The 57,081-nt window shown below is 34.6% G+C and carries 64 protein-coding genes, 3 pseudogenes and 1 riboswitch (1 of these 68 cut by a window edge); of the genes and pseudogenes, 51 read left to right on the top strand and 16 right to left on the bottom strand.

Annotation, left to right across the window (positions count from 1 at the left end):
- The 5 genes from RBB48_RS17610 to RBB48_RS17590 all read left to right on the top strand — a co-directional run.
- On the top strand, positions 1-259 hold the end of the coding sequence (locus RBB48_RS17610; protein ID WP_306007906.1) for an aminoglycoside phosphotransferase family protein. It extends 620 nt beyond the left edge of the window; 259 of the gene's 879 nt are visible here — the last part of the coding sequence; its start codon lies off the left edge, out of view; the stop codon is at positions 257-259.
- 113 nt (positions 260-372) lie between these two features.
- Positions 373-1,701, top strand: a complete 1,329-nt coding sequence (locus RBB48_RS17605; protein ID WP_306007905.1) for a YjiH family protein — start codon at positions 373-375, stop codon at positions 1,699-1,701.
- A 465-nt stretch (positions 1,702-2,166) separates the two neighbouring features.
- A complete protein-coding gene (locus RBB48_RS17600; protein ID WP_306007904.1) occupies positions 2,167-2,754 on the top strand; it encodes a GNAT family N-acetyltransferase in 588 nt (195 codons plus the stop codon).
- A gap of 327 nt (positions 2,755-3,081) precedes the next feature.
- Positions 3,082-3,714 carry a YdcF family protein gene (locus RBB48_RS17595; RefSeq protein WP_306007903.1) on the top strand — a complete coding sequence of 211 codons (633 nt, stop codon included), beginning with the start codon at positions 3,082-3,084 and terminating at the stop codon, positions 3,712-3,714.
- A 153-nt stretch (positions 3,715-3,867) separates the two neighbouring features.
- Positions 3,868-5,016, top strand: coding sequence for an acyl-CoA dehydrogenase family protein (locus RBB48_RS17590; RefSeq protein ID WP_088063886.1), 1,149 nt, complete (start codon positions 3,868-3,870; stop codon positions 5,014-5,016).
- Positions 5,017-5,153: 137 nt separating this feature from the next.
- Here the strand turns inward: RBB48_RS17590 and RBB48_RS17585 are convergent, their stop codons facing one another.
- Both RBB48_RS17585 and RBB48_RS17580 read right to left on the bottom strand, forming a co-directional pair.
- Entirely contained in the window at positions 5,154-5,513 is a 360-nt protein-coding gene (locus tag RBB48_RS17585) for a nuclear transport factor 2 family protein (RefSeq protein WP_000716630.1), read from the bottom strand.
- Between the two features lie 139 nt (positions 5,514-5,652).
- Positions 5,653-6,123, bottom strand: coding sequence for a DinB family protein (locus tag RBB48_RS17580; RefSeq protein ID WP_088063885.1), 471 nt, complete (start codon positions 6,121-6,123; stop codon positions 5,653-5,655).
- A gap of 69 nt (positions 6,124-6,192) precedes the next feature.
- Between RBB48_RS17580 and RBB48_RS17575 the strand changes: the two genes are divergently transcribed.
- The 5 genes from RBB48_RS17575 to RBB48_RS17555 all read left to right on the top strand — a co-directional run bounded on the left by RBB48_RS17575 (position 6,193) and on the right by RBB48_RS17555 (position 10,651).
- Positions 6,193-6,921, top strand: a complete 729-nt coding sequence (locus RBB48_RS17575) for an ArsR/SmtB family transcription factor (protein ID WP_088063884.1) — start codon at positions 6,193-6,195, stop codon at positions 6,919-6,921.
- Positions 6,922-7,140: 219 nt separating this feature from the next.
- Positions 7,141-8,286: a stage II sporulation protein P gene (locus tag RBB48_RS17570; RefSeq protein ID WP_088063883.1), complete on the top strand. Its 1,146-nt coding sequence runs from the start codon at positions 7,141-7,143 to the stop codon at positions 8,284-8,286.
- A 225-nt stretch (positions 8,287-8,511) separates the two neighbouring features.
- On the top strand, positions 8,512-9,189 hold the full coding sequence (locus RBB48_RS17565) for a copper homeostasis protein CutC (protein WP_060487274.1): 678 nt from the start codon (positions 8,512-8,514) through the stop codon (positions 9,187-9,189).
- Positions 9,190-9,212: 23 nt separating this feature from the next.
- Positions 9,213-9,764 (top strand): signal peptidase I, encoded by a 552-nt coding sequence (lepB, locus tag RBB48_RS17560; protein WP_088063882.1) that lies wholly within the window; start codon positions 9,213-9,215, stop codon positions 9,762-9,764.
- Positions 9,765-9,925: 161 nt separating this feature from the next.
- On the top strand, positions 9,926-10,651 hold the full coding sequence (locus RBB48_RS17555; protein WP_088063881.1) for an alpha/beta fold hydrolase: 726 nt from the start codon (positions 9,926-9,928) through the stop codon (positions 10,649-10,651).
- A 219-nt stretch (positions 10,652-10,870) separates the two neighbouring features.
- Here RBB48_RS17555 and RBB48_RS17550 read toward each other — a convergent pair whose 3' ends face one another.
- Complete coding sequence (locus tag RBB48_RS17550) at positions 10,871-11,284, bottom strand: hypothetical protein (RefSeq protein ID WP_306007902.1); 414 nt, start codon at positions 11,282-11,284, stop codon at positions 10,871-10,873.
- A 252-nt stretch (positions 11,285-11,536) separates the two neighbouring features.
- On the opposite strand from RBB48_RS17550, the gene RBB48_RS17545 reads away from it, so the two are divergent.
- The 8 genes from RBB48_RS17545 to RBB48_RS17510 all read left to right on the top strand — a co-directional run bounded on the left by RBB48_RS17545 (position 11,537) and on the right by RBB48_RS17510 (position 17,926).
- A complete protein-coding gene (locus tag RBB48_RS17545; RefSeq protein ID WP_306007901.1) occupies positions 11,537-12,289 on the top strand; it encodes an IclR family transcriptional regulator in 753 nt (250 codons plus the stop codon).
- Positions 12,290-12,303: 14 nt separating this feature from the next.
- The gene (pxpB, locus tag RBB48_RS17540; RefSeq protein WP_306007900.1) at positions 12,304-13,017 is read left to right on the top strand and encodes a 5-oxoprolinase subunit PxpB; all 714 of its coding nucleotides are present in this window, start codon (positions 12,304-12,306) and stop codon (positions 13,015-13,017) included.
- Entirely contained in the window at positions 13,008-13,997 is a 990-nt protein-coding gene (locus tag RBB48_RS17535; protein ID WP_106382940.1) for a 5-oxoprolinase subunit C family protein, read from the top strand. The genes pxpB and RBB48_RS17535 overlap by 10 nt, the downstream gene beginning before the upstream one ends.
- 18 nt (positions 13,998-14,015) lie before the next feature.
- Entirely contained in the window at positions 14,016-14,777 is a 762-nt protein-coding gene (gene pxpA, locus RBB48_RS17530; protein ID WP_306007899.1) for a 5-oxoprolinase subunit PxpA, read from the top strand.
- A gap of 22 nt (positions 14,778-14,799) precedes the next feature.
- Positions 14,800-15,495 carry a DUF969 domain-containing protein gene (locus RBB48_RS17525; protein WP_142293500.1) on the top strand — a complete coding sequence of 232 codons (696 nt, stop codon included), beginning with the start codon at positions 14,800-14,802 and terminating at the stop codon, positions 15,493-15,495.
- Position 15,496: 1 nt separating this feature from the next.
- Positions 15,497-16,459, top strand: a complete 963-nt coding sequence (locus RBB48_RS17520; protein WP_088063875.1) for a DUF979 domain-containing protein — start codon at positions 15,497-15,499, stop codon at positions 16,457-16,459.
- A gap of 15 nt (positions 16,460-16,474) precedes the next feature.
- On the top strand, positions 16,475-17,122 hold the full coding sequence (gene pcp / locus RBB48_RS17515; protein ID WP_088609225.1) for a pyroglutamyl-peptidase I: 648 nt from the start codon (positions 16,475-16,477) through the stop codon (positions 17,120-17,122).
- 75 nt (positions 17,123-17,197) lie between these two features.
- A complete protein-coding gene (locus RBB48_RS17510; RefSeq protein WP_142293499.1) occupies positions 17,198-17,926 on the top strand; it encodes an NAD-dependent protein deacylase in 729 nt (242 codons plus the stop codon).
- A gap of 55 nt (positions 17,927-17,981) precedes the next feature.
- Here RBB48_RS17510 and RBB48_RS17505 read toward each other — a convergent pair whose 3' ends face one another.
- Positions 17,982-18,563, bottom strand: coding sequence for a hypothetical protein (locus tag RBB48_RS17505; protein WP_097907974.1), 582 nt, complete (start codon positions 18,561-18,563; stop codon positions 17,982-17,984).
- A gap of 279 nt (positions 18,564-18,842) precedes the next feature.
- Here RBB48_RS17505 and RBB48_RS17500 point away from each other — a divergent pair, with 279 nt between their 5' ends.
- Both RBB48_RS17500 and lepB (RBB48_RS17495) read left to right on the top strand, forming a co-directional pair.
- Complete coding sequence (locus RBB48_RS17500; RefSeq protein ID WP_088609222.1) at positions 18,843-20,996, top strand: peptidoglycan D,D-transpeptidase FtsI family protein; 2,154 nt, start codon at positions 18,843-18,845, stop codon at positions 20,994-20,996.
- Between the two features lie 82 nt (positions 20,997-21,078).
- Positions 21,079-21,600, top strand: coding sequence for a signal peptidase I (lepB, locus tag RBB48_RS17495; protein ID WP_306007898.1), 522 nt, complete (start codon positions 21,079-21,081; stop codon positions 21,598-21,600).
- A gap of 33 nt (positions 21,601-21,633) precedes the next feature.
- Here lepB (RBB48_RS17495) and RBB48_RS17490 read toward each other — a convergent pair whose 3' ends face one another.
- Positions 21,634-22,266: a cephalosporin hydroxylase family protein gene (locus tag RBB48_RS17490; protein WP_306007897.1), complete on the bottom strand. Its 633-nt coding sequence runs from the start codon at positions 22,264-22,266 to the stop codon at positions 21,634-21,636.
- Positions 22,267-22,448: 182 nt separating this feature from the next.
- On the opposite strand from RBB48_RS17490, the gene RBB48_RS17485 reads away from it, so the two are divergent.
- The 3 genes from RBB48_RS17485 to RBB48_RS17475 all read left to right on the top strand — a co-directional run bounded on the left by RBB48_RS17485 (position 22,449) and on the right by RBB48_RS17475 (position 24,391).
- The gene (locus RBB48_RS17485; RefSeq protein WP_306007896.1) at positions 22,449-22,985 is read left to right on the top strand and encodes an NUDIX hydrolase; all 537 of its coding nucleotides are present in this window, start codon (positions 22,449-22,451) and stop codon (positions 22,983-22,985) included.
- A 139-nt stretch (positions 22,986-23,124) separates the two neighbouring features.
- Positions 23,125-23,325 carry an antitoxin VbhA family protein gene (locus tag RBB48_RS17480; RefSeq protein WP_306007923.1) on the top strand — a complete coding sequence of 67 codons (201 nt, stop codon included), beginning with the start codon at positions 23,125-23,127 and terminating at the stop codon, positions 23,323-23,325.
- A 208-nt stretch (positions 23,326-23,533) separates the two neighbouring features.
- Positions 23,534-24,391 (top strand): PhzF family phenazine biosynthesis protein, encoded by an 858-nt coding sequence (locus RBB48_RS17475; protein ID WP_306007895.1) that lies wholly within the window; start codon positions 23,534-23,536, stop codon positions 24,389-24,391.
- A 49-nt stretch (positions 24,392-24,440) separates the two neighbouring features.
- Here the strand turns inward: RBB48_RS17475 and RBB48_RS17470 are convergent, their stop codons facing one another.
- The 4 genes from RBB48_RS17470 to RBB48_RS17455 all read right to left on the bottom strand — a co-directional run bounded on the left by RBB48_RS17470 (position 24,441) and on the right by RBB48_RS17455 (position 28,199).
- On the bottom strand, positions 24,441-25,202 hold the full coding sequence (locus RBB48_RS17470; RefSeq protein WP_088609217.1) for a class I SAM-dependent methyltransferase: 762 nt from the start codon (positions 25,200-25,202) through the stop codon (positions 24,441-24,443).
- 307 nt (positions 25,203-25,509) lie between these two features.
- Positions 25,510-26,280 (bottom strand): DNA alkylation repair protein, encoded by a 771-nt coding sequence (locus tag RBB48_RS17465; RefSeq protein ID WP_147787778.1) that lies wholly within the window; start codon positions 26,278-26,280, stop codon positions 25,510-25,512.
- Between the two features lie 33 nt (positions 26,281-26,313).
- Positions 26,314-26,619, bottom strand: coding sequence for an iron-sulfur cluster biosynthesis family protein (locus RBB48_RS17460; RefSeq protein ID WP_306007894.1), 306 nt, complete (start codon positions 26,617-26,619; stop codon positions 26,314-26,316).
- 113 nt (positions 26,620-26,732) lie between these two features.
- Positions 26,733-28,199: an amino acid permease gene (locus RBB48_RS17455; protein ID WP_088063865.1), complete on the bottom strand. Its 1,467-nt coding sequence runs from the start codon at positions 28,197-28,199 to the stop codon at positions 26,733-26,735.
- A 112-nt stretch (positions 28,200-28,311) separates the two neighbouring features.
- Positions 28,312-28,504: riboswitch (Lysine riboswitch) on the bottom strand.
- A 385-nt stretch (positions 28,505-28,889) separates the two neighbouring features.
- Between RBB48_RS17455 and RBB48_RS17450 the strand changes: the two genes are divergently transcribed.
- Positions 28,890-29,339 carry a GNAT family N-acetyltransferase gene (locus RBB48_RS17450; RefSeq protein ID WP_088063864.1) on the top strand — a complete coding sequence of 150 codons (450 nt, stop codon included), beginning with the start codon at positions 28,890-28,892 and terminating at the stop codon, positions 29,337-29,339.
- A 40-nt stretch (positions 29,340-29,379) separates the two neighbouring features.
- Here the strand turns inward: RBB48_RS17450 and RBB48_RS17445 are convergent, their stop codons facing one another.
- A complete protein-coding gene (locus tag RBB48_RS17445; protein ID WP_306007893.1) occupies positions 29,380-30,282 on the bottom strand; it encodes a sulfite exporter TauE/SafE family protein in 903 nt (300 codons plus the stop codon).
- A gap of 206 nt (positions 30,283-30,488) precedes the next feature.
- Here RBB48_RS17445 and RBB48_RS17440 point away from each other — a divergent pair, with 206 nt between their 5' ends.
- The 9 genes and pseudogenes from RBB48_RS17440 (at position 30,489) to RBB48_RS17400 (ending at position 37,856) form a co-directional block, all read left to right on the top strand.
- Positions 30,489-31,286, top strand: coding sequence for a VOC family protein (locus RBB48_RS17440; RefSeq protein ID WP_097858961.1), 798 nt, complete (start codon positions 30,489-30,491; stop codon positions 31,284-31,286).
- 14 nt (positions 31,287-31,300) lie between these two features.
- On the top strand, positions 31,301-32,239 hold the full coding sequence (locus RBB48_RS17435; protein WP_306007892.1) for an aminoglycoside phosphotransferase family protein: 939 nt from the start codon (positions 31,301-31,303) through the stop codon (positions 32,237-32,239).
- Positions 32,240-32,252: 13 nt separating this feature from the next.
- The gene (locus RBB48_RS17430; protein ID WP_088063860.1) at positions 32,253-32,996 is read left to right on the top strand and encodes a metallophosphoesterase family protein; all 744 of its coding nucleotides are present in this window, start codon (positions 32,253-32,255) and stop codon (positions 32,994-32,996) included.
- Between the two features lie 59 nt (positions 32,997-33,055).
- Positions 33,056-33,727 carry a nucleoside/nucleotide kinase family protein gene (locus RBB48_RS17425; RefSeq protein WP_306007891.1) on the top strand — a complete coding sequence of 224 codons (672 nt, stop codon included), beginning with the start codon at positions 33,056-33,058 and terminating at the stop codon, positions 33,725-33,727.
- Between the two features lie 127 nt (positions 33,728-33,854).
- Entirely contained in the window at positions 33,855-34,679 is an 825-nt protein-coding gene (locus RBB48_RS17420) for a DUF2785 domain-containing protein (RefSeq protein WP_306007890.1), read from the top strand.
- Between the two features lie 106 nt (positions 34,680-34,785).
- Positions 34,786-35,772 (top strand): alpha/beta fold hydrolase, encoded by a 987-nt coding sequence (locus RBB48_RS17415; protein WP_306007889.1) that lies wholly within the window; start codon positions 34,786-34,788, stop codon positions 35,770-35,772.
- Between the two features lie 34 nt (positions 35,773-35,806).
- Positions 35,807-36,486: pseudogene (locus RBB48_RS17410) on the top strand (response regulator transcription factor).
- Positions 36,483-37,478 carry a sensor histidine kinase gene (locus RBB48_RS17405; protein ID WP_088609206.1) on the top strand — a complete coding sequence of 332 codons (996 nt, stop codon included), beginning with the start codon at positions 36,483-36,485 and terminating at the stop codon, positions 37,476-37,478. The pseudogene RBB48_RS17410 and the gene RBB48_RS17405 overlap by 4 nt, the downstream one beginning before the upstream one ends.
- Positions 37,479-37,541: 63 nt before the next feature.
- A complete protein-coding gene (locus RBB48_RS17400; protein ID WP_149212714.1) occupies positions 37,542-37,856 on the top strand; it encodes a DUF3892 domain-containing protein in 315 nt (104 codons plus the stop codon).
- Between the two features lie 86 nt (positions 37,857-37,942).
- On the opposite strand, the gene RBB48_RS17395 is transcribed toward RBB48_RS17400, so the two are convergent.
- Together RBB48_RS17395 and pdxR are read right to left on the bottom strand one after the other, a co-directional pair.
- A complete protein-coding gene (locus tag RBB48_RS17395) occupies positions 37,943-38,383 on the bottom strand; it encodes a YaiI/YqxD family protein (protein ID WP_088609204.1) in 441 nt (146 codons plus the stop codon).
- An 81-nt stretch (positions 38,384-38,464) separates the two neighbouring features.
- Positions 38,465-39,907 (bottom strand): MocR-like pyridoxine biosynthesis transcription factor PdxR, encoded by a 1,443-nt coding sequence (gene pdxR / locus RBB48_RS17390; protein WP_306007888.1) that lies wholly within the window; start codon positions 39,905-39,907, stop codon positions 38,465-38,467.
- A gap of 124 nt (positions 39,908-40,031) precedes the next feature.
- On the opposite strand from pdxR, the gene RBB48_RS17385 reads away from it, so the two are divergent.
- Positions 40,032-40,943 carry a DMT family transporter gene (locus RBB48_RS17385; RefSeq protein ID WP_088063852.1) on the top strand — a complete coding sequence of 304 codons (912 nt, stop codon included), beginning with the start codon at positions 40,032-40,034 and terminating at the stop codon, positions 40,941-40,943.
- Positions 40,944-40,961: 18 nt separating this feature from the next.
- Here RBB48_RS17385 and RBB48_RS17380 read toward each other — a convergent pair whose 3' ends face one another.
- Positions 40,962-41,429: an NUDIX hydrolase gene (locus tag RBB48_RS17380; RefSeq protein WP_097890259.1), complete on the bottom strand. Its 468-nt coding sequence runs from the start codon at positions 41,427-41,429 to the stop codon at positions 40,962-40,964.
- 80 nt (positions 41,430-41,509) lie between these two features.
- Here RBB48_RS17380 and RBB48_RS17375 point away from each other — a divergent pair, with 80 nt between their 5' ends.
- From RBB48_RS17375 to RBB48_RS17360, 4 genes are read left to right on the top strand one after another with little or no spacing between them, the layout of a single operon-like run.
- Positions 41,510-41,911: a DUF3980 domain-containing protein gene (locus tag RBB48_RS17375; protein ID WP_306007887.1), complete on the top strand. Its 402-nt coding sequence runs from the start codon at positions 41,510-41,512 to the stop codon at positions 41,909-41,911.
- 17 nt (positions 41,912-41,928) lie between these two features.
- Positions 41,929-42,399 (top strand): GNAT family N-acetyltransferase, encoded by a 471-nt coding sequence (locus tag RBB48_RS17370; protein ID WP_306007886.1) that lies wholly within the window; start codon positions 41,929-41,931, stop codon positions 42,397-42,399.
- Between the two features lie 48 nt (positions 42,400-42,447).
- Positions 42,448-43,338: an AraC family transcriptional regulator gene (locus tag RBB48_RS17365; RefSeq protein ID WP_306007885.1), complete on the top strand. Its 891-nt coding sequence runs from the start codon at positions 42,448-42,450 to the stop codon at positions 43,336-43,338.
- A gap of 23 nt (positions 43,339-43,361) precedes the next feature.
- Positions 43,362-44,303: a serine hydrolase domain-containing protein gene (locus RBB48_RS17360; protein ID WP_088063849.1), complete on the top strand. Its 942-nt coding sequence runs from the start codon at positions 43,362-43,364 to the stop codon at positions 44,301-44,303.
- A gap of 162 nt (positions 44,304-44,465) precedes the next feature.
- Here the strand turns inward: RBB48_RS17360 and RBB48_RS17355 are convergent, their stop codons facing one another.
- Positions 44,466-45,224 (bottom strand): CPBP family intramembrane glutamic endopeptidase, encoded by a 759-nt coding sequence (locus RBB48_RS17355; protein ID WP_088063848.1) that lies wholly within the window; start codon positions 45,222-45,224, stop codon positions 44,466-44,468.
- Positions 45,225-45,393: 169 nt separating this feature from the next.
- Between RBB48_RS17355 and RBB48_RS17350 the strand changes: the two genes are divergently transcribed.
- The gene (locus RBB48_RS17350; protein WP_088063847.1) at positions 45,394-46,425 is read left to right on the top strand and encodes an SDR family oxidoreductase; all 1,032 of its coding nucleotides are present in this window, start codon (positions 45,394-45,396) and stop codon (positions 46,423-46,425) included.
- Between the two features lie 55 nt (positions 46,426-46,480).
- On the top strand, positions 46,481-46,912 hold the full coding sequence (locus tag RBB48_RS17345) for an SMI1/KNR4 family protein (protein WP_306007884.1): 432 nt from the start codon (positions 46,481-46,483) through the stop codon (positions 46,910-46,912).
- Between the two features lie 63 nt (positions 46,913-46,975).
- Here RBB48_RS17345 and RBB48_RS17340 read toward each other — a convergent pair whose 3' ends face one another.
- On the bottom strand, positions 46,976-47,173 hold the full coding sequence (locus RBB48_RS17340) for a hypothetical protein (RefSeq protein ID WP_142291768.1): 198 nt from the start codon (positions 47,171-47,173) through the stop codon (positions 46,976-46,978).
- A 195-nt stretch (positions 47,174-47,368) separates the two neighbouring features.
- Here RBB48_RS17340 and RBB48_RS17335 point away from each other — a divergent pair, with 195 nt between their 5' ends.
- The 6 genes and pseudogenes from RBB48_RS17335 to RBB48_RS17310 all read left to right on the top strand — a co-directional run bounded on the left by RBB48_RS17335 (position 47,369) and on the right by RBB48_RS17310 (position 51,031).
- Entirely contained in the window at positions 47,369-47,758 is a 390-nt protein-coding gene (locus RBB48_RS17335) for a GntR family transcriptional regulator (RefSeq protein WP_001167593.1), read from the top strand.
- Positions 47,746-48,618 (top strand): ABC transporter ATP-binding protein, encoded by an 873-nt coding sequence (locus RBB48_RS17330; protein ID WP_000432454.1) that lies wholly within the window; start codon positions 47,746-47,748, stop codon positions 48,616-48,618. Before RBB48_RS17335 ends, RBB48_RS17330 begins: the two co-directional genes overlap by 13 nt.
- Positions 48,606-49,223, top strand: a complete 618-nt coding sequence (locus tag RBB48_RS17325; RefSeq protein ID WP_000933342.1) for an ABC-2 transporter permease — start codon at positions 48,606-48,608, stop codon at positions 49,221-49,223. Before RBB48_RS17330 ends, RBB48_RS17325 begins: the two co-directional genes overlap by 13 nt.
- 29 nt (positions 49,224-49,252) lie before the next feature.
- A pseudogene (locus tag RBB48_RS17320) lies at positions 49,253-49,546 on the top strand (YfzA family protein).
- 351 nt (positions 49,547-49,897) lie between these two features.
- Positions 49,898-50,365, top strand: a complete 468-nt coding sequence (locus RBB48_RS17315; protein ID WP_088063843.1) for an NUDIX hydrolase — start codon at positions 49,898-49,900, stop codon at positions 50,363-50,365.
- 21 nt (positions 50,366-50,386) lie between these two features.
- Positions 50,387-51,031 (top strand): alpha/beta hydrolase, encoded by a 645-nt coding sequence (locus RBB48_RS17310; RefSeq protein ID WP_306007883.1) that lies wholly within the window; start codon positions 50,387-50,389, stop codon positions 51,029-51,031.
- A gap of 47 nt (positions 51,032-51,078) precedes the next feature.
- On the opposite strand, the gene RBB48_RS17305 is transcribed toward RBB48_RS17310, so the two are convergent.
- Positions 51,079-53,022 carry an elongation factor G gene (locus tag RBB48_RS17305; RefSeq protein WP_088063841.1) on the bottom strand — a complete coding sequence of 648 codons (1,944 nt, stop codon included), beginning with the start codon at positions 53,020-53,022 and terminating at the stop codon, positions 51,079-51,081.
- Between the two features lie 265 nt (positions 53,023-53,287).
- On the opposite strand from RBB48_RS17305, the gene RBB48_RS17300 reads away from it, so the two are divergent.
- The 5 genes and pseudogenes from RBB48_RS17300 to RBB48_RS17280 form a co-directional block, all read left to right on the top strand.
- Positions 53,288-53,716, top strand: a complete 429-nt coding sequence (locus RBB48_RS17300; RefSeq protein WP_000204169.1) for a MarR family winged helix-turn-helix transcriptional regulator — start codon at positions 53,288-53,290, stop codon at positions 53,714-53,716.
- A gap of 18 nt (positions 53,717-53,734) precedes the next feature.
- Positions 53,735-54,373, top strand: a complete 639-nt coding sequence (locus RBB48_RS17295; protein ID WP_088063839.1) for a nitroreductase family protein — start codon at positions 53,735-53,737, stop codon at positions 54,371-54,373.
- Between the two features lie 44 nt (positions 54,374-54,417).
- Entirely contained in the window at positions 54,418-54,711 is a 294-nt protein-coding gene (locus RBB48_RS17290; protein WP_088063838.1) for a putative quinol monooxygenase, read from the top strand.
- Positions 54,712-55,105: 394 nt separating this feature from the next.
- Positions 55,106-56,461, top strand: coding sequence for an RNA-guided endonuclease TnpB family protein (locus tag RBB48_RS17285; protein WP_088063837.1), 1,356 nt, complete (start codon positions 55,106-55,108; stop codon positions 56,459-56,461).
- 289 nt (positions 56,462-56,750) lie between these two features.
- Positions 56,751-56,927: pseudogene (locus RBB48_RS17280) on the top strand (DUF3902 family protein); the annotation flags it as partial.
- Between the last annotated feature and the right edge of the window lie 154 nt (positions 56,928-57,081).

The raw sequence follows: 57,081 nt of genomic DNA, 5'->3' as shown, positions 1-57,081 counted from the left end.
CGCCGTAATTGATTTTGGGATTTTAGGAGTAGGAGATCCTTCTTGTGATGCAGCGATGGCATGGACATTTTTTGATAAAAGTAGCAGAAACGTATTTAAAGGAGTATTGTGCATAGATGAAGAAACGTGGAATAGAGCGAGAGGATGGGCACTTTGGAAGGCGTTAATTACATATGATGCGAATAAGACTAGTAATAAAATAGTGGCAGAAGAATCGTATCGTGTTATTCAAGTTATTGTGGATGATTATGAGAGGTAGTAGAAAAAGCCTATTTTTTTAATAGGCTTTTTCATATGATTAAATATTAGAAATCGAAAGAAGGAATGTAACGTTATTGTACAGAATATTTAGATAATAGGAGGTGTCGAATTTTGAGTGAAATTGAATTAAAAAAGAATGTAATTAAGACAGGGAGTGAGAAGAGGATTATTCTTCGGTTTATACTCGCTAGTCTAGTTGGGGTGTTTATGTTTTTCGTACCAGTTACGATAAATGGTGCTTCGTCCATTATGATTGATCATATCGTATCATGGATCAGGACTTCGGTTCCGAGCGTCGTACCTTATTACGCACTACTCGTTATGATAATGGGTGCAATTTATCCGTTTTATACAAAAAAATGGAATGCATCTATCGTAGACATTTGTTTTTCTAGTTTAAAAGTAGTTGGTGTTGTCTTTGGTGTATTATATTGCTTGAAAGTAGGACCAGCTTGGTTCTTTGCACCAGATGTAGGGCCGTTTTTGTATGAAAAACTAGTAATATCGGTAAGTTTACTCGTGCCAATTGGTTCGGCTTTTTTAGCGTTATTAGTCGGGTACGGATTACTAGAATTTATCGGTACGTTTTGTCGTCCGATTATGAGACCGTTATGGAAAACACCTGGACGATCAGCAATTGATGCGGTTGCATCCTTTGTGGGGAGTTATTCGTTGGCTTTATTAATTACGAATCGCGTGTATAAAGAAGGGAAGTATACGACAAAAGAAGCAGCTATTATCGCTACAGGTTTTTCTACAGTATCCGCAACATTTATGATCATCATCGCAAAAACATTAGACATTATGCATTTATGGAATGTTTATTTTTGGACTACTCTCGTTGTAACATTCATCGTAACTGCTATCACCGTAAGAATTCCACCACTTAGTAGAAAACCAGATACATATGTAACAGAAGAAGGGTTCCCAGAGCCCGTTTATAAAGAGAAAATGCTAGAACGCGCTTGGGAAGATGCGCTAGAAGTATCGAAATCTGCACCGAGTATTATGAAAAATATCGCAGTAAATTTAAAAGACGGATTTATCATGACAATGGGCATTTTACCATCCATTATGTCAGTCGGATTAATTGGTATCGTCTTAGCGAAATTCACGCCAATATTTGATTGGATCAGCTATATTTTCTATCCGTTTACATGGCTATTACAATTACCAGAAGCAGAACTAGCTGCTAAAGCGGCATCCGTTGGTATTGCGGAAATGTTTTTACCTTCTCTTTTAGTTGTAAGTGCACCACTTGTGACAAAGTTTGTCATTGCGGTTGTTTCGGTATCATCTATATTGTTCTTCTCAGCTTCCATTCCTTGTATTTTATCGACAGACATTCCGTTAAAAGTATCGGAACTTATTATTCTCTACGTACAAAGAACGATATTAACATTACTTATTATTACGCCGATTGCTTATTTGTTACTTTAAAGTTTTAAAAAGATAAATCTCTAACAAAAGAAGTCTTCTGTAAAAGGAAGGCTTCTTTTGTTTAAAATCGGGGTATTCCCACATCAATATCATGCTAAGAAAATCAAATATCCTAAAACGTGAAAATATACTATTTTCTGTTTTTGTGATGTTTTTATTTATTTTTTGAATATGACGTCATGCTTCTTAAGAAGATTCCTAGTCCTGCAAAAAAGAAACCTAAGCATAATAAGCTGCCTGGTGTTCCCCAAGTAATTTGATCTAGCATTTTTATCCCCTCCCATTTATCATTATATAGCATTTATTGGGAATTATCAAAATTTTCCTTTTTAAAGGTCAGTGATGAGCTTTCCCGCCTTATACGAGAAGAATATATTTGAAAAGGAATTGTTTTAAATATATTCTATTATTCTTATAAAACGTTTTCTTTTCATATGATATAGTAACAACAAAGGGGGCTTTCAAATGGAAATAATTCACGAAAGAGCAAAGTTACGGATAATAGATAGTGATGATGTCGAAACTTTGTTTTCGATTGTAGAAGGAAATCGGGATATTTGGGCGTATTTAATTTCTAAAATGGATAGTGCGAAAGATATGCAGCAATATGTGCAAAAAGCGATACAGGGTTATGGAAATGGTACTCAAATACCTTTTGTTGTAGTGGATCAACAGACGAATACGATTGTAGGAAGTACACGTTTATATAATATTTCAGTAGAAGATAAAACAGTAGAGTTAGGGCAGACTTGGTATCATCCAAGTGTGCAACGTACGAGTATAAATACAGAGTGTAAGTATATGCTTCTTCACTATGCTTTTGAAAAATTGCATATGCTGAGAGTACAAATTAAGACGGATGCAAGAAATGAAAAAGCACAACGAGCAATTGAACGTTTAGGAGCAGTTAAAGAAGGTGTGCTTAGAAATGAAAGAAAATTACCAAGTGGTCATGTGAGAGATGCAGTTGTGTATAGTATTATTGCAAGCGAATGGCCAATAGTGAAAGCTCGTTTATTGGAAAAATTAGAATTGTATAAAGAAAAGTTATAATTCGTGTTTTGAAAGGTATATTGTTCGTAATACATGAAAAATATACCTTTTTTCTTACAAAATGCTACTTTATTTTAATTACTTTTGTTTCATCGTTCCCTTCTGAGAAAAAATTCGTTACAATGTAGTTGTATGGTAATAAACTTATGAATTTAAAACATGTAATGAAAACCGCAAATAAAAATGAATTGATAATCCTCAATTTTAAATGAAAACCCTTTTATATAAATAACAAGTAAAGTTCCTTCTTTTAAATAAACTCAAACAAAACGATTTGATATAAATGTTTTTTATAGAAGTATGGATGATGTACGGAGGCAATTACAAATGAAAGAAAATAAGAAAAGTAAGAAAAGACGAATCTTTCAAGTATTTTTACTAATGATTTGTTCTGCTATTTTATATGTAAGTTATGCAGCTTACGATATTTGGAGCTATCGTTTTAAAACAGATGATAGTATGAAAACGGATGCTGGTATCGTACTAGGAGCGGCTTCTTGGAATGGAAAACCATCCCCTGTATTTAAAGAAAGAATTAATCATGCGATTTCTTTATATAAGAACGGAAACATTAAAAAGATTATTTTTACGGGTGGTACAAAGTTCGAGGCAGAACTTGAGGAAGCGCGTACTGCAAGAGTATATGCAATGAAACAAGGTGTAAAAGAGGAAGATATTTTAATTGAAACAAAATCCCTTTTCACAGAAGAAAACTTAAAGAATGCGAAGGAAGTTGGAATAGAGAACGGAATACGCACATACACGATTGTAAGTGATCCACTTCATATGAAACGCGCAATGAGAATCGCAAAACATATTAATATTGAAGCGTATGCTTCACCAACGCCGACATCAGCATATAAAACGTTAGACACAGAAATACCATTCTTCTTTAAAGAATTATTCTCGTACATTGGATATGTAACCTCTTTGCCGTTAAAGGTATTGAAGGGAGACTAATATAAGAAAAGAACCTATTTTAAATGGGAACTTTTCTTATTGGTCAAAAACATTGTATTTTTATCGGAATAGTGAAACAATAGAGAGGTAGCTTCATATAATCATAATGAAAAAGTGAGCGGTTGATGAATCGAACATAAAGGAGATTATAGTATGGCACTCTCATTTGTTGAAACAGAAGAACAATCTTTCATTATTGAACAAATAAATAAATTGATTCCGAAGTTCATGGAAAGAGAGCATCAACTAAGTGAATTAGGATCATTTCCGTATGAAAATATAAGTGATTTGAAAGATATCGGATATACGAAATTAACGTTACCGAAGGAATTTGGTGGTAGTGCGATTTCTTTATATGACTTTGTTTTATTTCAAGAGAAAATCGCGGAAGGCTGCGGAGCTACTGCGTTATCGATTGGCTGGCATATTGGCATTGTGAAAGAGCTAGCGGAAAATCACTCTTGGAATGATGAGATGTTCAAATGGTTTTGCGAAGAAGTACGTAACGGTGCACTCTTTAATCGGGCAGCAACAGAACCAAAAACAGGGAGTCCGACGCGTGGTGGTAAGCCAGAAACAATAGCGGTTCAACAAGGTGAGAAGTGGATTATAAATGGAAGAAAAACTTTTACAACGATGGCGCCAATACTTGATTATTTTATTATTTCAGCGAGTATTGAAGGTCGAGAAGAAGTTGGAGAGTTTGTCATTCCGAGAAATACGCTCGGTGTATCCATTGAAGAAACGTGGGATAGCGTTGCGATGCGAGGGACTGCTAGTCATGACCTTGTCTTACAAAATGTAGAGATAGAAAATCGCTTTTTTACAGATGTAAAGGGCGGGAAAGTGAAACAAAAGGGTATTGGCTGGTTGCTACATATACCAGCATGTTATTTAGGAATTGCACAATCAGCAAGAAATTATGCAGTTCAGTTTGCGGGATCATACAAGCCAAATAGTTTAAATCATTCTATTAGTTTATTGCCGAATGTTAGAAGATTAGTTGGAGAATTAGAACTTGAGCTTATGCAAGCTCGCGTCTTTTTATATCAAATTGCGAAAAAGTACGATGAGGCAGAGGATAAACTATCATTGCAAGCCGAACTAGCAGCAGTGAAATATGCTGTAACAAATGCGGCAATATCTATTGTAGATAAAGCAATGCGCATCGTAGGAGCAAAAAGTTTATCAGAAAAAAATCCGCTTCATCGTTACTATTTAAACGTCAGAGCAGGATTGCACAATCCGCCGATGGATGATGCAACACTATCTATGCTGGCGGATGCGGCGTTTCGGTCGTAGTAATTTTAAACTTGTATTTTATTGTTTATGAGTAATATAGTTGTTTTGAAAGCACGTGTTTGAGTAGTAATCAAACACGTGCTTTTTATGTGTACGACGTACCAAATTGAGATGTAGATTTTTAGTATAAATGGTTATCATGATTTTGTAAGTGTTCCTTGATGGAAAAACATTTGCCATTTTCCATCTATCAGTTTCCAAATGGAACTTCGCAAAGTATTCTGCATTCTAGTTTCATCTCTTACAAGATATGTCGCCAACACAGTATCCTTCGATAAAGGGTATATTTCAAAATTAGAAAGAGTCATTTCTCTCACACTAAGTCCGTCTCCACCAACAGAATCCTTCTTATACCAAACGTTTCCCGAACTTCCAAACTCAAAAAAGTCGTCTGCAAGTAATTTGTCCAGTTCTGCTGGATTTGTACGAGTTTTAGGTTCTAATAGTTTTTCCTCCAGTTCACATAAATGCTTTTTTAATTCAGAGTGCTTTTTCACGTGATCATCCCCATATATTAATTATCGTACAACAACTAAATTGCTCTTTTTAACTAACGGGAAGAATTTTGACTAGTTAGATAATTGGTTGCGTATTATTATAATGCCAGTTTGAAATCTTTGTAAACATTTGTTATATTTAATCCCAAATTAAAGGTCTTTCCAAGTTTATCATTCGTAAATATTGTAAAAATTGACCAGCATGGACCGCATCATGATAGGCAATTCGTAATAGCATGTCGCCTAAATATCTTTGATAGCCAACATCGCTTCGATCAATAAGGGTTGAATCTAGCTCAGCTATGCTTATGGATTGAACATACTCTATGAAGTCAGTAAAGTACGATTGTGCCAATTCAATTTCTTTTTTTACACAAGTAATTGGCTCGTCATCATACGGGAAATGTATATCATTTATTGAGCCGTTGTTTTTTAAAATCATATGATAATAAAAAGTTGAGCTCCATACATGACGAATCATCTCACCAAAGGACATAGCTTCATGATCAGGCTTCCAATTAAGAAAATTATCGGGAAGAGAATTCCATAATGTTTCTGAGCGCCTTCTCGTTTCTTTCAAATTTAATATACTAAGATCAATTGCATTCATAATACATTCTCCTTTACTATTAAACTTAAAATAATTGTATCAGTTTAATAGTTAGGGTATCATCGAAATATGAATGTATATCCGAATATCTCATATATAGCTAAACTAATTGCTGAACCTACAAGAGCAATTATCTTAGATTGTCTAATGAATAATCAGGCACTACCTGCTAGCGAATTGGCTTATATGGCAAAGGTGTCACATCCAACGATTAGTTCCCATCTTTCTAAATTAGTAGAGGGGAATCTACTTACAGTTGAACAACATGGTAGACATCGTTACTATCGACTTGCTAATCAAGAGGTAGCAGAAGTCCTTGAAAAGTTAGGAACAATTGCACCATCAGTCCAAGTTCGGTCTTTAAAACAATCGGATCAATTAAAACAAATTCGTTATGCTCGAACTTGCTATGATCATCTTGCAGGCAGACTCGGTGTAGAGATAACTGAAAAATTACTACATAGGGAATTTATAATTTTAAAGGAAGGAGAATACATTGTAACGGAACAAGGTAAGCAATGGTTTCTGAATTTTGGAATAAATATTGAAACGGCAGATATAAAGAGAAGGGTATTTGCAAAACCTTGTCTTGATTGGAGTGAACGACGCTACCATATTTCTGGTTGGTTAGGATCTGCGATAGCAAAACTATTTTTTGAACAGGAATGGATTACAAAAACGGATAAGAATAGAGCCGTCCATCTTACAAAAAAAGGTATGAAGTTATTGAAAGACCAATTAGGCATTGACATGGAAAATAAAAAAGTCCATCAAAATGCAGTGCCTCCTATCGAGTAAACAGTATTAAATAACCTGAGTTCTATATTTATATAGACTCAGGTTATTTGATTTGTTTTAAAATCTTTGATGATATTTGCATATGGCAACTTTAACCTCATTTGCTTTATGGAAAGAGGTTAAATGAAAACATAGTAGTTTGAGGCAGTTCTATTAAATTATTAATCATATTCATTGAAAATTAAGCGTAAGAATATAGTAAATGAAGGGAGATATAAAATGAATAAAATTAAACTGAAAGTATTAAATGTAAGATATGTAGTGATATGTATTTTATTCACTATTATATGTATCCTCACTTCATTCTTCATTTCTAGTAATTCCAGCGTATTTAAATCATTTTATATGAATCAGTTGTTAGGAACGAATTCTACTAAAGGTCTTATGTATATGATAGGAAGTGAAAATCGTTATTTTGCAGAAGAATTTCATAAAGAAAAAGGACGAGCGTCTTTGGAATCTTTTTTACTGTCACTTTCTACAAACATTAATGTAAATGATCTCCGAAGTTTATTAACTAGAGAACTTCCTAATATGAATCAATTTTATTCGGAAATATTAATTGCTGGGGAAGGAACAGATTATACGAACATTCCTGAAGAATCCAGTATTCCTTTAGATAACATTAAAGATAAAGGTACTGCTATTAAACACCCAAAGAGTGGGAAAGAAAACAATTCTACTGGTGAAAATTCAAATACACAAAATAACGGTGAAAATAAAGTTTTTATTTATCATACACATAGTTGGGAAGCGTTTATTCCTCTCATTCCAGGTGCTACGATACCCGATGATGCTTCCAGTACAAATAATGAAGTGAATATTACGTTTGTTGGAAACTATTTAAAACAAAAGTTAGAAGAAAAAGGAATAGCTGTTTCACATGATACGACAAATATGAGGGATTTTCTGCGAAATAAAAATTTAAATTGGGCCCAATCTTACAAAGGATCCCGTCAAATATTACAAGATAAATTAGCACAAGATAAAAATATTATGTTTCCAATGGACCTTCATAGAGACGATGCACGAAAAAATATTACAACAAAAAATATTAACGGAAAGAATTATGCTCGGCTTTATTTTATTTTAGGACGAGAAAATCCTAACTATGAAAAAAATAAAAAAATAGTAACGGCAATAAATTCATATTTAGATGAGAAGTATTACGGTTTAAGCCGAGGGATTTTTATTAAAGATCGTAAAAGCGGTAACGGAGTATATAATCAAGACCTTTCTCCAAATGCATTACTTATTGAAATGGGAGGGGTAGATAATACACCAGAAGAATTGTATGCGTCAGTTGACGCATTAGTAGAGGCATTTAGCCACTATTATAATGAAGTAACTAAGAAAAATAACTAAATGTATAGGGGAAACCTAGTATTTTTGTAAAATAAAAAGGAGTGACACCTAGTCAGAAGTTCTAGGGGTTACTCCTTTTTTAGTAGAATATAATATTAACAACGAAGGCAATCAATAAAAAAAATCTTTCTTTTTATTCTTCTTTTTACAGTTTTATAGGAGAATGCTATGTTTCTTATTTCAGCTACTGTATAATAAGAAAAAAGCACGAAAAGAGGTCATCTCATGCTAGAGGTTATTGCAACATGTTTAGAAGATGTGAAACGAATTGAACGAGCTGGCGGGAAGCGAATTGAATTAATTACATCTTATACAGAAGGCGGTTTAACGCCGAGTTATGCATTTATTAAAAAAGCGGTAGAAGCAGTACATATACCGATTCACGTTATGATTCGTCCGCATGCGAAGTCTTTTACATATACGGAAGAAGAAATTGAAATGATGAAGGAAGATATTATCATTGCGCAGAAGTTAGGTGCAGCTGGTGTTGTATTAGGTGTATTAAACGAACGAAATGAAGTGGATGAAGAGAAATTAGCGAATTTACTATCTGTTGTAGATGGAATAAATGTAACGTATCACCGAGCGATAGATGATATAGAGAATCCAGTAGAAGCGATGAAAACTTTAAAGAAGTTTCATAAAGTGACTCACGTTTTAACTTCAGGTGGACAAGGAAATATAGTAGAGAATATTCCGGTGCTTGCAGAAATGCAAAAGGTAAGCGGTGGTCAAATTCAGCTTGTAGTTGGAGCTGGTGTGACAAAAGAAAATATAAAGCAATTGCTAGATGAAACTGGAATTTCGCAAGCTCATGTCGGTACAGCGGTTAGAGAAGGGAAATCATGTTTTTCTGAAATTGATCCTAATTTAGTACAAGAATTAGTTCAAATCATACAATAAACAGTTAAGAAAGAGGAGAAACGATGAAGGAAAATACGAAGAAAGAATTATTCTCATGGGCTAAAACGATAGGATTTACTCTTGTATTAATTGCTATTATTCGCGGTGTTTTATTTACACCTTCATTAGTACAAGGTGAATCGATGATGCCTACTTTAGAAAATAACGAACGAGTTCTTGTGAATAAGATTGGTTATAGTATAAGTGGATTAGATCGCTTTGATATTATCGTCTTCCACGGAAAAGAAGGATACGATTTAGTAAAACGAGTGATTGGTTTACCAGGCGATACAGTGGAGTATAAAAACGATGTTTTATATGTAAACGGAACAGCGATGGAAGAACCATATTTAAAAGAGTTTAAAGAAAAAGCAGCAGGCCGTGTATTAACTCCAGACTTTACGTTAGAACAAATCACTGGAAAAACGAAAGTGCCAGAAGGCCAAGTGTTTGTTTTAGGAGATAATCGTGAAGTTTCGAAAGACGGTCGAATGTTCGGATTTATTTCAGAAGATGAAATTGTCGGAAAAGGCCAAGCTGTTTTCTGGCCGTTGAAACAAGTAAGAGCGCTATAAAGAAGTATGAAATATAATACCCTATAGAATAGACACCCGAAAAAAATCTATTTTATAGGGTGTTTTTTGTATAATAAATCAATTGAAAATAAAAGACTATTAAGAAGCAAGCAAGAAAAGGTTTGTCTCCTTGATCATATATATTACGAGTAGGTGATTTTGTGGAAAAAGAAAGGAAATATGCTATTATGGCAGATGGCAGTCAAATTTATTACGAGAAAAGCGGACGAGGTTTTCCACTATTTTTGTTACATGGGAATAGTGGCAGCGGGAAATATTTCTCTAAGCAGGTGCCTGAATTGGAAAAGTATTTTCAAATATTCTTAGTCGATAGCCGTGGGCATGGGCGTTCGACTAACGTCTCCAAAAATTTAAACTTCCCACTAATGGTCGATGATTTGAAAACAATAATGCTTTTAGAAAACATTCGGAAAGCAGACTTTCTCGGGTTTAGCGATGGAGCCAACTTAGCAATGATGTTTACTACTTCGTATCCCGAATACGTTCATCGACTCGTTTTAAATGCAGGAAACACAAAAACAAGTGGAGTTCGTTTTTTATTGTTAGCAGCTATTTATGCATTGTATAGTTTTGTTTTCATTCCGTCCTTATTTAGTAAGAAAATACAGCAGAAACTATCCATTCTCAGTTTGTTACTCCATGATATTGGTGTCTCAAAATTAGATTTAAAACAAATAAGTTGCCCGACTTTAATATTGGTTGGGGAGCATGACATTATAAAACGCAAACATTCCATATACTTAGCAAAGACAATTCCAAATGCTTCATTTGTCTCAGTTTCTGGACAGGGACATACATTTGCACGAAAAAATCCCCAACAATTCAACCAAGAAATTTTAAAGTTTTTGAAAGAAAAGTCAAGTTGAGGACTGAAAAATTTACTCAGACGTTAACTGTATATAAAGTTGAAAAGATACTTAAAGATGGTCAGTACAAGCCTAGATTTATTCTAGAATATTTGTAAGTAAACTAGAGGTAACAGATCTTGTCATGAAAGAAGCGAAAAAGTATACTGACAAATTAAATGGAATTTAAAAAAGATGACTTCTGGGAATACAGAAATCATCTTTTTTTGTCCTACTTATTTAAATGTTAGGTTTTGCTATAACTTGAACTTTTGAAAGAGAACCATCATTATTTCTAAATTTTATTTTGTATTCACCTTCAGGAAGCCAATCACTCCAATTTATATTAAATTCATTGATTGCTTGTTCCCCAGTTTTTAAAGTTCCGTCAATCATCCAAGAACCTTTAGCGTTATATAAAGTGTAACTAAAAGGAGAATCATATATATTTTTTACAAAAAGGCTTAATTCATCACCGTGAGAGTAGTTAAAGCCAGAAATACTTGATCCGAAAAAGTGAATTTCTTCGTTCGCTATTTTATGATATTGGGCAACTGTAGCGGTTGCATGAGTATCTTCATTCGTCGCCAATGTTACATTATAACCTATACAAAAAGATAACATAATAGCAGGAATTACTAGCAACTTTTTCAAAAGAAACACTCCTTATATGTTGTTTTACATATATCATGATAATTGAAATATGTTGGATATGTAATAGTTTGATGTGAAAATTTACAAATGCATTTAATTATTTACGTTTTTTAAACTACTGACAAATATATCGGTTCATAGGCTTGAAAAAAATATTGATAGAATTGAAAGAATATTTTATAATTTTAAATTATATGTTTGTTTCGAAAAACGGAATTTAAGTTCCGAAATTCGGAACAAGAGGGAGATAGAATGAGTATAAATAAAACGGCAGTTAAGACAATGGATATTTTAGAGTTGTTTTATGAGCATGAAGAGCTAAGTTTAACAGATATGGTTCAGCTTACGAGTATGCCGAAAACATCTGTTTATCGTTTAATTGGCTCGTTAGAAGAAATGGAGTTTTTACAAAAAAATGAGAAGGGGAAGTATCGTATAGGAGTCGTTTTTTTACGGTTCGGTCAACTTGTTTCACAAAGATTATCCGTAAGAAATATTGCGATTCCATATATGAAAGAGCTTAGAAATAGTTTAGGACAGGCAGTTAATTTAATTATTCAAGATGGTCATGATGCGATTTATGTGGAAAAGATGGAAGGTGCTCAGCCTGTACGCGTGTATACAGCTGTTGGAAGAAGAGCGCCACTTTATGCTGGTGCATGTCCGAGAATTTTACTTTCGTATTTCTCTGAGGAAGAGCAACGGAAATACGTAGAGGAAACGGATTTAAAACAGTTTGCAGATGGAACAATCGTGGATAAGAAACAATTGCTAGAAGTGTTACAAGTGGCGAAAAAGGAAGGACATACAATTAGCTACTCTGAGTTAGAAAATCATACAGCGGCTATAGCAGCGCCCATTTTCGCAAGCGATGGAACAGTTGTAGCAGGTATTAGTATTTCGGGATTAGCAATTGAGTATAACGAAAGTAACATTGCATATTTTATTGCGAAGGTGAAAGAAACAGCACATCGAATTTCGAAAGAACTCGGCTTTTTGGCATAGAAAGAGGGAGTAGGATGAAATTTTCTGCGTTAGGGGATCAAGCAATTATTGTTACATTTGGTGAAGAAATTGGGATGGAGACATACGAAAAAGTGCAGCGATTATTTCAAGCGTTGAGACGGCACCCGTTTACAGGAATGGTTGAGTGTGTACCATCTTTCACTTCATTAGCGGTCTACTACAATGTATACGAAGTATGGAAGCGAAATGGGAGAAGTGAAGGATCATATCATTACGTTTGCCGGTATATACAGGAGCTTTGTAATTCGTATCAAGAAGAATTAAATCAGGATATGGAACATATTTCTATACCTGTTTGCTACGGGGGGGAATATGGACCTGATTTAGAAGAGGTCGCACATTATAGAGGATTACGAGCGGAGGATGTCATTCGCATACATAGTGAAACAACATATTTTGTATATATGTTAGGCTTTACACCAGGATTCCCGTATTTAGGAGGGCTATCAAAAGAGCTAGAAACACCTAGAAAAGAAACACCACGGTTACAAATTGCTCCTGGTTCGGTAGGTATTGGCGGAAATCAAACAGGTATATATCCGCTTGAAACACCGGGTGGATGGAATATTATCGGTCGAACACCAATCTCCTTATTTAATCCAGAAGAAGAAACACCAACATATATTCAAAGCGGTATGTATTTACGATTTATCCCAATAACGAAGGAAGAGTACGTATCACTTGAGGGGGCTAAAGAATGGATGTAGAAGTTTTACATGCAGGAATGTTTACAACAGTCCAAGATTTAGGGCGAGCTCATTATCAACAATACGGTGTACCAGTTGGCGGGGCCATGGATCAAAGTGCACTTCGGATGATCAATATGTTGGTCGGTAATGAAGAGAATGAAGCGGGACTCGAAATGACAATTATGGGGCCTAAATTGTTAATAAAGAAAACGACTTTACTTGCGATTGGCGGAGCAAATATGGAGCCGTTACTGAATGGGAAGCGTATTCCATTATGGCGTCCCATTTTAGCGGAAGAAGGTAGTATGCTTTGTTTTGGGAAAGTGAAAAGCGGTTGCAGAGCGTATGTGACTTTTGCAGGTGGTATACAGATTGATCGCATAATGGGAAGCAAAAGTACTTACATACGTGCTGCAATTGGTGGTATTGAAGGAAGAATGCTGAAAAAGGGAGATTATTTTCAAATTGGAACGCACACAGAAATGGCGAGTCATTGCATTCAAAACTTACAAAACGATGAGCGAAACAAAACGAAATGGGCAATTAGCAAAAGCGTACTGCCAAAGTATAAGAAGTATCCTAAGCTGCGTGTCATAACTAACTTTGAATATGATCAATTTACAGAAGAAAGTATACAGGCATTTTTTACGAAAGAGTATAAAGTATCTAATTACGCTGACCGTATGGGTTATAGAGTTGAAGGAGAAGTTTTAAATAGAGTGGAAGAAAAAGAGATTTTATCGAGTCCCGTTACATTCGGAACGATTCAAGTGCCAAACGGTGGACAGCCGATTATATTAATGGTAGATAGGCAAACGACAGGTGGCTATCCGAGAATGGGAAATATCATTTCAGTAGATTTACCTCTTCTTGCTCAGCTAAAACCGGGGGATTATGTTTCATTTGAGAAAATTACGCTTGAAGAAGCGGAACAATTGTACATAGAACAAGAAGTAAATATGAATCTATTAAAGAAATTCATCGCTTTACGAAGCTGACATTGGGAGGGAAACATCGTGACGACAATCGATTTAAACTGTGATTTAGGAGAAAGTTTTGGAGCTTATAAAATGGGGAATGATGATGAAATTCTTCCGTTCGTTTCCTCTATAAACGTTGCTTGTGGTTTTCATGCGGGTGATCCGACTGTAATGAGGAAAACGGTCGAAAAGGCACTGCAGCATAACGTAGCAATAGGGGCACATCCTGGTTTTCCTGATTTAATTGGATTTGGAAGAAGAAATATGAACGTTTCACCAAATGAAGTATACGACTATGTATTGTATCAAATTGGTGCATTAGATGCTTTTGTGAAAGCAGCAGGCGGGAAAATGCATCATGTGAAACCGCACGGTGCTCTATATAATATGGCGGCGACTAATCCGGTAATTGCAGATGCAATTGCGAAGGCAATTTGTCATAGTAATCCCAATCTATTACTTTACGGATTAGCAAATAGCGAGGCGTTTATACAGGCTGCGGAAAAATATAATGTAACTCTCGTACAAGAAGCTTTTGCTGATCGTACGTATAAACAAGATGGGACATTAACGAGCCGGACAGAAGAAAATGCGCTCATAAAAAATGAAGACGAAGCGATAAAGCAAGTGCTTCAAATGGTGAAAGAAGGGTATGTAAACGCGGTGAGCGGAGAGAAAGTAGCGGTTCACGCACAAACAATTTGTTTACATGGTGATGGAGAGAAAGCAGTCCAATTTGTGGGAAAAATATACAGAACATTCGAACTTAATGGTATTTCTATTTGTGCACCGAAATAAAAAATAGGGGGAAGTGCTAGAAATGATTAAATTAATCGGGATACTACTTGTTGCGGTGGGCTTTTTATTTAGATTAAATACACTTTTAGTAGTTATGGTAGCAGGTATTGTTACGGGTATGGTTTCAGGGTTAAGCTTTTATGATGTGATTAGCATGTTTGGTAAATTTTTCATAGAAAATAGATATATGTCTATGCCGATTATATTAACTTTACCGGTAATCGGAATTTTAGAGCGTTACGGTTTAAAAGAAAGAGCAGAAGCACTTATAACGAAATCAAAAGGCGCAACAACTGGAAGAGTATTAATGTCATATTTTACGATAAGAGAATCATCAGCAGCACTTGGACTGAACATTGGTGGTCATGCACAAACGGTAAGACCGCTCGTTGCACCGATGGCAGAAGGGGCTGCGCAAGGGAAATATGGTAAGCTCCCTGAAAAGTTAAGAGAAAAAATTAAAGCGAATGCAGCAGCTGCGGAAAATACAGCATGGTTTTTCGGAGAGGATATATTTATCGCGACTGGTGCTATTTTATTAATGAAAGGATTCTTCGATTCAGTAGGTATGCATGTCGGTGTATGGGATATGGCGCTTTGGGGCATTCCAACTGCAATATCAGCACTTATCGTAAGCTGGATCAGATTTAGAAGATTTGATAAATATATAGCGAAAACGATGGCATCAAAAGAAAAAGAAGAGAAGGAGGCAATATAAAATGAACATCATCACAATGGATACAATTTATTACGTATTAGGAATAATCGTTGCTTTTATCGCCGTTCGTATTGCATTTGATCGTCAACATCCAAATCGATTTGGTTCTAGCTCATTTTGGGCGCTATTTGCAGTTACCTTTTTATTCGGAAATGTAATCCCTTCGTTTTATGTTGGCTGTATCGTGCTCACTATGGTCGTGTTAGCTTCATTAAATAAAGTAACAAAATCAGAGGAGAAAGAAGTTCCAGTACAAGAACGTGTGAAACATGCGGAGAAATTAAAAAATAAAATTTTTATGCCTGCACTATTAATTCCTATTTTTACAATTATCGGTACGTTAACGTTAGGGAAGATTAAATGGGGGAATGTATCCCTTGTTGATCCGGATAAAGTCACATTAGTTGCATTAGCACTTGGGGCACTACTTGCATTCATTGCGGCGATGCGTATTACGAAATCGAAAATAACAACGCCTGTTCAAGAAGGAAGCAGACTATTACAAGCTGTCGGCTGGGCTGTTATTTTACCGCAAATGTTAGCAGCACTTGGCGGTATTTTCGCAAAGTCTGGCGTTGGACAAGTCGTTTCTGATTTAGTCGGACAAGTATTACCGACAGAATATCCGTTCGTTGCTGTTATGGCATATTGTTTAGGAATGATGCTCTTTACAGTCGTAATGGGAAATGCATTTGCAGCGTTTGCCGTTATTACTGGCGGAATTGGCTTACCTTTAATTGTTCAAATGCACGGAGGAAACCCGGCAATTATGGCCGCGCTCGGTATGTTTGCTGGATATTGCGGAACGCTACTTACTCCAATGGCAGCAAACTTTAATATCGTTCCAGCAATGCTTTTAGAGCTAAAAGATAAAAATGCAGTTATTAAAGCGCAAGTACCAATTGCTCTTTCAATCTTTATTATAAATATGTTTATTATGTACGGTCTTGTATATCGTTTCTAATTAGGAGGGAAAACTATGAAAACAGTATTACTAACAGGGTTCGACCCGTTCGGCGGAGAAAGCATTAATCCAGCTTGGGAAGTCGCAAAAAGTTTGCATGAAAAAACAGTGGGAGAATATAAGATTATTAGTAAACAAGTACCAACTGTATTCCAAAAATCAATCAGCGTATTAAAAGAGTATATAGAAGAACTAAACCCTGAAATGATTATATGTATTGGACAAGCTGGAGGCAGACCAGATATTACGATAGAGCGTGTCGCAATTAACGTTGATGATGCAAGAATTGCTGACAATGAAGGGAATCAGCCGGTAGATGTACCGGTTGTAGAAGAAGGACCAGCTGCCTATTGGTCTACACTTCCGATGAAAGCAATTGTAAAAAGGGTGCAAGAAGAAGGCATACCAGCTTCCGTTTCACAAACAGCAGGTACATTCGTTTGTAATCATTTATTCTACGGTCTCATGCATGAACTAGAGAAACGCGATAAGAAAATAAAAGGCGGATTTATTCATATTCCGTTCTTACCAGAACAAGCGAGTAACTATCCAGGTCAACCGAGTATGTCACTTTCTACGATTAGTAAAGGGATAGAATTGGCAGTTGAGGTAACGACGACAGTTGAGGTGGATATTGTTGAAATTGGGGGTACGACGCATTAAATAAATCGAATCGTACGACACCTCCTGTAAACAACTGGTATAATAAGTATAGGAAAATACATAGAGGTGATTTTTGTGCAACAATTTGAAGAAGTACGTTCAATTTTAGAAAAAGCGAAGAAAATTACAGTGTTAACAGGTGCAGGAGCAAGTACGGAAAGTGGTATTCCCGATTTCCGTTCAGCAAATGGATTGTATGCTGATGCGAATGTGGAGATGTATTTATCAAGAGGATATTATAATAGAAGCCCGAAAGAATTTTGGAAGCATTATAAAGAAATATTTCAAATTAATACGTTTCATCAATATAAACCAAATCGTGGCCATCGCTTTTTAGCTGAATTAGAAGAACAAGGGAAAGATATTACGATTTTAACGCAAAATATTGACGGTTTACATCAACTAGGCGGTAGTAAGCATGTCATTGATTTACATGGAACACTTCAAACAGCACATTGTCCGAAGTGTAAAGTGGGCTATGATTTGCAGTATATGATTGATCATGAAGTGCCTCGCTGCGAGAAGTGTAATTTCATTTTAAATCCAGACGTTGTTTTATACGGGGATACATTGCCGCAATATCAAAATGCGATAAAACGTTTATATGAAACAGATGTGCTTATCGTTATGGGAACGTCATTAAAAGTACAACCCGTCGCTTCATTCCCACAAATCGCAAAGAGGGAAATAGGGGCAATGACAATTTTAGTAAATGAAGAGTTAACAGGGCAAGAATATAACTTTGATTTTGTTTTTCAAAATAAGATTGGTGAGTTTGTTGAAGGGTTATCTTCAATGAAATAAGTTATCAAAAAAACTGAGGTATTCACCTCAGTTTTTTATTTGAATAATTACTGTTTTAAGCCACATGAAAACAGGTCGATAATGTAGTAACCACATCTCTATAATTTATAAAAAAGTGTTTCGTAGGTAAAACAGCAGAGTAAGAAGTAATATTATCTTTAGCGAATACACAATCGTCATAAAGTAAGCTAATGTGTAGCGGTTGTAAAGGTTCAATTTCGTTTTGTTTTAAGTATAAAACTAAGTCGTTATAAAGTTGCGTACTATACTCACTTACAGACCATTCTAATGAATGCTGACCTACTATGCTAGTCCACCATACTTTAAAACTATACAGCATTTCTTTAAAGGATTCCTCATTACAGAATTGAGTGTCAAAAAGCTTCTCGTAAAAGATATTATTTTCCTCATGAAAAATTTGTAAATCATATCGGTCGTTAGCAATTTGTTTACGAAGTATATGCCATAATTCTTTGAAATGATCTTCAAGGTCAGTAGAGAAATTTAATTGTCTTGCTGTGTAAGGAAACCGCAAATTTTCTTTGTTCTCATGTTGGTTAAGATAAATGTTTTGAATATAAATCATAAAGTTTAAACAATATGACGTATTAGTATGAATTGTGAATGAACCTTTCATTTCATTTTCTCCTTAGTAATGCCTTTTATTGTTAGTATACAGAGAAATGTAAATGAATGGTATAAAAAAACAATTGTATACACTCTTTCTGTTAGAAGAAAATTCATGTTATGCCGAATTAAGGGAATGGTAATAAATAGGATATAAAATTAAAATACTGAAAATTAAATCTTTTATTTCTTTTGTAATTAATATAAAATTCTATATATATCATATAAATAAATTTGATACATAATGGTTCTATGTAGAAATGTTAATAGAATGAAGCGAGGGAGCGAAATGAGACAGAAAAAGGAGCAGAAGAAACAATCGAAAAAGAAAAAGACTCATATTCCATTTCGATTAAATGTACTATTTTTTATCGTCTTTCTTTTATTTTCAGCTATTATAATTCAATTAGGTAAAGTACAAATTATTGATGGAGAAACGTATAGAAATGAAGTGAACAAAAAGGAAGATGTAACGGTAAGCACTCCTGTTCCTAGAGGGAAAATGTTTGATCGGCAAGGTCAAGTGATTGTAAATAATAAACCACTACGAACCGTTACATATACGAAAATGAAAGGGGTAAATTCGAAAGAAGTTTTACAAGTAGCAAGAAATTTAGCCCAACTTATTGAAATGTCGCCAGAAGATATCAATAAGTTGACAGAAACCGATAAAAAAGATTTTTGGATGCAGCTAAATGAAAAACGAGCAGCAGAAAAAGTAACGAAAGAAGATGAGAGTGCATTTAGGAAGCAAGAGATTGAGGGGAAAGAATTAGATAAAAAAGTTGAAGAGTTGCGCCGTGAAAGAATTACGCCAGAAGAATTAAGCGAACTATCAAAAGAGGATCTAGAAGTACTAGCAATTAAAAGTAGGATGAATGCGGGATATAAAATGACGCCGCAAATTGTTAAAAAAGATGTAAGTCAAAATGAATATGCAATCGTAAGTGAAAGATTGGCAAGTTTACCAGGAGTGGATACGACAGTCGATTGGGAACGTGAATACCCAAATGATAAAATACTTCGTTCCATACTTGGTAGCGTTTCTACTGAAAATGAGGGCTTGCCAAGAGAACAGTTAGATTATTATTTAGTGCGTGATTATAACCGAAATGATCGCATTGGTAAGAGCTATATCGAGAAACAGTACGAAGATGCATTACATGGAACGAAAGAACAGTCTAAAAATATTACGGATAAAGCGGGGAATATTATTCGGACGGAAAAAGTGACTGAAGGAAAAAGCGGAAATAATTTAATGTTAACTGTTGATATGGAGTTACAGAAAAAAGTAGAGGAAAGTCTTGAAAAGAATTTACGAGCATTTCATTCTGCAGAGCCAATGATGGATCGTGCATTCGTCGTAATGATGAACCCGAAAAACGGGCAAATTTTATCAATGGGTGGAAAGAAAATTGTAAATAAAGATGGTGGCATGCAAATAGAAGACTTCGCTTTAGGAACGATGACAAGTTCTTATGAGTTAGGGTCAACTGTGAAAGGGGCTACGTTATTAGCCGGATATCAAACTGAAGCAATTAAGCCGTATACGCACTTCTTTGATGCACCAATGTATTTTAAAGGAAGTTCTAAACCAAAGAAATCGTGGAAAGACTTTGGTGATATTGATGATTTAAGAGCTTTACAAGTTTCATCGAATGTTTACATGTTTAATACAGCATTAAAAATGGCAGGTATAAATTATGTACCAAACAATCCGTTAGACATTAAACTAGAGACATTTAATAAAATGCGCTACTATTTTAGACAGTTCGGATTAGGTGTACCGACTGGAATTGACTTGCCGAATGAATCGATTGGTCAAATGGGTAGAACGGATAACATACCTGGTTTTTTACTTGATTATGCGATTGGACAGTACGATACATATACACCGCTGCAACTTGCTCAGTATATTTCAACAATTGCAAACGGCGGTTACCGAATGAAACCACAAATTGTACAAGAAGTGAGAGAGCAACCACATAGACCAGAGGATGTTGGAAAAGTTGTTCGGTCTATTGAACCAGTTATTTTAAATCGAGTGGATATGGACACTTCATACATTAATCATGTAAAAGAAGGATTTAGAAGAGTTTTTCAAGAAACTGACGGAACAGGTACTGCAACGTTTAAAGGATTACCGTATAAACCAGCTGGAAAAACAGGAACAGCTGAAACTGTATACGGTGGAGAAAGTGATATTGGAAGAGATGAAAACAATAACCGAAAAAAATGTTATAATTTAACTCTTGCCGGTTATGCACCATATGATGCTGATCCGGAAGTTGCTTTTTCAGTTGTTGTACCTTGGGTGAATGATGACAAATCAGGAATTAATTCCGCGATTGGTAAAGAGATTTTGGATTCATATTTTGAATTGAAAGCGAAAAGAGCGGGTGGAAATCCAGTCCCAGTAGAACAGCCGAACAAGGCACAGTAAAAATAGTATCACTGCATGGAGATATATTGTGCAGTGATATATTTTTTGAGTGACTAAGCGTTTAAATAAGGTGGGAATGGATATGAAACAGGAGATTAAAAGAGGCTGGGGGAAATACATACTCTTCGTGTTTGTTTTGGTAGTAGCCTATCATTCTTTTACTTTATGTAAAGTGGAAGGGAAATCGATGCAACCGACTTTATATGAAGAAGACTACGTATTTGTAAATAAAGCAGCAGTACATTTTTTAAATTTAGAGCACGGAGAAATTGTCATTATAAAGGAAGAGGATGAGTCGAAATATTATGTAAAACGAGTAATAGGACTTCCTGGTGACGTAATTAACATAACGAATGGATCAGTATATGTGAATGATAAAAAGCAAGAAGAACCGTATACAAATAAAGATTTATTTAATAATACGCAAGTGTTTTATAACTTTCAAAAGACAAAAATCCCGCCAAATAAATTATTTGTAATGGGAGATAACCGTGAACTTAGTAGAGATAGTCGAAATGGCTTAGGATATATTGAAGAAGATAATATAATAGGCAAAGTGGAATTTGTATATTATCCTTTTTCAAAAATGAAGATTATAGAATAAGTGGGGTTATACACAACCCCACTTATTAAAGTTTCACTTTATCTTCTTTAAAAAACCTTTTGGATTAAATGATATGAAAAACTTATGTTTAGATTCATCAATTATGAAGTTGTTGTTTTTAGCTAAAAACTCTTCTACAGCTTCCATTGGGCCAGGACCCCAATCGGGAGAAACAGGATTTCCATTAATAGATGTATCCTCTACAATAATATAACTACCAGTAGTAACGATAGATTTATAAAGTAAAAGTTCTTTTGATACATGCTCTTTACTATGATCAGAATCTAAAATAACTAAAATCACATCATCAGGTTTGCGCATATTTAATATAGTTTGAACGGCATGTACAGAAACAGAAGAAGCTGTTACATACGTAATTCGGTCATGGGATGGACGATTTGGTTGAGGGAATATATCAATAGTAACAACGTGACCCTTTCCAATTAAATCTAATATAGAAGCTAAATACAATGCGCTACCACCATAACAAGTGCCACATTCAATAATTAAATCGGGTTTTAATTCGTAAATAATTTCTTGATACAAAAAAAGATCAGAGGGAAGTTTGAGAATGGGGACACCAAGCCAGTGTGTATCATATAACCAGACTCGACTATCGTAATATTGTTTTAAAAACTCGCTACTTATGTTATCGATTTTGAACACTCCTTTCTGAAACGAAAGTTGTACAATATAATATGTGAAATATAATTATAAGGAGAATGTTTTTTAATAAAAATGAGCAAAATACCTCATTAAAAACCAATTGTTTATATAATAAAAAACTTAATTCAGTAAGTTCTAATCAAAATGCAATTTAAATATGTAGATGAGGGGAAAAGGAACGTATGTATAAGTACACAATTTGCTTCATTAGAAAAGGAAATGAAATACTCTTATTAAATAGAAATAAAAAGCCGAATATGGGAATGTGGAATGGTGTTGGTGGAAAAATAGAAGAGAATGAGACGCCATACGAAGGGATTATTAGAGAAACGCTTGAGGAAACGGGAATAGAGCTTCCAAGTGTAACGTATAAGGGGAATGTTATTTTTAAAGATAAAGACGAGTCTTGGGATGGTGAGGGAATGTATGTATTCCTTGCTGATTTACCAGATGGAGTACATATGAATACACCATTAAGTACGGCGGAAGGATTATTAGAATGGAAAGAAATGGATTGGGTGTTGAATCATGAAAATAGAGGTGTAGTTAGCAATTTACAAAAATACTTACCGATAATATTAAAAGAAGAAAATAAGTTGGATCATATATTCACCTATGATAACCGGAATATTATTCATTACACAACTGCATGTTTAATGGAAGATGATGCGAACAAACGGTATGGAAAAGCAACTTGTTTCTCAATAGAAACAGTATGAAAACAATCCCTCTTATAAATTAGTAGATAATATTTTAATAGAGCAATCAGCATTTTTATGTTGATTGCTTTCATTATATATGCGAGGTGATGATATGTTTCAGAAATATAATTCATTAGGCATCATCGTCATATGTACGGTGTTCCTTTTTGTAGCTTGTTCTGAAAGTGATAAAGAACTGAATAAAGCTTTTGAGGCAGCTAAAGCGAATCTAGCAATAGAAGGTATGATTATTACAAAAGAAATGGAAAAAATTATTAAAGCGAAGGTAACAGGAAAGATAACGCACGAGCAACTTATTACATTAGCTGATGCGATTGCGAGACGCGAACTTACTTAATGATCTAGAATGCACCACAAACTTTTGTTAAATAAACGGGAAAAAGAGATGGTAGATCCATCTTTCAGACTGTACACAAACTATTTTTGGAGAGTTCAGATGCTAAAAAATAGTTTGTCTCTAGCTTTATGACGAATTTATCCAACAATATATATACGTAGTACGTTCTATGCTACAATTTACTATAAGTGAGGAAGGAAGGTGTCTTATGAAAATATCTGTTTATGTTGCAAGTGCATTTAGCAAGGATCATAAAGGTGGAAATAAAGCAGGAGTGGTATTTATGGAGAATACATTGACCACTACTCAAAAAATGGCAATAGCCAAACAACTGGGCTATGCGGAAACCGCATTTATATCAGAGTCCGAAATTGCTGATTATAAATTTGAGTATTTTACACCAAAAGAGGAAGTTGATTTATGTGGTCATGCCACAATTGGCTCTTTCGCGATACTGATGCATGTAAATAAACTTTTCAAGAATCGCTATACGATTGAAACGAAAAGCGGTGTTCTTACTATTACCATAAAAGATGACATCATATTCATGGAACAAAACGAACCGATATTCTATGATGTTATATCTCCAAATGAGTTTATCGACTGCTTTGACATTAAAGATATAGACAATACATACCCAATTCAAATTGTCTCCACGGGCTTAAAAGATATTTTAATTCCTATAAAAAGCGAAACACAATTACATACAATGCAACCTAATTTTGAAAAAATTAAAGAAATCAGCAAGTATTATAATGTTGTCGGGATGCATCTATATACTTTTAATGACAATCGAATTATATGCAGAAACTTTGCTCCGCTATACGACATCAATGAAGAAGCAGCGACTGGAACTTCAAACGGTGCATTAGCTTGCTACCTTTATGAACAGCGCTACTTACAAAAAAAAGTCTATGTATTTGAACAAGGTTATTCTTTACACTCGCCTTCCGAAATATTAGTTAAATTAGCAACCGATAGCGAGAATAAAATAGAAAAAGTTTATGTTGGTGGCAAAGGCTATTACTGTGAAACGAAGTGTTTAAATATAGAAAATATTGAGTGAAAATAAAAAAAGAGATGGTAGATCCATCTCTTTTTCATATGCTCCAGGATTAACCGCGAATCGCTTTAATCATAAAACGATGTTGCTTCACATCAAAATAACCTTTTTGTAAGATGATTTCATGTATACGATATAATTCCTCATTGTAACCTTCGACAGTAAAATCAGGAATTTGCCACGGAATCGCTTTTAAATAATAGACGATAGCGCCAATGTCGTAAAAGCGTTGAAAAGGGAACTCTTCTTTTTCTTCTAAAATAGTAAATCCATTTTCCTTTAACTCACAACATGCCGCTTCAAGCGACCAACTTGCAAATTCGCTATTTAGCGGTGTGTTAAACTGCTCATTCAGTTCCGCGCAATCGAGACCACCAACTTGTTGGGTAAAAAATATTCCATTAGGAGAAAGTATTCTTTTTACTTCAGAAGCAGCATATGATTCATGTTGATTTATGATTAAATTAAACTGACCATCTTGAAATGGTAAAGCAGTATCATCTGTTACCTCTATAACTGTAACCCCTAAAGGTTCTAATTTCTTCCGAGCAATCGGCACGTTTGGAGCATAGCCCTCAGTCGCAAAAATAGTTGATGGGAACGGTTGTAACATAGATAAAAACTCTCCGCCGCCAGTGCCCATATCTACCATTGATTCTGCATGCTGCATAAGTTGGAAAGCTGTACTGCCATATGACCACGATAAAGGCTCGCTCTTCATTCGACCCGTTTCTGAAATAAAAGAAAAATCCCAACCGCTAAAATTTGTATTAGCACTTTCTAATAAAGTTAAAAATAATAAATCACGTTTCATAATTGTATCCTCCTATTTTGTAAGTAAATGATATGATGAGAAAAGAAAAAAGGAGGACCTCTTATTAAAGGGGAACGGTTTTACGTTTCGTGTTCAAATAGATTCATATAAATTAGCTCCTTGTTAGAGTGGTTATTTGTATATTCGGGATAATTGAGTGGAAATCCTTTGAAGTTAGTAGGGAAGGTAGTTGTTTAAACGAAATAAGCCAAAAATGTTTCAAAATATTTTAAGACAAGGGTAATGTTTGAAAGAGAAAACCGCTTATACTTCAAAAATGAAGTATAAGCGGTTTTGTATAAAGTACTTAAAAAGAAAAATCTTTTGGCAAATTACCACTTTTTATCACCGTTCTTAACCCATGTTTTATAATCCAAGGATTAACCGGATGCTGTTTATCACGTAACTGCTGCAACCATTGAAAAACGAGTTCTTTATCTTCTTTCGTAATATCGTTAATATGATTGGCTACTGATTTTTGGACATATTTAGAAGGATCATTCATTAATGGTTCAAGAAGCTGTAAATTGTTCTTAAAGTCACCTTTCAGAGCTCCTATTTTTTTAGCCCAAGGAAGTCTGGGCCTTGTACCTTCGGAAACTAATCTTCTAATGTGGCTGTTTTCGTCATGAATCCACTGTTGTAATATGTGTAGTGTCTCTTCATGGTATGTTTCGAGAAAAGGCCGAATGGCATATTCAGCAGTATTCCTTTTTGTTATTTCATACATGGCGTTACATGAGGTTTCAAAATCGTTAAGCCCATATTTTTCAACGTATTTTGCAAAAGGCATGTACATATATCCGTTTGTAAATGTGCCTACTTCTGTTGTGTTTTCTGGCCCCAATGTTTTCAGTAAAATATGTATTGCTGCATTAAAATCTTTTTGTAATGCATCGTGTAATTCATCTGCTATTACTTCTATACGCTCTTTTAACTCTAAATTTTCAACTTTACATGTTACGGAAGATACGAAGTTTCTTTTAGAGAAATTAGGATCGTGTTTACAAATAGAATCAGCCATTATTTCTACTAATTCTTCATTAAATAAAAATTTTAACGGAACATAATTACCCATTTTTTCACCTCATTGATCAGCTGAAAATAATTTTTATTTTTTAATCGACAACCCATAAACTAAAGTCTCACTCGGAGTCGTAATACTAAAACCTGTCGTTTTATAATCAAGTGTCACCATATCACCAGTGTAGTCTTTCGTAAATGAATCCATTTGTACGATAAACTCAGCATCTTCATATACAACATCATCTGCATCATATGTATCCCAAATTAAATCAACATCAACGAAAATACTGCAAGAGTTTGTCATTGTTCCTCTAATGCGAATGATTTTTTTGTCTTCACGTTCTAATCTATGTATAGCTGCTTTTGCTTCATCAGTAATGCGAATGTTCATGGTATCCCAACCTTTATGTATATTTCCTTTATTATTGCAAAAACAGGAGGAATAGGGAAGGGAGAAGCATGGGAATAAAAAACGAGCAAACATATTTGTTTGCTCGTTTCACTTTATTTCAATTCACATTTATCAAGTGGAATCACTTTCGTTTTCTTCGTAAATTTATATCCTAACCAAAGTACTAAGAAGAGTGGTAAACCGATGTAAGAAACGAGTACACCGTTCCAATCGATTGCTTCGCCCATGAATGCACCGTAGTTTTGTCCTAAAATTACGATGACACAAAGTGCAAATGCGAAGATTGGACCGAACGGGAACCATTTTGCTCTATATGGTAAGTCTTTTAAATCTTTACCTTGAGCAATATATGCTTTACGGAAACGGTAATGACTAATTGCAATTCCGACCCATGCGATAAAGCCAGACATTCCAGATGCATTTAATAACCAAATGTATACAACACCGTCACCGAATAAGGAAGCAATGAACGCGATACTACCAACAATTGACGTTACGATTAATGCGTTAACAGGTACACCGCGGCTATCTAATTTACCAAGAAACTTCGGTGCTTTTCCTTGGCGAGCTAAGTCCCAAAGCATACGAGTTGATGCGTACATACCAGAGTTACCAGCAGACAGTACTGCCGTTAAAATAACAGCGTTCATAACAGAAGCAGCAAAAGCAACGCCAGCTTTTTCAAAAATAAGTGTAAATGGACTTACTGTAACATCACTTGCGGCAAGGCTTTCAGTTGTATAAGGAATTAATAAACCGATAACGAGAATCGCAAGGATATAGAATAAAAGAATACGCCAAAAGATAGAACGAATTGCTTTTGGAATGTTACGCTCTGGATCAGCAGTTTCACCAGCAGCAACTCCTAATAATTCAGTTCCTTGGAAGGAGAACCCAGCAGCCATAAATACACCGATAATTGCCATAATGCCGCCATTAAATGGTGCATCTGCAACAGTGAAGTTTTTAAAGCCAACAGATTCGCCGCCCATAATCCCAAAAATCATCATGAAGCCGACAATTAAAAAGATAATAATAGTAACTACTTTAATAAGTGCGAACCAATATTCAGATTCACCAAACCCTTTAACAGATAAATAGTTTAAAAGGAAAATAATAGCTAAACATAATCCACTCCAAATAAGAGAAGGGGTATCTGGGAACCAAAATTTCATAATTAATGTTACAGCAGCGAGTTCAGCAGCAATTGTAATGGCCCAGTTATACCAATAGTTCCATCCAAGTGCAAAGCCAAGGGACGGATCAACAAATTTTGTTGCATAAGTACTAAAAGATCCAGTAACAGGCATGTAAGCTGCGAGTTCAGCTAAGCTTGTCATTAAAAAGTAAACCATAATTCCAATTGCGGCGTATGCAACTAATGCACCACCAGGTCCAGCTGAATGGATGACACCACCGCTGGCAAGAAATAGTCCGGTACCGATTGTACCACCGAGAGAAATCATCGTAAGGTGACGAGATTTTAATCCGCGTTTTAATTCACCTTGTCCTTGTGTAGTTTGCGTTTTAGAGGTAGCTTGATTCGTTGCGCTATTCATGTTCAACACTCCTTTTCTTGTAAGATAGGAAGGAACGGGGGAGAAAAATACAAAAAAACGCCAAAGGAATTTGGCGGAACGTTTCACAAATAACCACCCCATCATACCCTTCCGTTAAGATAGCACCCCACGTTTACACGGTAATTTTGTAAACGTGACAGTTCTGTTCCTTTCGGAGACAGCCCCAGCTCATAATTCCAGAGAAGAAATATAAACTTCGGCAACTTTTCCTTTCAAACGGAGTCGGTGACATTCTCTGTGTCTCGTCCGTTTTACTCATAAAAGTCGCAACCTCTACCTCATCGGATTGATGAGGATTTGATATATTGCTAAGATTTTTAATATATGGCAATTGTAATGACTTTCTGAATATATTGCAAGATATTTTGTTAGGAAAAGTCAAAAAATATCGGTTATTGTATAGGAAACGCTTGCAAAACTCCACCCGAACCTACTATTATGTAACAATAAGCAAAGAAAAAATTGTTATACAAATGTTTCGCAAAAAATATTGAAAAACCCTCTAAAATTAAAAGAAAATTCAGAAAATATAATTCGACATAAGTATCAAAAGAGGATTATTCCTTAAATTCGTTTCAAAGAATAAGTATAAATCTGATAAATAGAATGAATATTCTTTTTATTCCTGGTAAAATTGAAGTATTGTTTAATTGAAAAGGGGAAATCAACATGAAATTAGAAACAGAAAGGCTTTATATAGTACCGTGTACAGAAGAGGGGATGCACGTTGCGAGCAAGCAAGGATATGATAGTGGTCCACATATTGTAGGACATGTAGAAACTGTAAAAAAAGATAAGGAAATATTACCTTGGGGCGCGTGGTATGTCATTCGAAAAGAAGATGACATCGTTCTAGGTGATATAGGGTTTAAAGGGAAACCAAATGAGGAACATATAGTAGAAATTGGTTACGGATTTATTGAGAAATATTGGAATAAAGGGTATGCGACAGAAGCTGTAAGAGAGCTAATAAATTGGGCTTTTCAAACAGAAGAGGTAGAAACGATTATTGCAGAGACACTTCTTGAAAATATTAGCTCGATTCGTGTATTAGAGAAACTACATATGAAGAGAATTGGCACTACAGAAACGATGATTAATTGGAAAATAGAACAATAAAAAATACCGCTCGAAGTATATCGGGCGGTATTTTTTATTGTTATGGTAGCATTTGTTTTTGATTATTCGGATATCCAGCTGTCGATGCGTTAGAACGCTTGGAATGATTGCGAACAGCAATGAAAATAGAAATAATAACGACAAGACCAACTGCCACGTAAGAAAGTGAAATAATAGTTGGATCAACTTTAAATGTAGTAAGCAGTGTACGAATGTTTGTAAAGATAATAAGGCCGCCAACTAATACGCCAAGTAAATGAGAAGGAACGATGCGCACTAACCATGCAGCGATCGGTGCCGCAACGATACCACCGAGCATAAGAGAAAATACCCAAACCCAGCTTACTTGTTCCCAGCCAAGAGAAATGAAAAAGCCGATTGTTGCAGCGAGTGAGACAGGAAACTCACTCGTGTCTACAGATCCGATAACTTTTCTAGCTTCATTTCCTCTTGCCAAAAGTACAGGTGTCGTAATTGGCCCCCAGCCACCACCACCAGTTGAATCAACGAATCCAGCAAATAAGCCAAGCGGAACAAGCTGTTTAGCAGACATACGCTTATTTGAAGTAACAATTTGTTTTTGAATGAGGAATCGTAATAAAATATAAACCCCTAAAGTAAATAAAAATACGGAAATGTACGGTTTAATTACATCGCCAGGTAAATTACTTAAAAAACATGCTCCAATAAATGCGCCAATTGCTCCTGGCAATGTAAGCCTGGAAACGGTATATTTATCAACGTTTCCAAATTTGAGGTGAGATGCACCAGAAGCGGCGGTTGTAACGACCTCAGCTAAATGAACAGATGCGGAAGCTACAGCCGGTGCGATACCAAACATTAATAATAGTGAGGTAGATGTTACCCCGTACGCCATTCCAAGCGCCCCATCAATCAATTGAGCGAAAAATCCAATAATAGCAAAGACAATTAATTTCTGCATAAATAATCCCCCTGTAATAATAAATGAAAAAGACACTTTTCCCGTATGAGAAAAGTGCCTTTGGTTTTTCCAATCAGCAATAATTAAATTTGTTTCATTATAATACATATTAATCGTATAAATCAACTAGGTTTTAAAGTTTTTTGAATTGAATGAAAGAAAAATAAAATATACAATAAAAGGATGGAGAGAAAGGGGAGAAAGACATGTTACGATTTGATCATCTCGTACACGCAGTACACGGTACACCGGAGGAAGCGGCGAAACAAATGCAGGAGCGTGGATTTCATACTGCACTAGGCGGAGAGCATACGACCTGGGGTACTTGGAATAGTTTATGTTATTTTGATTTATCCTATATAGAATTTTTAGCAATTCAGCATGAAGAAAAAGCGAAGAAAGCAGACAATCCATTAGTACAAGAAACAGTAGTGAAATTACAAGACGGAGAAGGAATGCTACAAATCGCAATTCGAGCAGATGCCATTGAAGACCTAGCAGTTAAGTTTAGTAAGCAAGGTTTACATACGATAGGACCATTTGAAGGGAAACGTATGAGAAAAGATGGCCGCCTTTTAGAATGGAAAATGTTATTTGTAAAGCAAGAGGAAAACGGACCGAAATTACCATTCTTTATACAATGGAATGAAACGGATGAAGAAAGAAGAAACGATTTACGTAACATAGGGACGATCACTGAACATAAAAACAAAGTACAACAAATTGAAACGATTCATTACGCAGTGAAAAATGTTCGAGAAACAGTACGGAAATGGAAAGAAGTAATGGGGCTAACTGCAAGCCAGGTCGTTAAGAATGAAGAATGGAATGCAGAGTGCCAAAGCGTATCATTTGGAGACGTTCATGTGCAGTTTTGTGAACCAAAAGGAGAAGGGTTAGTACTAGAACGTTTGAATCATCATGGCGAATATCCATTTGCAGTGGAGTGTAATGGGGAAAATAAACGAGAGCATGAAGTGTTAGGTAGTTTGTACATATATTGATAGAGGTGAACATAGTGGAAGAAATACTTAGAGAGATAGAGAGAAAACTAGAATGGCCTCGTATTACAAAGTGTACAGCTATTTCAAAAGGTTTTTCACATGAAGAGAAATATAAAATAGAATTAGAAAATAGAGTGACATATTTTGTAAAAATATGTGATGCTGTTCATTTTGAACGTAAACAAGAAGAATATACGTATATGAAACAATTAGAGTTATTACATATTCCTACGCCTAAGTTAATTCATTTTATAAAGCTGGAGGATTTAAAAAAATGTATTCAAGTATTTGAATGGATCCAAGGTGTAAATGGTGAAGAAGGTTTAGGGAAACTATCGGTGGAAGAACAGTATTATGCAGGAAGAAAAGCAGGAGAAGTATTAAAGAGAATCCACTCAATTGAAAGAGAAAGTGCAAGTAATAAATGGGAAACGGTTCGATGGAATAAATACGAAAGATACGTAGAAGCGTTAGCAAACTATGAAATAGACTTCCTTGATTTGAAGCCAGTATTAAGTTTTGTAGGGGAGCATAAACAATTATTGAAAAATCGCCCAATCACATTTTTACACGATGACTTCCATCCAGCAAATAGTATGATTCATAATAAAGAGTTTATCGTTATCGATTTTGGTGGATATGATTTTGGCGATCCAATACATGATTTTTATAACGTAGCGATCTTTACTACAAGAATAAGTAAACCATTTGCGGTTGGACAAGTTCACGGTTATTGCGGGGGAGAACCGTCACTTCACTTTTGGCAGCTGTACTCATTATATGCAGCAATGACATTCCCAGCTGATATCGTATGGACAAACCGAAGCACGCCACATTTAGTAGATGATATGAAGGAAAGATTGAACGGAATTTTAGAAGATCATAACAATTTTTCATCCTATATTCCAAAATGGTATCAATCACAACATGAGGATATAATAAACAATAAGTAATGGAGGGATTTATATGGATAAAATAGCGGTAATTTCAGATATTCACGGTAATATTCCAGCTTTAGAATCTGTGCTGCAAGATATTAAATTAAGAGGAATTGAGCGCATCATTTGTCTTGGAGATTTAGTCGGAAAAGGCCCTCATTCTAGCGAAGTGATTGAAATCATTCGTAAAGAATGTGATGGAGTTGTAATGGGAAATTGGGATGATTTCATTACAAAACCGACTGAATTTGAGGCATTAAAATGGCATCAAAAACAACTATCGGAAGAACAAAATGACTATTTAAGAAGCTTACCGTTTTCAATCGAATTTTTTATGAGCGGCAAACTGATTCGTATGTTCCACGCTTCACCGAGAAGTTTATATGAAAGAATTCAACCACATGCCTCAAGAGAAGAGCGTATTAGTATGTTCGAAAATAGTGAGCTCACAGAGAATATAGAAGGGGAAAGAAAACCCGATGTCGTTTGCTACGGTGACGTTCACCAAGCATTCGTTCAAAACTTCAGAGGGAAAACGTTATGTAATGCTGGTAGTGTAGGTAATCCTCTTGAAATTACACAAGCTTCCTATTTAATATTTGAAGGAACTTATAATGAAAAAGAAGCAGCGAGCTTTTCTATTCAACTCGTACGTGTACCATATGATATTGAACTAGCCATCAGGCTAGCAGAAGAACTCGATATGCCAGAAATTGAAGAATACAAACAAGAATTACGGACTGCTTTATATCGAGGGTTTAAGGGAAAGTAAGTCAATTATAAAATACCACTCATAATAATGTTATGTAAACTGTTTGTGGGAGGAATATCATGAACCGAAAACAACGAATCAAAGAAATTGTAGATCACATATTGAAGCTAAACTTAACCCATCCAACAAGAGTTGGTGTAAGCGGTATAACAGCGTCAGGAAAAACAACATTTGCAAACGAACTAGCGGAAGAAATAAAAAAACGAGGATTACCAGTAACACGCGCCAGCATTGATGATTTTCATCATCAGAGAGCGATTCGCTATGCACAAGGTAAAGAATCAGCAAGAGGGTATTACGAAGATGCACACGATTATACGGCTTTTAAAGAAAGGTTATTAAATCCTTTAGGACCTAACGGGAATTTACAATATGAAACGATTTCTCATAATTTAATAACGGATATCCCTGTACATAATGAGCTGTTAAGGGCCCAGCCCAATATGGTACTCATAGTAGATGGAACATTTCTATTGAAAAAAGACGTTGCGCATTTATTTGATTATAAAATTTTCGTAGATACAGATTTTGAGATTGCAAGAAAACGTGGTGCAAAGCGCGAGACTGAGGCTTTTGGAAGTTATGAAAAAGCAGAGAAGATATTTTTGAATAGGTATCATGCGGCTTGTAAGATGTATATAGAAGAGCATAATCCGAAAGAGTGTGCGGATGCTGTATTTCGGAATAGTGATTTAGCAAATCCAGAAGTTATATTTCATGAGCGAAAGTAATACACAATCAAAAGTATATGTATAGACTTTTATTTAAAGTTATAATTCTCGTATAATTAAATTAATTTTAAGAAGTAAAAAACGGGGGATAGGGCAATTAAAAAACTGTAAAAAAGGGGATAAAAAAATGACAGAAGTACTAGAACTAAAAGAAGAACTACTACAAATTAAAAATAATAATTATGCTGTACCAGAAGACGTAGATGCATATCCATATGCGCAGTGGATGTTAGATTATATCGGTTCACCTGATGCTGAATTACGTGATGATTTAATTTATAGTACGCTTCACACATGGATTACAAATGATGTATTTAGACAAAAAGAGTTACGAGGATTAATGTTACAAGCAATTAGTCCTGATTATTTATTTTATAAAATTGGTGAAAAGGGCACAGACTCTGTATTTAAACGTGCATTCTCCGTACTAATTCCACCACTTATTTTATCTGTTCATGAAAGAGAACCATTGTTATCTGAAGAACAACTGTACAGTGTGGCAGAACAAGTACTGGAATATGTATATTTAGAAGAAGATGTAAGAGGTTACGTAGAAGGAAAAGGTTGGGCACACTCTACGGCGCATGCGGCTGATGCACTAGATGCGTTAGCACGTACAATACAAAATCGTGAGTTTTCATATGCAATACTAGCTGCTGTTCGTCAGAAGGTTCGCTTACAAGATTACGTATATATACACTTTGAGGATGAGAGATTAGTAGCGCCAATTATGTCGTTACGTCACCAAAATATTTTAACTGAAGAAGAGTGGAGCAATTGGCTACATAGTATAGCAACTGTTGAAGACATTCGACATCCGCAGCATGCTATTTTAGTACAAAATATTAGAACTTTCCTAAGAAGTTTTTATTTCAGAGTTTTAGAGACAGAAGGTAGTACAGCCTTTACAGATGATATATTGGAGACTTTGAAGGGTTTACGTAGGTATTAAAAGTGATTCATCCTTAGAAACAATGAATAGATATTAATTTTGAAAAATTTATTAGAAATTTATTTTTATATTGTACCCTTTCAATATAGGTTGAAAGGGGTGTCAAATGAAAAAATTATTGAAGTCAGTGAAAATAATATTTTTAATGTGTATTAGTATGATTTTCTTTGGAACAGGCGCTGTATTTATATATCATAACTATCAATTAAAAATCGAATCGAAATTAATGAAGAATGAAGGTGAACTTGTTAATTTCGATAATAAAAAAGTGAATATTTATAATGAGGGGAGCGGGGAGGATACATTTGTATTTATGGCCGGATCTGGAATTGCCGCTCCTGTTTATGAATTGAAAGGCTTATATAGTGAATTTTCAAAAGAAAACAAGATTTCTGTAATTGAGAGAGCGGGTTATGGATACAGTGACGTTTTTCAAGATGATAGAGATATTGATACGATATTAGAACAAACGAGAGAAGCGCTTATTCGAAGTGGAAATAAACCACCTTACATTTTAGTACCACACTCTCTATCGGGAATAGAGGCTATTTATTGGGCACAAAAATATCCAAGTGAAGTAAAAGGGATTATTGCGTTAGATATTGGTTTACCTAAACAGTACGTAACTAATAAAATAGGTATGCTTGATTCATTAAAAATAAAAGGGATGAATATTTTAACGAAATTTGGTTTTCAGAGATTAGCTCCCTCTATTACTTATAATCCCGAAGTCATTCGTCAATCCTTTTTAAACGAACAGGAAAAAGATATTTATAAAGCGCTTACGTATAAGAGGGCTTTTAATGATGATATGAAGCAAGAACTTTTACAAAGCTACAATAACAGTAAAAAATCAAATTCCTTATCGATCCCAAAAGAAACACCAATGTTATTTATAGATGCGATTGCTAGGCAATATAAAGATTCGAATTATACAAAGCAAAAAAACGAAGATTATAAGGAGTTTGCTAGCAAGTTATTAATAGCTGATGTAAAAATAATTGAAGGTACACATAGCATTTATTTATACGCTCCTGATGAAATATACAAATTTACTATGGACTTTATTAAGAATAAAGTAATGAAGAACTAAGCTATTGTTATTTTAGTGATGAAAGGTCTACATAATGAAAGTATATAACATATTAATTGTTGAAGACGATTTGATTATAGGAGAATTATTACAAAAAATTTTACAGCGCGAGAAGTATAATGTGTGTTGGGAAAAAGAGGGAAGGAAAGTTCTTGATGTAATTCATGAAATAGATTTAGTCATAATGGATGTTATGATGTTATGTTACCAGGCGAAGATGGTTATCAAATTACAAAGAAAATAAAAAATCTAGGATTAAATATTCCAATTATATTTCTATCAGCTAGGAATGATATGGATAGTAAACTAAAAGGTTTGACTATTGGAGAAGAATACATGATAAAACCTTTTGATCCTAGAGAGTTGTTATTAAGGATTCAGAAAATGTTAGATAATCAATATGGTACATTCACGCAAATTAACCATTTATTTATAGATGCAGAATATAAAAGAGTTTTCATTAATGATTTGCGTAATGAAGTTGCTTTTACAGCAATCGAACGTAAAATATTCTTCTATTTATATGAAAATAGAGATAGAATTTTATCGAAAGAACACTTCTATGATTACCTATGGCAACTTGAAGATAGAAATCAAAATATCATGAACGTACATATAAAGAAAATCAGGACCAAAATTGATGATAAAACGGGTGATATTATTCAGAACATATATGGAGAAGGGTATAGACTAAATACCTATATGAAGAAATGAACTTAAAGAAAAAATATCAGTTACTATTACTCTCCACTATTATTAGCGTACCACTGTTATTATTGTCAATTAGTATCTTTGTATCAGTTATTTATAATGTTGTCTTTAAAACTAAAAATAAGAACATTCCTTTTCACGAATCCTATGCATATCCTACGATGTTAATCATATTTTTATTATCACTATTAATATTAGCTTTTGTATTTTCAAAATCGATTAACACAGTATTAAATAAAATTAATGTATTAAATCAAACGATTCGAGATTTAGCAAGTGATAAAAAAATCCCTAATATAATAAATGTTAAAAGTGATGATGAAATGGGAGAGCTGATTAAATCAGTAAATTTGCTTATAGAAAGAACAACTTATCGAGAATTAGAACTAAAACAACAGGAACAAATAAAAAAAGAACTATTAAATAAATTACGGCATGATATTAATACACCCTTAACAGCAGTCAGATTACAATTATATTATTTAGAAGGTGAGTACAAGGAACAAGCACCAGTACTTGAATCAATGTATGAGCAGATACAATATATAAGTGATTTAACTAACGAATTTAATATTCAATCTACAGAGACCTTAGAGAATACTTATATTGTGAATGATGAAGTTAATATACATAATTTAATAGAAAATATGATTAAAAAATGGAGCTATTTGTATAGCATTCATAAAATTGAATTAGCATATAATCTACAAGATAAAGAGTTGATATGGAATAGTAATGAGTTATGGATGCAAAGGTTATTTGATAATATTTTTCAAAATGTCCTTAAACATTCTAAAGCTAAAAAACTCAAAATTATTATAGATGAAGATATTGTTTCCTTTAGAGATAATGGGATTGGGTTTGATATAAACAGTAAAGGTACGGGACTTGGTTTGAAAAATATTGAAGATATATCAAAGATGTTCGATGTAAAATACACTTTACAATCAAATAGTGGGGGTACTATGTTTTCATTTGAAAATACTAAAGTTTAGAGCAAATTACATAAAACCACCATCTCCCAACCATACTAATAAAATGTGTTGGAGGTGAATGTTATGGACGAAAAAGACTTTGAAAAAGTTTATAATGAATACTTACATCAAGGAGAAGAGCAAGCTCAATTTGAAGTAGACCATGAAGTCAATTCAGGAGCAGAACAAATTGTTGCCGTTCGTAAAAATGATGATGGGGATTTAATAGCGTTTAAAACAAGTAGCGGAAGAGAGTTAGATTATATGGCTGCACTTAGTGAAGCGAAATCAGGGAAGTTAGCTCATGTGGACGTATTTCATAAGTATGGTAGAGATATTATACGTAGTGAACCTGATGGAATAAAGGAAAATAACTTAGATAATTTACCTTCATTTTAAAAGGGTAAACCTCAAGAAGAGAATGTTCATTTCGATATTCTCTTCTTTGTTTTGCGAAGTTTTCCTTGCAAATAGACGGTTCATTTTTAAAGTGCAATCATACTTTTAAAGAGCGCTCTAAATTTCTCTTTATCTTCTGCTGTAAATGGTTTTGGTCCCTTTGTACGCTTACCGCTTTTTCGAACCATTGCACTTAAATACCGTGTTTGTAACAATTGTTCAATGTTATCATTCGTATACTTATAGCCTTTATGGTGTAGCACGATACAGCCTTTTGCTAAAGCGAGCGAAGCAAGACCGTAATCTTGTGTTACTATTAAATCTTCTTTTTGAGCTAATTGCATAATTCGGTAATCTGCAGCATCTGCTCCGGAATCAACATAAATTGTTTCCACACCTTTAGGCTGCTGAGCATTAGAATAATGAGAAAAGCTAGTAACGAGGGTTACAGGGATTTCTGCATTCGTAGCTTCAAAAATAATTACATCTTTTACAGGACAAGCATCTGCATCAACGTAAATGTTCATTTTTATCACTCCTATAACTAGGTTCGTGTTGATAATAATGGTAGATTTTTCTTTTGTCAAACGATAAAGCTTTATGTAAAGTCATTTTCCACAAATTAAAATAGCTTCTCGCAAACGAGAAATACCTTCCTCAATTTGATCAATATCCACTTTTCCATAAGATAAACGAATATAACCATCTTTCGCGCCGAAAATACTACCAGGCATAAATGCAATTTCTTGTTTTAAACTTTGCATAATAAGTTGTTTTTCGTTTATCGGTTCTTTTAATTTTCCCCATATGTATATACCGCCGGTCGGGTTTGAAAAAGAGATTTTATCGTGAAGTTGCTCATTTAAGGCGCGAACGATAACGTCTCTTTTTTCTGCTAATTGTTTTCGTAACGGTACGATATGAGATTGAAATGGTACTGTTTCGAAAAATTGTTGCATAAGCCACTGTGGGAAAATACTCATACCTAATTCCATTTGGTGTCTTGCGTCGGATAACCTTTCTACTACAGACTGCGGGGCGACAAGCCAGCCGACTCGTAAACCTGGTGCAATCATTTTAGATAAGGAATGTACATAAATGACAGTTCCGTTTTCATCAATAGATTTCAAAGTAGGGCAAGGTTGTTTTTTTTCTAGCGCAAGTAAACTGGACGGATCATCTTCAACAATTGCAATTCGTAAGTCTGCGCAAAGTGATAACAGTTTTTTTCTACGGTTTGGATGCAGCATTGTTCCTGTAGGATTTTGGAAATTTGGATTTAAAAAGATCATTTTAATACGATGTTTTCTATATAACTCTTGCACATCATCTGGATTAATACCGTGTTCATCGACAGGTAACGGGAAAATACGAATACCTGCTGATTGGAATAACGGTAAGGAATAACAGTGTGAAGGACTTTCGAAAGCAACTGCATCACCGGGATTTAATAAACATTGAACGATAAGGTGAAGTGCTTGCTGTGCGCCAGATGTAATCATAATGGATTGTTCAGTCGCTTCAACTTTTAAATATTCCTTCATATATTTTACGACCGCTTGTCTTAGCAGAAGATAGCCTTGCGGATGATCGTAACTTAATGAATGCGTTAACGGTTGTTCTCGTAAAATCGTTTGTAGTTGATCGTGAGGATAGAGGTTACAACCGAGCTCTCCATTTGCAAAATCTATAATGTTTTCATTTTGTTGTACTTCCGCCCGAATATGGCGAAGTAACGGCAAGTTTGGTAAAAAAGTGCCACCTTCTACGAAATTTCTCCAATTCGGCGTTAATGTTGGAGAAACGCCCCACATATGTGTACTTACACGTGTCCCTTTACCAGTCGTACTTTCCACAATCCCCATAGCACGTAGTTCATTATAAGCAGTCGTTACCGTACTTCGGTTTACATTTAACTGCATAGCTAATTTCCGTTCAGAAGGGAGGAAGCTACCAGGTGGAAGTTCTCCGTATGTAATACGCTTTTCAATAAAGTCAACAACTTGCTGATAAATAGGGATTTTACTGTCGTTATCTAGCTTCCATTCCATACAAACGCCTCCGTATCTCTTAACTATATCAAGTATAACAAATTGGCTGGGTAAAAAAACAGCCAATTGGACGGTGTTATATCCAGCCAATTTTACTATGCTAAATATGGAAGGGGAGATTCGGATGAAACGATGGCAAATGGAATGGCTCCTAGTATCAGTAGCATTAGTATGGGGAGCAAATTATACAATTGGAAAATATGGCGTGGCATATATGTCATCCATTCAATTTAATAGTTTACGATTTTTAGTAGCATCTCCGGTATTATTACTTATTACATTTATGATGGAACGTTCATTACGTATTGAAAGAAAAGATTGGTTACGATTAGTAGCAGTCGGTATTGTTGGTACGGCGATGTATCAAACGATGTTTATGCTATCTGTGAAATATACTTCAGCAACGAACGCCTCATTATTAATTGCGATGTCACCTATATTTACAGGGATATTAGCAGTATTACACAAACAAGAACGTTTTTCGATGAAAGTACAAATTGGTTCAATAATAGCGTTTATTGGTGCAGCATTCGTTTTATTAACAGGACATACAGGAGGAGCTACTTATGAATATGCGTGGCTCGGAAATGTAATTGGATTAGTCGCAGCAATTGCGTGGGGATGGTATCCAATATTAGCGCAACCTCTTATTACAAAATACTCCGCAATGAGAGTCACATCATGGTCTACTTTAATTGGGATAGTACCACTTGTTATATACTGTTTATTCAACGTAAATTCTTTAACGTGGCCAGTAGATACGCCAAGCTGGGGATCACTAGCATATTCAATCATCTTTGCAACCATCTTCGGACTAGCAATGTGGTATGTCGGTATTAGTCAAATAGGTTCAACAAAAGTAATGGTTTATATGTATCTCGTACCATTATTCGCAGTTATCTTTGCAGCAGTAACAATTGGGGAGCAAATTAATATGATGCAACTCGTTGGCGGACTTATTATCTTTGTGGGTCTATATGTTGTAAAAAAAGGCGGAATGAAAAAGCCAGCTCTCAATTTAAAAAAAGTAAGTTAACAGTAAAAAGGATCTCTTTCATATAGAAGGAGATCCTTTTTGTTTTCGTAATAAAAGGGTTTGTTTAACGGCCCATTTTTGATGATCGTGAAGGAGAAGTTCGACAGCAAGTAAAGGAGACATCCACCTTAGAACATGATCATCCTCACAGTTTTCAGTTTGTTTCTGCACCATGTTCGCAATATAAAAGAACCCGTCATTTAAATAATATATATCTTCATTTTCTGCATAAAAATATCGAGCTGCATTACCGATATATTGATCAATTTCAATTGCCCATCCTAATTCCTCTAGTAGTTCACGGTGCAAACACTCTTCTTTTGTTTCATTACCTTCCATACCACCACCAGGTAAAAAGTAACGGTCTCCTTTTTGGATAACAGCAATCATTGAAGAAGATGAATGGAAAATAATCGCATAACAACTAGGTCTTAATACATAATGAGTGGTAGATTTTTTCAAGCCAAACGTAAGTTTTGAAATCATAAAATACGACCTTTCTCTATAAAATACATAAAAGGAATATTAAGGTAAGTATAATCTTAATAGATTGGAGTGGTAACAACATGATAAATCGAAAATGTTCAAGGTGTAAAGAGATAACAGGTACGCTGCACGGTGGTAAAAAATTTAAGGAAGAATTTTTATGTGAGGACTGTTTGCAAAAAGGAATTGCGAACGGGGAAATCGAATTATCACAAGTGGAGAAAGAACAAACTTCGTATCTTTCTATAAAAATATTAAAAATAATGAGTGTTATTTATTTAATAGTATCTATTATAACCGCTTTTTCTGCTGGAGCATTTATACAGGATCCAGGGCTTGGTGGAATATTCTTTTCAATAACAGGTGCAGTTGGTGTTATGATAATTGGATCGATATTTCAGTCTGTTCTTGTATTTTGTGGAATATGGGTATTCATCCTTTTAGTAGAAACAGTCATTAAAATTTATGAAAAAATGAAGTGAGTGAGAGGGAGAAACATATGCAAGTAAGAAACATCCAAGGGGAAGATTATGTAAAGATTCATTCTGTTTTAAATGATTGGTGGGGCGGGAGAGATATGTCTGCTATGTTGCCAAAACTGTTTTTTGTTCACTTTCAAGAAACGAGTTTTATCATTGAAGAAGATGGTGAAACGTTAGGTTTCTTATGTGGATTTTTTTCACAAACATATAAAGATGAAGCATACGTTCATTTTATCGGTGTAAATCCGAAGTATAGAAGAAGAGGAATCGCATCGACATTGTATTCTTATTTCTTTGATGCCGCTCGTGCAAATAACCGTAAAGTTGTAAAAGCAATTACGTCACCAATTAACAAAAAGTCGATACAGTTTCATCAAGAAATCGGTTTTCGGATTGAGGCTGGGGATGATGAGGTAGAGGGTGTATCGGTACATACAAATTATGATGGGAACGGCGGTAGTAGAGTATTATTTTTAAAAAATGTATAAAAGTAGGCTAGCTTAACGTTAGCCTTTTTGTTGTGAGGAGATAAAAATATGGAGAGTAAACAAAGTAGAAATGAGTACTTACGACGCATTCATAAAGTACAAGATTATATAGAATCACACATAGATGATCCACTTTCAATTGAAGAGTTAGCGGATGTAGCAGGATTTTCAAAGTTTCATTTTCATCGGATTTTTAAGGGGATAGTAGACGAGCCATTATCACGGTATGTAAACCGATTGAAGTTAGAAAGGGCAACAAATCTACTTACATATCGCACAGATATGACAATTACACATATTGCGTATCACTTCGGATTCACAGATTCCGCAGTTTTCTCCCGTACATTTAAAAATTATTACGGAGTAAGTCCGTCGCAATATCGAAACGATAATAGCAAGAATTGCAAAGACGTAAGGAGAGCTTCTCAATACAATGAGTGTAAGAAGGTTCGAGGAAATGTTGAAATTGTAACAGTGGACGATATAAACGTCGCATACATAAGACATATCGGTACATATGAAGAGTTAACGATAGCTTTTCCAAAAATGATAGAGAAATTATTTCATTACGCAGCGGAGGAAAACTATTATGTATTTGAGAATACGAAAGTATTAACCATTTACCACGACCATCATGAATTTACTGAGGACAACCATTTAAGAACTAGTTTATGTATAACAATTCCGGATGAATCCGCAGTAGAAACGAGCGACATTGGAATAATGGTAATACCTTCTGGAAAGTATGCGATAGGTCATTTTGAAATATTCCAAGATGAATATAAAGGAGCATGGGATTTCTTATACGGTGAGTGGCTTCCAAATAGCGGATATAAACCGAGAGATTCATATCCTTTTGAAATGTATAAAAATGACCCAAGGCAGCACCCAGAAAATAAACATATAGTTGATATATATGTACCTATCGAACCTTTTTAATCATTGATTAAGGGGGAAGAACAATGCAAACTGCTGAAAAGCTAGAGTGTATTATAAAAGAAGAATACAAAAATATTAATGGTATGTTAGTAGTACAGAAAGGTAATGTTATTTTTGAAAACTATTATAACGGTCACGGTCCAAATGATGCATTTCATATAGCGTCAGTTACAAAAACGATAATCTCTGCTTTAATTGGGATATGTATAGATAAGGGCTATATAAAAAACGTTGATCAAAAAATAATAGAATTTTTCCCAGACTATAATTGTAATTCATCTGAAATAACAGTGCGGCATCTACTTACTATGACAGCTCCATACCCTTATGCAGATTGGCAGGAACCGCTAGAAGAATTATGTACGCAAGAGGATTGGGTACAGTATACACTTAATAGAATGGGGAATGGCGGAGAAATCGGATCTTTTAAATACTCATCTGCAGGAGCTCATGTACTATCAGCAATTATTACGAGCGCAACAGGAAAAGGTGCCCGTGAATTTGCGAATGAATACTTATTTCAGCCACTCGGCATGAGAGAAATTCCAAACTACAATATGAAAGCATTTGGATTTGATGACTTATTCGGAAAAGATGTAAAGGGATGGGTTCATGATCCAAATGGTATTTCGACAGGCGGCTGGGGACTAACGTTAACGGTTAAAGATATGGCTAAGTTTGGACAGCTGTATTTGAATGAAGGTATTCATAATGGAAAACAAATACTATCAAAATCATGGATAAAAGAATCGACAACAATGAACCAAAATCAATACGGTTACTTATGGTGGTTACGAGAAGAGGATGGAATCTTTTCATACTGTGCAATGGGCGATGGTGGGAATGTGATTTGCTGCGTACCAGAGAAGGAGCTCGTGGTGGCGATCGCTTCTGAAGTCATACCGAATGCAGGGGATAGATGGAAGTTAATTAAAGAGTCCATATTTCCTTATTTCAAAGATTAATATGGTTATTTTTATAAAAACAAGAATGAAAGGTTTAGTTAAACTTGTTTTGTTCTTCATAATAGAAAAAAGTGTTGTATTAACTAAGTTGAGCAACTAAGATTAGAAAACTTCAACACCTATACGATTATTGAATAGGTGTTGAAGTACTTTATAATTTGTTTAGGTACTTTTAATTTTTCGATGTATTAGGTATATCATGCCAAACACAATTACCAGCAAGATAAATTTAATTAATTCCATTAGGCTAATATCCCATTTTGTTTCTACTCCATCTGTTAAATAAAATACATTGAACATGCCATGTAAAATTGCAGGTGTTATCACAGAATGGCTATACTCTCTTGTATACGTCAAAATTATAGATAATATAAATAAAAACGAGAGATAGCTTAATATTCCTACAAACCATAATTCATAGTTTTTATAAAAGATTGATACTGGCAAATGCCATAAAGACCAAAGCGATGCAGTAATGATTGCTGTTTGTTTTAATGAATATTTTTTTCGTAAATGGTAATGGAAATTTCCACGCCATATGATTTCTTCTAAAAATGCAGACAAAGCAGCAATTGTAAGACCAATGAGTAGGAGAAATCCTAATTCATTACAATAATTAAATAAGAATTTTATATTATAAATATAAAAATAGAAATGCAGACATAGCCCTAGAAGTATTGGGAATAAAATGGAGAAAATCAAAGTTCTTATTTTTGGACGTGAAATTCCAAATGTATGAACTATTTTTTGTTTCTTATATAATTTCTGATATAAAATAGCAGCTAAAAGCGGAATAACCATCGTAAACCCTAAGTAATTACGACCATTTTCTATGTTCAGTAAGATTATATATACAAGCGATGTAAGGCAATACATACATAATGTTGAATGATAAACTATGTTTCTATTTATATTTTTCACCTACTTACATGTATAAGTGATTAATCAAATATCCGATATTTTAATTATATATGAAATGGAAATTACATATGTTGAACTTGTAGAAAAAGTTAGACTAACCCCGTAACTTTTATGAGCAAAAAATCGTTTAACAAAAGAAAGGATTTTCAATCACGAATGGGGGAGAACAATGAAGATTCTAATTCTAGGTGGTACACGATTTTTAGGAAGAGCTTTTGTAGAAGAGGCTTTAAAAAGAGGGCATGAAGTTACATTGTTTAATCGCGGAACGAATAAAGAAATTTTTCCTGAAGTAGAGCAGTTAATTGGTGACAGAAATGATGATGTTTCAAGTTTAGAAAATCGAAAATGGGACGTTGTCGTAGATACGTGTGGATTTTCTCCGCATCATATTAGAAATGTTGGAGAAGCCTTACGGGATAATATAAAGCATTATATATTTATTTCAAGTCTTTCCGTATATAAAGATTGGATTCCGCCTCATATAAAAGAAGATTATATATTACAACCCGAACCAACGGGTGATCAAATAAAGACTGTGGAGAATGGTGAAGTTTCTCCTTATGAGTATTACGGTGCGCTGAAAGTATTGTGTGAAAAAGAAGCAGAGAAGTATTGGCCAGGGCGTGTTTTACACGTAAGAGCAGGACTTCTTTCAGGGATGTTTGATTATACAGATCGGCTTCCATACTGGATTGGGCGTGTAGCAAAGGGAGGAGAAGTGTTAGTTCCAGGAAGAAAAGACCGTCCAGTGCAGATAGTTGATATAAAAGACGTGGCAAACTGGGGAATAAACATGGCAGAAAACAATAAAGCAGGTACATTCAATGTAACAGGTCCAAGTTATGAATTGACGATGGAAGAGCTATTAAATACTTGTAAAAAGGTTACGAATAGTGATGCTGCATTCGTTTGGGTAGATGAATCGTTTTTGAATGAATATAAGGTGCAGCCTTGGACAGAGATGCCACTATGGCTTCCTGAAACATTTTCATTAGAAGGTGAGACGAAGCCGTGGAAAGGTGGTTTTTCTATTAGTATTGAAAGTGCTGTTAAAGAAGGACTTACTTTTAGAAGGTTAGAACATACAGTTACAGATGTGTATGAGTGGATAAAGAGTGTGGATGAATGGGAATTAAAAGCAGGTATTTCAGGAGAGAGGGAGAAAGAGTTGCTAGAAAAGTGGTATCAATCAATTTAGGGAATCCTTTTTGTATGTAATTGATTGAACATAAGCGATGGAAGGATAAAAAGCTATGTGGAAAAACACAATTCACAGTATCTCACAAAACTTAAGTTTCAATAATCCAGCTAAAAAGGATGAACTCGCTGAAGTTCACAAAAATTTGCAGGTGGAATTACCGAATGATTTATATCAATTATTACAGGAAACAAACGGTGTAGAAGGTGAATACGGGGATTTTATATGGTCTACTTCAAAAATTAAAACTGAAAATATGAATATGAGAAATATAGTTGATTTCAAGGGTTTATATATGCCTTTTGACTGTTTATCATTTATTGCTGATGGCGGAAATGGTGATTTGTTTGGTTATTCCATTTTGAATGGAATCGTGCAAAGAGATGATATATATGTATGGAATCATGAAAATGATAGTAGAACTTGGGTTGCTCCTTCGTTAGAAACGTTTATGAAGTGGTGGGAAAGTGGGAAGATAAAAATTTAAATATAGTATCATGAAAAACGCCTTGTTACGAAAGAAACAAGGCGTTTTTGACAATCAACTAATCTACCAGTCTATCGGTTCTTCCCCGTACATGTCCCATAACTTAGGAAACATCTTTTTTAATCCTTCTTTGTCATCTTCATCCCAGTCTAACTTGATATCAACTTCCTCAGATTGTTCTTCTGTTTCAAACTCTTTTGCTTTCACACTACCAGCTGTGCCAATTTCTCCGTAAAACACAACGTAGTCTTTATACCGCATTAGATAGCAGTAAGACCTCCACCTCAAAATCGAGCAAATACGAGGAAGCCCCGTATAAATAAGTTGTATGAATTACATGTATTATTAGATTGTGTTTGTGACTATATTTTGGAAATTTTCTGTTGATTTACAATGTACGATAGTATATATTGTATATAAAGTATATATACAATATTTTTAAAAAGAGGTATTTGCATGCAAATCGTTATTACGAACACTTCAAAGGAACCTATTTATGAACAAATTGGTGTCCAAATAAAAAAACTTATTTTACTAGGTGATTTAAAGCAAGGAGATGCTCTTCCTTCAATGCGTCAGTTAGCAAAAGATTTAAGAGTAAGTATTATTACAACGAAAAGAGCATATGAAGAACTGGAAAAAGATGGTTTTATTTATTCGATTGTCGGAAGGGGGTCCTTTGTAGCAGAACAAAACATTGAAACTATGAAAGAAAAAAAATTAAAGACAGTTGAAGAAAAGTTGTGTGAAGCGATTCAAAATGCTAAACAAATGGATGTTTCTTTAAATGATCTAAAAGAAATGCTTACAATTTTATACGAGGAGGAAAACTCTTGGAAAACGTAATAGAACTTCAAAATGTCAGTAAATCTTTTAAAGGATTTCAAATTAAAAATTTTTCGATGGAAGTAAAAAAAGGATTTGTTACGGGTTTTATTGGGGGAAATGGATCAGGTAAATCTACAACGATTAAAATGATTATGAATCTAATGAACCCGGATAGTGGAAATGTCTCCTTATTTGGCATGAACTATTCGACTGATGCGAAGCGAATTAAAGAAAGAATTGGTTTCGTTTATGACGATAATGTGTTTTATGATGAACTCACATTAAAGGAAATTACTAAAATTATTGCGCCTGCTTATAAAAAATGGGATTTTAACCAATTTACATATTATAAAGATCTGTTCGAATTACCATTAAATAAAAAAATGAAAACATTCTCCAAAGGAATGAAAATGAAAGCCTCTCTTGCAATTGCCCTTTCACATCATGCTGAACTAATTATTATGGATGAGCCTACTTCCGGACTCGACCCGGTATTTAGAAGAGAATTATTGGATGTTTTACAAAATATTATGCAGGATGGTGAGAAAACTATCTTTTTCTCATCTCATATTACAACGGATTTAGACCGCATTGCTGATTATATTACATTTATTCAAAATGGGAAGCATATTTTTACAAAAGATATTTATGCCATTGCAGAAGATTATATTTTGGTCAAAGGACCACTAGATATGTTAGATTTTGATACTGAGCGTGAATTTATATCTGTATGTAAAGCAAATACAGGTTTCGAGGGATTGATTGAAAATGTAAATTCAATCGAAACTTTATTTAATAAAGAAGTGGTGATTGAAAAACCAAGTTTAGAGGATATTATGTATTTCATGAAAAAGGGGGAGTCAAGATGCTTAATTTAATTAAAAAGGATTTGATTTTACAAAAAACTTTTTTACCTGCTTATCTCTTATTTCTAGTTACCTATTTGTGGGCCGGCATGGATGTAGCATATGTCATAATCATTTGTAGTGCCGTTTTTGTAATTAACACTTATCAATCTGATGATAAAGATAATGCTAATATTTTAGTAAACTCATTACCGTATACTAGGAAGGAAATTATAAGTTCAAAATACGTTGGAACCTTATTTTTTACAATAGTAATCATCCCCTTTTGTTTGGTTGGAAAATATTTCATTTTAGACAGCATGGAATTTCAACTTTCCTTAGAAAGTTACATCCTAGGCTTCTTGGCAGTCATGCTGATTACTGCATTTTACATCCCATTTTTTGTTGCATTTAAAGTGAAAACACTTGTACCAGTTTTTATATTTTTATCTATTGGAGTTATATATTTAATGCGAAATACTCCATATTTATTAAATAAATATGCTAATGGCGTACTGACCTTTTTAAAAGAGATTTCAGATTTGAAATTATTTCTTATATTTGCTGTCATAGCAGTGGGGTGCTATGGGGTTTCATGGATATTATCTATTCGTATCTATCAGAACAAGGCTCTTTAATAGCAAGTTCTAAAAGGAGGGTCATTTAAATGACATCAAAAAAAGGGCGTCCTATTCGAATACGAAATTGGCTGAAAACTCTTGGAGCATTTTTCGTTATGCAACTAATTTTTATCATCCTTGATATGAATTTGTGAATACCGAACTTCAAGGAAGGAGGAGTTGGGGAGCGTCTCGTTAATTCAGAGTTCTTTACGGAATGGTTCGCTCCTTATAAAACAAAGCAATTTAACGTATTAACGGTAGTTATGGCTATTTTATTATCCCTAAATGTATTAACAAGTGCAATAAAAGACGCTTTTTCTAGAAAAAGAATTAATTAGCACACAAGTTGACCTTACGTCTTTTTTAATAATGTCTTAACAATATTTAAAAACAACAGGGGAAAGATAAAAACTCCATTTATTGAAGTTTTACTTTATCTTTTATAATGATGCCTTAGAAATTATTTGATTTTTCAGTTTTGTATATTGACAATGTTTCCATTCGTCCCCTATAATGCTTCTCTAGTGTGTGCAGTGATTGTGACATATGTATTTATACTTGTGATGACAAATGATGCGTATTGTTTTTGAAAAGTTAAAAAATTATTGAATGGAATAGAAAAATTTAGTAATCTTATTTGTACTGCGCATAAATAATAGTTTTGTAATGATACATTGGAGGGGGTTATTGTGGATCTTACGTTTAAAGTAGAGGAAACATGTTTTAATTACCGAGTCGGAGCAATTTGCAAACAGGATAATAAAATACTCATTTTGCAAGGTGACGGTGAAGATTTTTGGTATGTACCGGGCGGACGAGTGAAAATGCTAGAAAATAGTGAAGATGCATTAAAACGAGAGCTTGCAGAAGAAGTGGGTGTTCCTATTAAAGTGAAGAGATTAATATGGTCAGTAGAAAATTTCTTCACCCTTTCTGAGCGAAAGTTTCATGAAATTAGTTTTTACTATGAAGTAGAGCTGAAACAATTACCTGCAAATGGGGCGGATCAATATATTCTGAATGAAGAGGGTAGAACATATATGTTTAAGTGGGTACCGATAGAAGAATTAGATACATATAACTTACAGCCAGCGTTTATAAAAGATAAAGTAAAGGATGTATCAGTTCATACAGAACATATCGTTTTACAAAAGTAAACGTGTTTGAAGGGGGAAACGGTGAAGGGAACTAAAAAGGAAATACATATAGACGACAAAGTCATTCGTTACACACATATCGAAAAAGGTTCTAATACAATCTGTTTTATGTTTTCAGGTTCCGGTTACAATTATGATAAACCATTATTCTATTATGCAACGATGCTTATGCTTGAAAATAAAATAGATGTAGTACATATTCATTATTCTTATGACGAACAAGTAATGAATAAACTGATGGAAGAAGTAACAAAAATAGTGATGGATGATATTAATCCTGTAATGAAGGAAGTATTAAAAGGTGAGCAATACAATCATACGATATTTTTAGGGAAGTCACTCGGAACCATTCCGATTGCAAATGATTTAATGAAGAGAGAAGATTTTTTACAGTCAAAAATGATACTACTTACACCTTTACTAACTTTTGATTCCATTTTTGAGTCGATTTTACATAGTCGTCACGAAGGGCTATTAGTAATTGGAGATAAAGATCACCAATATAATGCAGATCAAATCGATCGGTTACATAAAACGAATTTACAAATTGAAGTTGTCAAAAATGCAAATCATTCTGTAAATGTTGGAGAATATGAAACCGAGAATTCAATCGAAGCAACAGCAAAAATAATAGAAAAGCTTAAAGAAGTTGTTAGGACAAACTAACTTATCAATACATGCAAAAAGAGGTGCAATTTGCACCTCTTTTTTACTTAATAAGCCTTAAGCACATGAAGTAAATAATCCTTACGATTCAGCGGATTATAATCAACACGTTTTCGAGTAGGGAAGGGAGCCTTCAGTTCTTTGTAACCAGATGGCTTCATTGTAAATATTCCTTCTCCTTCAGTGAATGAATGGAGTATTCGCTTAAAATGCTCTGTTTTCGCAACAGGTAATGAGCCTGTTAACTGGTAAGAATCATTGTGTAATATAGGTTCGCTAAAAGTTGCTGGAATAGCAACTAATTTATACATCGCGGTACTAATTGCGTACTCCGGTACATTCAATTCAAACTCGTTTACTGGTTCATATACACATGTTTCAGCTTGCTTTAAAGCATCCATTAGTACGAGTGGTGTTAAGTTTCTAAAATCACTTGCTGTTGTAACAGGACTAGCATAACCTGTATGTGTTAACGTGACGATAATGTCCGTAACTTCCCATCCGTATAAACCTTGTTTTAACGTTTGAAATACAGTATCTTCAATTGCTTTATGAAATGCTAATGGAAGTGATCCCAGTTCAACACCTAACTTATATGTTACGCCAGAATTAAGTTCACCACGTTCGATTTTAAAACCAATTGTTGCGTAAAATGGATTCGCTTTTCCGCCCATTACTTCAACACTTTTCCCTATGCCAATGGGTTTCTCAATACATACGACACGCGTATTTGAGAAAGTAACTTGCAAATTATATTTCTCATAAAGAGTTGTTTCAATTACTTCTTTTTGAACTTCACCGAAAAGGCGAATATATAGTTCATTATGAATATCATCTTTCCACACTTTAATGAGCGGATCTTCTTCACATAGCTCCATAAGTGCAGCGTATAGATCATGAATACGTTCTTTTGGTAATGCTTCAATAGCAGCTTCCATTTGTGGTTCGGCAAAGTGAATATCTTTTATATAATCAGTCCGTTCACCGATAATATCACCAATTTTAATATCACTAAGTCCCCACACTTTGCCAAATTCTCCGCTAGGAACGATTGAAGCTTGAACTGCATTTCCGTTATGAAACATACATATTTTCTTAATCTTTTCTTTATGTGCTAGAGCGTCATCACGCAGTATATGAACATATTTTCTAACGTGTAAACGACCAGAAAAAACTCTTACATATGCAATCTTTTCCCCGGAAGGTTCACGTTCAATTTTAAAAACAACACCGGATAATACTTCATTTTCTGCCGACTTATTAGCGGGAATTAAGTCTGAAATATTTTCGAGCAGTTCAGTTACACCTGTACCTGTCATGGCTGAACCGAAAAAGATAGAGAACACATTTGCTTGCGCTATCTGTGTAATGAGTTCCTCTCTTAATAGTGTGCCCGGTACGATTTCATTATTTACATATGACTCAAGTAATGATTCATTATATAGTGCTAACAGTTCTATACAATTGTCATATGATTTGTATTCAATGATTCGGGCTTCTTTCGTTCCTTCGTTTTCTACAGAGTAGAAAGGGAATGCTTCATTTGAAAGAACCTCTTTTATTTGTTTCATAACTTTTTCAGTATTTGCGCCACTACGATCAATTTTATTAACGAATAAAATAGTCGGTATGTTTAGTTTCTGTAATGTTCGCATTAAAATTTTTGTTTGCGCTTGCACACCTTCAACGGCAGAAATAACTAAAATTGCACCGTCTAGAACACGGAATGATCGCTCCACTTCAGCTATAAAATCAGCGTGTCCAGGTGTATCAATGACATTTACTTTTAAGTCATTGATACAGAAAGAGACGACAGATGCTTTAATCGTAATTCCACGTTGTCTTTCTAATTCCATTGAGTCAGTTTGCGTATTACCACTATCTACTCGGCCAATTTCTTTAATCACATTCGTTTCATAAAGAATACGCTCAGTCAAACTCGTCTTGCCAGCGTCTACGTGCGCGACAATCCCTATATTTATTGTTGTCATATGTGAATATCCTCATTTCATTTTCCAGTTTTAATTCCTCATTTCTATTTGTGTATTGCCGCATTACAATCACTCTCCAGTCATTTAAATTAGTACTATTATAGTGCAATTAACATTATTTGTAACGCGACAAAGCGCCTTAATTTGGAAAAATATAAATGAAAACAAAATGCTTGCATTCTAAATCAATATAGATTATATTAATTGACATATCAACTATTGATGCATCAAACGTTTTTTGTTTTGCATGTAAAGGAGGGATAGTTTGACAAGTTCATGCTCAAAAGAAGCGATTATTTTATATAAATTACACTTTCTAAATAAAGAAGTAAGTTCGAAGTTTGAAGGGTGTACGGGTATGAGCCAGTCTCGATTAGAGCTTATACTTCAATTATATGAAGTAGGTGAAATTAGCCAAAAAGCACTTCAACAAGAAGTGAATATTGATAATGCTGCGATAACGAGGCATTTAAAGCAGCTTGAGGCAAATGAAATGATTACAAGACGTAAAAATCCAGATGATAATAGAATTACATTGGTTTCTCTAACTGAGGAGGGACGAAATAAAATTCAGGCGTTTCAAGAGGAAAAAGAACGTTTTGCAGCTTCAGCATTTAAAGGGTTAAGTGAAGAACAGCGCGATAATCTTTTAACTATGTTAAATCACATTCAAGAAAATATAAAAGAACTATAAAAAAGGGAGAATTCAACTATGACTAACTCAGTAAAAACAAATAATTTTAACGAAATTTTAACAGGACGCCGTTCAATTCGTAAGTACGATCCTTCAGTGAAAATTAGCAAAGAAGAAATGACAGAAATTCTTACAGAAGCAACACTTGCACCATCTTCTGTAAACATGCAACCATGGAGATTTTTAGTGATTGAAAGTGACGAAGCGAAAGCGACACTTGCACCACTTGCGAAATTCAATCAATCTCAAGTAGAAACATCTTCAGCAATGATCGCTTTATTTGGTGATTTAAACAACTTTGATAACGCAGAAGAAATTTACGGTACAGCAGTAGAGCGTGGTTTAATGCCAGCTGAAGTAAAAGAAGATCAAATGAAAAAACTTTCAGGTTACTTCTCAATGGTTACACCAGAAGTAATGAAAGATACTGTTTTAATTGACGGTGGACTTGTAGCAATGCAATTTATGCTAGCAGCTCGTGCGCACGGTTATGACACTTGTCCAATTGGCGGATTTGAAAAAGACCAAATCGCAGAAGTATTCGGATTAGATAAAGAACGTTACGTACCAGTTATGTTAATTTCAATCGGAAAAGCTGCTGACAGTGGTTACCAATCAGTACGTCTTCCAGTTGAAAAAGTTGCTGAGTGGAAGTAATTTTATAAATACAGAAATAAGTGAGATATGAGAGGGGAAACACCATGATTATTATTCACGCAATATTTCAAGTAGATCCAGCAAAACAACAATCATTTTTAGAAGAAATTCGTCCGCTGATTCATAGTTCAAGAGAAGAAAGTGGAAATGTATCTTATGACTTATATAAAGATACAGAAAATGAAAATGTATATACGATGGTAGAAGTATGGAAAGATGAAAAGGCAGTTGCGAGTCATAATACGAGTGAACACTTTACATCTTTCGTTAGTAAAGCAGCACAGTTTTTAACTGCTCCACTTAATATAAAAGCTTATAATGGAGATTTAGTAAAATAATTTGGTGAAAAAGATACCCTAAGCGATTGCTATGGGTATCTTTTTTTATCTTTTTCGGCAAGAAGACTCCATCTGATTTGTGTTACGGGTGAAGCCCAACAATTCAGGTGGAGATGAATTGTTGTCAGAAGGTAGGCTGAACTCTTTTGTTTCTTTCATAATAATTTTTTGCAGGCGAGTATTTGTTTCTTTTTGTCTTACGGTACAATCTGTCCTTAGATAAGGAGGGAATAGATCGTAAGGCAACGAAATTGGATAATAATAATCATTTTGTTACTTGAGCCAATAGGAATTGCGATGAAGACCATATTCACATTTTGTTCCGTTTCGTTCCAAATAGTAATTTGTCAAAAAAATAATTTTAATGAACTCTCTAAGAAAGGTGGTGAAAACAATGGCTAGAAAGAAAGCAGTGAAAGTATTACGTAAACAAAAGAAAAGAGAAAATATACAACGATTCACTCAAAAACAGAATATCGGACGAGCGTGCCTCACGGCAAAAGAATTTCGTTTACTTCAGCGCATGTCACATAGTTCAAAAGCATTGCGAAATGTTGGATTGTACACCATAAAACAAAGTTACTTGAACCATAATAAAATAGCTACTGTAAAAGAAGTGGATACTACCATGCAAGCCGATTTGAATTACTCGGGCATTCAATCAAACTCTGTTCAAGCGATTCGTAGAGCCTTATTTACAGAAGTGAAAAGCTTTTTTAAAGCATGGGAACAGTGGAAGAAAAAACCAGAAACCTTCACAGGTCGTCCTAAGTTTCCGAATTATTCTGGTTCAACTGACAAACGAATTATTGAAATCTATCAAGTTCCAAAAGTGGATGATAATGGGTATTGGATGATTCCGATGAATGTTGCATTCAGAAAAAAATTCGGTTCCATTCAAATACGTATGCCTAAAAACTTAAGAAATAAAAAAATCTCCTATATTGAGATTGTACCGAAGCAAAAAGGTCGGTTCTTTGAGGTGCATTACACATATGAAATGCACGTTTCTCAAATGAAGAAACCATCCACGACTACTAGTAACGCTTTGAGTTGCGATTTAGGTGTAGATAGATTAGTAAGTTGCGTAACAAATACAGGTGATACATTTTTAATTGATGGAAAGAAACTAAAATCCATTAACCAGTACTTCAACAAAATAATACGTAATCTACAACTGAAAAATGTAGAAAATGGACTTTCTAAACGAGTTGTAACGAACAAAATGGCTGCACTTTGGCATAAACGGGAACGACAAATAAATGGTTACATTTCACAAACGGTAGGCTTGTTGTTCAAAAAAGTGAAAGCATTTGGCATAGATACGGTTGTCGTAGGGTATAACGCTGGTTGGAAACAAAAATCTGATATGGGGAAAAAGAATAATCAAAAGTTTGTTCAAATCCCATTTCATAAACTGATTGCGGCAATTGAGAATAAATGTATAAAAGAAGGTATACGATTTTTAAAACAAGAAGAGAGCTATACTTCAAAAGCTAGTTTTCTTGATAAAGATCCGGTTCCAGCTTGGTCTAAAGATGATAGGACGCATTATCGCTTTAGTGGTAAACGAATCACGCGCGGTCTGTACCAAAGTAAATTAGGGAAATATATTCACGCTGATATTAATGGTGCATTGAATACATTGAAAAAATCAAAAGTTGTAGAATTGGATGACAACCTCAAAGTGAAAACGTCGATTCTATTAGAAGTACAAAAACGTAAGGCTGTTGCTTCGCGCATAGCTTAGTGGGTGCGTCAACCATCCATGTGTACTCGACTTGTCGGGGCTTGTAGTACACGCCAGATTGATCTGAGTGGTGGCTTCTTCCATAAGGAAGAACTGCTCTTTTTCGAAAGGGTGGTGCAAGTGGGAAAACAATCGTTCGTTGCCAGTACCAACCAAAAACATACTTGGGGTGTTACCATAAGGTGGCATGAATGCTAGAGCGTCAACTGTCTAGCGATAGACGAAAAGACCTAGCGTTCTAACTCAAGCCCCCACTGAAACGTTTCATCTCAGTGGGTGTAGTTGACTTGTAACGACCATAATATTATTAGTTTTTGTAGTATTTGTTAATCGTAAAAATCATAATATCCTTGGAAGATATAGAATACTTATACTGCTTAATCTATTTCTTACGTTAGCACCAGTGCTGTGGCCATTACTATTTACTATTATCGGAAATGGCATGAACGCTAGTGCAGGATGGTAAAAGTGAATGAACTAAAAAGTTGATATAGGGTTTTAAGTATGTAAGAGAACGTGTTTTCATAAATTGAAAACACGTTCTTTTTTATTTTCATACATTGCTTTTTCCATTGGGTCATTAAATTTTGAACGTAAGTATTTCGTAAGGAATGGATAAG

Origin of the sequence: Bacillus sp. MMSF_3353, from assembly GCF_030733445.1 — a bacterium.
Classification (GTDB): Bacteria; Bacillota; Bacilli; order Bacillales; family Bacillaceae_G; genus Bacillus_A; species Bacillus_A wiedmannii.
Note: the sequence above shows the minus strand (reverse complement) of the source record. Positions and strands in the feature narration are given on the sequence as shown.

Excerpts from the sequence above, each read along its gene's own strand:
- RBB48_RS17415 (WP_306007889.1), top strand. The coding sequence starts at position 34,786 with ATGAAAAAATTATTGAAGTCAGTGAAAATAATATTTTTAATGTGTATT.
- RBB48_RS17350 (WP_088063847.1), top strand. The coding sequence starts at position 45,394 with ATGAAGATTCTAATTCTAGGTGGTACACGATTTTTAGGAAGAGCTTTT.
- RBB48_RS17405 (WP_088609206.1), top strand. The coding sequence starts at position 36,483 with ATGAACTTAAAGAAAAAATATCAGTTACTATTACTCTCCACTATTATT.
- RBB48_RS17425 (WP_306007891.1), top strand. The coding sequence starts at position 33,056 with ATGAACCGAAAACAACGAATCAAAGAAATTGTAGATCACATATTGAAG.
- RBB48_RS17595 (WP_306007903.1), top strand. The coding sequence starts at position 3,082 with ATGAAAGAAAATAAGAAAAGTAAGAAAAGACGAATCTTTCAAGTATTT.
- RBB48_RS17345 (WP_306007884.1), top strand. The coding sequence starts at position 46,481 with ATGTGGAAAAACACAATTCACAGTATCTCACAAAACTTAAGTTTCAAT.
- RBB48_RS17375 (WP_306007887.1), top strand. The coding sequence starts at position 41,510 with ATGATAAATCGAAAATGTTCAAGGTGTAAAGAGATAACAGGTACGCTG.
- RBB48_RS17400 (WP_149212714.1), top strand. The coding sequence starts at position 37,542 with ATGGACGAAAAAGACTTTGAAAAAGTTTATAATGAATACTTACATCAA.
- RBB48_RS17535 (WP_106382940.1), top strand. The coding sequence starts at position 13,008 with ATGGATGTAGAAGTTTTACATGCAGGAATGTTTACAACAGTCCAAGAT.
- RBB48_RS17470 (WP_088609217.1), bottom strand. The coding sequence starts at position 25,202 with ATGAAACGTGATTTATTATTTTTAACTTTATTAGAAAGTGCTAATACA.
- RBB48_RS17505 (WP_097907974.1), bottom strand. The coding sequence starts at position 18,563 with ATGAAAGGTTCATTCACAATTCATACTAATACGTCATATTGTTTAAAC.
- RBB48_RS17565 (WP_060487274.1), top strand. The coding sequence starts at position 8,512 with ATGCTAGAGGTTATTGCAACATGTTTAGAAGATGTGAAACGAATTGAA.
- RBB48_RS17580 (WP_088063885.1), bottom strand. The coding sequence starts at position 6,123 with ATGAATGCAATTGATCTTAGTATATTAAATTTGAAAGAAACGAGAAGG.
- RBB48_RS17450 (WP_088063864.1), top strand. The coding sequence starts at position 28,890 with ATGAAATTAGAAACAGAAAGGCTTTATATAGTACCGTGTACAGAAGAG.
- RBB48_RS17460 (WP_306007894.1), bottom strand. The coding sequence starts at position 26,619 with ATGAACATTCGCATTACTGATGAAGCAAAAGCAGCTATACATAGATTA.
- RBB48_RS17305 (WP_088063841.1), bottom strand. The coding sequence starts at position 53,022 with ATGACAACAATAAATATAGGGATTGTCGCGCACGTAGACGCTGGCAAG.
- pcp (WP_088609225.1), top strand. The coding sequence starts at position 16,475 with ATGAAAACAGTATTACTAACAGGGTTCGACCCGTTCGGCGGAGAAAGC.
- RBB48_RS17455 (WP_088063865.1), bottom strand. The coding sequence starts at position 28,199 with ATGAATAGCGCAACGAATCAAGCTACCTCTAAAACGCAAACTACACAA.
- RBB48_RS17465 (WP_147787778.1), bottom strand. The coding sequence starts at position 26,280 with ATGGGTAATTATGTTCCGTTAAAATTTTTATTTAATGAAGAATTAGTA.
- RBB48_RS17395 (WP_088609204.1), bottom strand. The coding sequence starts at position 38,383 with ATGAACATTTACGTTGATGCAGATGCTTGTCCTGTAAAAGATGTAATT.
- RBB48_RS17575 (WP_088063884.1), top strand. The coding sequence starts at position 6,193 with ATGAATGTATATCCGAATATCTCATATATAGCTAAACTAATTGCTGAA.
- RBB48_RS17365 (WP_306007885.1), top strand. The coding sequence starts at position 42,448 with ATGGAGAGTAAACAAAGTAGAAATGAGTACTTACGACGCATTCATAAA.
- RBB48_RS17545 (WP_306007901.1), top strand. The coding sequence starts at position 11,537 with ATGAGTATAAATAAAACGGCAGTTAAGACAATGGATATTTTAGAGTTG.
- RBB48_RS17430 (WP_088063860.1), top strand. The coding sequence starts at position 32,253 with ATGGATAAAATAGCGGTAATTTCAGATATTCACGGTAATATTCCAGCT.
- RBB48_RS17285 (WP_088063837.1), top strand. The coding sequence starts at position 55,106 with ATGGCTAGAAAGAAAGCAGTGAAAGTATTACGTAAACAAAAGAAAAGA.
- RBB48_RS17370 (WP_306007886.1), top strand. The coding sequence starts at position 41,929 with ATGCAAGTAAGAAACATCCAAGGGGAAGATTATGTAAAGATTCATTCT.
- RBB48_RS17520 (WP_088063875.1), top strand. The coding sequence starts at position 15,497 with ATGAACATCATCACAATGGATACAATTTATTACGTATTAGGAATAATC.
- RBB48_RS17290 (WP_088063838.1), top strand. The coding sequence starts at position 54,418 with ATGATTATTATTCACGCAATATTTCAAGTAGATCCAGCAAAACAACAA.
- pdxR (WP_306007888.1), bottom strand. The coding sequence starts at position 39,907 with ATGGAATGGAAGCTAGATAACGACAGTAAAATCCCTATTTATCAGCAA.
- RBB48_RS17485 (WP_306007896.1), top strand. The coding sequence starts at position 22,449 with ATGTATAAGTACACAATTTGCTTCATTAGAAAAGGAAATGAAATACTC.
- RBB48_RS17500 (WP_088609222.1), top strand. The coding sequence starts at position 18,843 with ATGAGACAGAAAAAGGAGCAGAAGAAACAATCGAAAAAGAAAAAGACT.
- RBB48_RS17570 (WP_088063883.1), top strand. The coding sequence starts at position 7,141 with ATGAATAAAATTAAACTGAAAGTATTAAATGTAAGATATGTAGTGATA.
- lepB (WP_306007898.1), top strand. The coding sequence starts at position 21,079 with ATGAAACAGGAGATTAAAAGAGGCTGGGGGAAATACATACTCTTCGTG.
- RBB48_RS17475 (WP_306007895.1), top strand. The coding sequence starts at position 23,534 with ATGAAAATATCTGTTTATGTTGCAAGTGCATTTAGCAAGGATCATAAA.
- RBB48_RS17325 (WP_000933342.1), top strand. The coding sequence starts at position 48,606 with ATGCTTAATTTAATTAAAAAGGATTTGATTTTACAAAAAACTTTTTTA.
- RBB48_RS17380 (WP_097890259.1), bottom strand. The coding sequence starts at position 41,429 with ATGATTTCAAAACTTACGTTTGGCTTGAAAAAATCTACCACTCATTAT.
- RBB48_RS17360 (WP_088063849.1), top strand. The coding sequence starts at position 43,362 with ATGCAAACTGCTGAAAAGCTAGAGTGTATTATAAAAGAAGAATACAAA.
- RBB48_RS17335 (WP_001167593.1), top strand. The coding sequence starts at position 47,369 with ATGCAAATCGTTATTACGAACACTTCAAAGGAACCTATTTATGAACAA.
- RBB48_RS17295 (WP_088063839.1), top strand. The coding sequence starts at position 53,735 with ATGACTAACTCAGTAAAAACAAATAATTTTAACGAAATTTTAACAGGA.
- RBB48_RS17525 (WP_142293500.1), top strand. The coding sequence starts at position 14,800 with ATGATTAAATTAATCGGGATACTACTTGTTGCGGTGGGCTTTTTATTT.
- RBB48_RS17340 (WP_142291768.1), bottom strand. The coding sequence starts at position 47,173 with ATGCGGTATAAAGACTACGTTGTGTTTTACGGAGAAATTGGCACAGCT.
- RBB48_RS17600 (WP_306007904.1), top strand. The coding sequence starts at position 2,167 with ATGGAAATAATTCACGAAAGAGCAAAGTTACGGATAATAGATAGTGAT.
- RBB48_RS17445 (WP_306007893.1), bottom strand. The coding sequence starts at position 30,282 with ATGCAGAAATTAATTGTCTTTGCTATTATTGGATTTTTCGCTCAATTG.
- lepB (WP_088063882.1), top strand. The coding sequence starts at position 9,213 with ATGAAGGAAAATACGAAGAAAGAATTATTCTCATGGGCTAAAACGATA.
- RBB48_RS17590 (WP_088063886.1), top strand. The coding sequence starts at position 3,868 with ATGGCACTCTCATTTGTTGAAACAGAAGAACAATCTTTCATTATTGAA.
- RBB48_RS17385 (WP_088063852.1), top strand. The coding sequence starts at position 40,032 with ATGAAACGATGGCAAATGGAATGGCTCCTAGTATCAGTAGCATTAGTA.
- pxpB (WP_306007900.1), top strand. The coding sequence starts at position 12,304 with ATGAAATTTTCTGCGTTAGGGGATCAAGCAATTATTGTTACATTTGGT.
- RBB48_RS17420 (WP_306007890.1), top strand. The coding sequence starts at position 33,855 with ATGACAGAAGTACTAGAACTAAAAGAAGAACTACTACAAATTAAAAAT.
- RBB48_RS17440 (WP_097858961.1), top strand. The coding sequence starts at position 30,489 with ATGTTACGATTTGATCATCTCGTACACGCAGTACACGGTACACCGGAG.